At 70.9% G+C, this 56,029-nt stretch carries 52 protein-coding genes and 1 tRNA gene; 18 read left to right on the top strand and 35 right to left on the bottom strand.

Annotated elements, in window-relative coordinates; translation table 11 throughout:
* Positions 1-174: 174 nt before the first annotated feature.
* The 6 genes from HSO01S_RS17055 to HSO01S_RS17030 form a co-directional block, all read right to left on the bottom strand.
* The gene (locus HSO01S_RS17055) at positions 175-1,839 is read right to left on the bottom strand and encodes a ferredoxin--NADP reductase (protein ID WP_066043584.1); all 1,665 of its coding nucleotides are present in this window, start codon (positions 1,837-1,839) and stop codon (positions 175-177) included.
* The gene (locus HSO01S_RS17050; RefSeq protein ID WP_084361794.1) at positions 1,836-2,837 is read right to left on the bottom strand and encodes an FAD:protein FMN transferase; all 1,002 of its coding nucleotides are present in this window, start codon (positions 2,835-2,837) and stop codon (positions 1,836-1,838) included. Before HSO01S_RS17050 ends, HSO01S_RS17055 begins: the two co-directional genes overlap by 4 nt.
* Positions 2,838-2,851: 14 nt before the next feature.
* Complete coding sequence (locus HSO01S_RS17045) at positions 2,852-3,370, bottom strand: lipase chaperone (RefSeq protein WP_066043582.1); 519 nt, start codon at positions 3,368-3,370, stop codon at positions 2,852-2,854.
* Positions 3,371-3,557: 187 nt separating this feature from the next.
* Complete coding sequence (locus tag HSO01S_RS17040; protein ID WP_066043579.1) at positions 3,558-4,247, bottom strand: trimeric intracellular cation channel family protein; 690 nt, start codon at positions 4,245-4,247, stop codon at positions 3,558-3,560.
* A 50-nt stretch (positions 4,248-4,297) separates the two neighbouring features.
* Complete coding sequence (locus HSO01S_RS19155) at positions 4,298-5,968, bottom strand: carboxylesterase/lipase family protein (protein WP_066043577.1); 1,671 nt, start codon at positions 5,966-5,968, stop codon at positions 4,298-4,300.
* Positions 5,969-6,086: 118 nt separating this feature from the next.
* Entirely contained in the window at positions 6,087-7,679 is a 1,593-nt protein-coding gene (locus HSO01S_RS17030) for an FAD-dependent oxidoreductase (protein ID WP_066043575.1), read from the bottom strand.
* Between the two features lie 143 nt (positions 7,680-7,822).
* Between HSO01S_RS17030 and HSO01S_RS17025 the strand changes: the two genes are divergently transcribed.
* Positions 7,823-8,041: a hypothetical protein gene (locus HSO01S_RS17025; protein ID WP_066043572.1), complete on the top strand. Its 219-nt coding sequence runs from the start codon at positions 7,823-7,825 to the stop codon at positions 8,039-8,041.
* 74 nt (positions 8,042-8,115) lie between these two features.
* On the opposite strand, the gene HSO01S_RS17020 is transcribed toward HSO01S_RS17025, so the two are convergent.
* From HSO01S_RS17020 to HSO01S_RS16995, 6 genes are all read right to left on the bottom strand, one after another.
* Complete coding sequence (locus HSO01S_RS17020) at positions 8,116-8,568, bottom strand: hypothetical protein (RefSeq protein ID WP_066043569.1); 453 nt, start codon at positions 8,566-8,568, stop codon at positions 8,116-8,118.
* 32 nt (positions 8,569-8,600) lie between these two features.
* Positions 8,601-8,948, bottom strand: coding sequence for a hypothetical protein (locus HSO01S_RS17015; RefSeq protein ID WP_066043566.1), 348 nt, complete (start codon positions 8,946-8,948; stop codon positions 8,601-8,603).
* A gap of 74 nt (positions 8,949-9,022) precedes the next feature.
* Complete coding sequence (epsC, locus tag HSO01S_RS17010) at positions 9,023-9,619, bottom strand: serine O-acetyltransferase EpsC (RefSeq protein WP_066043563.1); 597 nt, start codon at positions 9,617-9,619, stop codon at positions 9,023-9,025.
* Positions 9,620-9,632: 13 nt separating this feature from the next.
* The gene (cysK, locus tag HSO01S_RS17005; RefSeq protein ID WP_066043560.1) at positions 9,633-10,571 is read right to left on the bottom strand and encodes a cysteine synthase A; all 939 of its coding nucleotides are present in this window, start codon (positions 10,569-10,571) and stop codon (positions 9,633-9,635) included.
* A gap of 173 nt (positions 10,572-10,744) precedes the next feature.
* Positions 10,745-11,140 (bottom strand): DUF4190 domain-containing protein, encoded by a 396-nt coding sequence (locus HSO01S_RS17000; protein WP_066043558.1) that lies wholly within the window; start codon positions 11,138-11,140, stop codon positions 10,745-10,747.
* A 115-nt stretch (positions 11,141-11,255) separates the two neighbouring features.
* A complete protein-coding gene (locus HSO01S_RS16995) occupies positions 11,256-12,704 on the bottom strand; it encodes an MFS transporter (RefSeq protein WP_245636048.1) in 1,449 nt (482 codons plus the stop codon).
* A gap of 152 nt (positions 12,705-12,856) precedes the next feature.
* On the opposite strand from HSO01S_RS16995, the gene HSO01S_RS16990 reads away from it, so the two are divergent.
* The gene (locus HSO01S_RS16990; RefSeq protein ID WP_066043555.1) at positions 12,857-13,480 is read left to right on the top strand and encodes a TMEM175 family protein; all 624 of its coding nucleotides are present in this window, start codon (positions 12,857-12,859) and stop codon (positions 13,478-13,480) included.
* On the opposite strand, the gene HSO01S_RS16985 is transcribed toward HSO01S_RS16990, so the two are convergent.
* A complete protein-coding gene (locus HSO01S_RS16985; protein WP_066043679.1) occupies positions 13,443-14,693 on the bottom strand; it encodes an MFS transporter in 1,251 nt (416 codons plus the stop codon). The two genes, HSO01S_RS16990 and HSO01S_RS16985, sit on opposite strands and share 38 nt — an antisense overlap.
* 134 nt (positions 14,694-14,827) lie before the next feature.
* On the opposite strand from HSO01S_RS16985, the gene HSO01S_RS16980 reads away from it, so the two are divergent.
* Positions 14,828-15,595: a GntR family transcriptional regulator gene (locus HSO01S_RS16980; RefSeq protein WP_066043552.1), complete on the top strand. Its 768-nt coding sequence runs from the start codon at positions 14,828-14,830 to the stop codon at positions 15,593-15,595.
* 144 nt (positions 15,596-15,739) lie between these two features.
* Here HSO01S_RS16980 and HSO01S_RS16975 read toward each other — a convergent pair whose 3' ends face one another.
* Entirely contained in the window at positions 15,740-16,600 is an 861-nt protein-coding gene (locus tag HSO01S_RS16975; protein WP_157079139.1) for an alpha/beta fold hydrolase, read from the bottom strand.
* A gap of 74 nt (positions 16,601-16,674) precedes the next feature.
* Between HSO01S_RS16975 and HSO01S_RS16970 the strand changes: the two genes are divergently transcribed.
* Positions 16,675-17,073 carry a YchJ family protein gene (locus HSO01S_RS16970; protein WP_066043545.1) on the top strand — a complete coding sequence of 133 codons (399 nt, stop codon included), beginning with the start codon at positions 16,675-16,677 and terminating at the stop codon, positions 17,071-17,073.
* A 68-nt stretch (positions 17,074-17,141) separates the two neighbouring features.
* Positions 17,142-17,495 (top strand): hypothetical protein, encoded by a 354-nt coding sequence (locus HSO01S_RS16965; protein WP_066043542.1) that lies wholly within the window; start codon positions 17,142-17,144, stop codon positions 17,493-17,495.
* A 59-nt stretch (positions 17,496-17,554) separates the two neighbouring features.
* Here HSO01S_RS16965 and HSO01S_RS16960 read toward each other — a convergent pair whose 3' ends face one another.
* The 4 genes from HSO01S_RS16960 to HSO01S_RS16945 form a co-directional block, all read right to left on the bottom strand.
* Positions 17,555-18,388, bottom strand: a complete 834-nt coding sequence (locus HSO01S_RS16960) for an anti-sigma factor (protein WP_066043539.1) — start codon at positions 18,386-18,388, stop codon at positions 17,555-17,557.
* On the bottom strand, positions 18,375-18,929 hold the full coding sequence (locus tag HSO01S_RS16955) for an RNA polymerase sigma factor (protein WP_306306987.1): 555 nt from the start codon (positions 18,927-18,929) through the stop codon (positions 18,375-18,377). The genes HSO01S_RS16960 and HSO01S_RS16955 overlap by 14 nt, the downstream gene beginning before the upstream one ends.
* A gap of 105 nt (positions 18,930-19,034) precedes the next feature.
* Positions 19,035-19,712, bottom strand: coding sequence for a class F sortase (locus tag HSO01S_RS16950; RefSeq protein WP_066043532.1), 678 nt, complete (start codon positions 19,710-19,712; stop codon positions 19,035-19,037).
* Between the two features lie 101 nt (positions 19,713-19,813).
* Positions 19,814-20,647 carry a DUF4397 domain-containing protein gene (locus tag HSO01S_RS16945; protein ID WP_066043531.1) on the bottom strand — a complete coding sequence of 278 codons (834 nt, stop codon included), beginning with the start codon at positions 20,645-20,647 and terminating at the stop codon, positions 19,814-19,816.
* Between the two features lie 283 nt (positions 20,648-20,930).
* Between HSO01S_RS16945 and HSO01S_RS18890 the strand changes: the two genes are divergently transcribed.
* Both HSO01S_RS18890 and HSO01S_RS16935 read left to right on the top strand, forming a co-directional pair.
* Positions 20,931-21,257 carry a hypothetical protein gene (locus HSO01S_RS18890; RefSeq protein WP_157079138.1) on the top strand — a complete coding sequence of 109 codons (327 nt, stop codon included), beginning with the start codon at positions 20,931-20,933 and terminating at the stop codon, positions 21,255-21,257.
* 31 nt (positions 21,258-21,288) lie between these two features.
* Positions 21,289-21,669, top strand: coding sequence for a VOC family protein (locus tag HSO01S_RS16935; RefSeq protein ID WP_066043525.1), 381 nt, complete (start codon positions 21,289-21,291; stop codon positions 21,667-21,669).
* A gap of 549 nt (positions 21,670-22,218) precedes the next feature.
* On the opposite strand, the gene HSO01S_RS16930 is transcribed toward HSO01S_RS16935, so the two are convergent.
* Positions 22,219-22,295 (bottom strand) — tRNA-Arg (locus HSO01S_RS16930).
* Positions 22,296-22,393: 98 nt separating this feature from the next.
* Between HSO01S_RS16930 and HSO01S_RS16925 the strand changes: the two genes are divergently transcribed.
* The gene (locus HSO01S_RS16925) at positions 22,394-25,567 is read left to right on the top strand and encodes a DEAD/DEAH box helicase (protein ID WP_066043522.1); all 3,174 of its coding nucleotides are present in this window, start codon (positions 22,394-22,396) and stop codon (positions 25,565-25,567) included.
* 6 nt (positions 25,568-25,573) lie between these two features.
* On the opposite strand, the gene ald is transcribed toward HSO01S_RS16925, so the two are convergent.
* Positions 25,574-26,719, bottom strand: coding sequence for an alanine dehydrogenase (gene ald, locus HSO01S_RS16920; protein WP_066043519.1), 1,146 nt, complete (start codon positions 26,717-26,719; stop codon positions 25,574-25,576).
* A gap of 148 nt (positions 26,720-26,867) precedes the next feature.
* On the opposite strand from ald, the gene HSO01S_RS16915 reads away from it, so the two are divergent.
* A complete protein-coding gene (locus HSO01S_RS16915; protein ID WP_245636047.1) occupies positions 26,868-27,389 on the top strand; it encodes an Lrp/AsnC family transcriptional regulator in 522 nt (173 codons plus the stop codon).
* On the opposite strand, the gene HSO01S_RS16910 is transcribed toward HSO01S_RS16915, so the two are convergent.
* Entirely contained in the window at positions 27,386-27,886 is a 501-nt protein-coding gene (locus HSO01S_RS16910) for a nucleoside deaminase (RefSeq protein ID WP_066043513.1), read from the bottom strand. The genes HSO01S_RS16915 and HSO01S_RS16910 overlap by 4 nt on opposite strands.
* A gap of 143 nt (positions 27,887-28,029) precedes the next feature.
* On the opposite strand from HSO01S_RS16910, the gene HSO01S_RS16905 reads away from it, so the two are divergent.
* Positions 28,030-28,419: a RidA family protein gene (locus HSO01S_RS16905; RefSeq protein ID WP_066043676.1), complete on the top strand. Its 390-nt coding sequence runs from the start codon at positions 28,030-28,032 to the stop codon at positions 28,417-28,419.
* Here HSO01S_RS16905 and HSO01S_RS16900 read toward each other — a convergent pair.
* The 5 genes from HSO01S_RS16900 to HSO01S_RS16880 form a co-directional block, all read right to left on the bottom strand.
* Positions 28,416-29,639, bottom strand: a complete 1,224-nt coding sequence (locus tag HSO01S_RS16900; protein ID WP_066043510.1) for a cation:proton antiporter — start codon at positions 29,637-29,639, stop codon at positions 28,416-28,418. The two genes, HSO01S_RS16905 and HSO01S_RS16900, sit on opposite strands and share 4 nt — an antisense overlap.
* 60 nt (positions 29,640-29,699) lie before the next feature.
* Positions 29,700-30,818 (bottom strand): bifunctional 2-methylcitrate synthase/citrate synthase, encoded by a 1,119-nt coding sequence (locus tag HSO01S_RS16895; protein WP_066043508.1) that lies wholly within the window; start codon positions 30,816-30,818, stop codon positions 29,700-29,702.
* Between the two features lie 12 nt (positions 30,819-30,830).
* The gene (gene prpB / locus HSO01S_RS16890) at positions 30,831-31,736 is read right to left on the bottom strand and encodes a methylisocitrate lyase (RefSeq protein ID WP_066043505.1); all 906 of its coding nucleotides are present in this window, start codon (positions 31,734-31,736) and stop codon (positions 30,831-30,833) included.
* Positions 31,736-33,244, bottom strand: coding sequence for an MmgE/PrpD family protein (locus HSO01S_RS16885; protein ID WP_066043502.1), 1,509 nt, complete (start codon positions 33,242-33,244; stop codon positions 31,736-31,738). Before HSO01S_RS16885 ends, prpB begins: the two co-directional genes overlap by 1 nt.
* A gap of 112 nt (positions 33,245-33,356) precedes the next feature.
* Positions 33,357-34,028: a GntR family transcriptional regulator gene (locus HSO01S_RS16880; protein WP_066043498.1), complete on the bottom strand. Its 672-nt coding sequence runs from the start codon at positions 34,026-34,028 to the stop codon at positions 33,357-33,359.
* Between the two features lie 144 nt (positions 34,029-34,172).
* On the opposite strand from HSO01S_RS16880, the gene HSO01S_RS16875 reads away from it, so the two are divergent.
* The gene (locus HSO01S_RS16875) at positions 34,173-34,508 is read left to right on the top strand and encodes a tryptophan synthase subunit alpha (protein WP_066043497.1); all 336 of its coding nucleotides are present in this window, start codon (positions 34,173-34,175) and stop codon (positions 34,506-34,508) included.
* A gap of 65 nt (positions 34,509-34,573) precedes the next feature.
* Here the strand turns inward: HSO01S_RS16875 and HSO01S_RS16870 are convergent, their stop codons facing one another.
* Positions 34,574-34,864 carry a hypothetical protein gene (locus HSO01S_RS16870; protein WP_066043495.1) on the bottom strand — a complete coding sequence of 97 codons (291 nt, stop codon included), beginning with the start codon at positions 34,862-34,864 and terminating at the stop codon, positions 34,574-34,576.
* 103 nt (positions 34,865-34,967) lie between these two features.
* Positions 34,968-35,168 (bottom strand): hypothetical protein, encoded by a 201-nt coding sequence (locus tag HSO01S_RS18885; protein ID WP_157079136.1) that lies wholly within the window; start codon positions 35,166-35,168, stop codon positions 34,968-34,970.
* A gap of 177 nt (positions 35,169-35,345) precedes the next feature.
* On the opposite strand from HSO01S_RS18885, the gene HSO01S_RS16865 reads away from it, so the two are divergent.
* The 3 genes from HSO01S_RS16865 (at position 35,346) to HSO01S_RS16855 (ending at position 37,225) form a co-directional block, all read left to right on the top strand.
* Positions 35,346-35,648: a hypothetical protein gene (locus tag HSO01S_RS16865; RefSeq protein WP_066043493.1), complete on the top strand. Its 303-nt coding sequence runs from the start codon at positions 35,346-35,348 to the stop codon at positions 35,646-35,648.
* A 65-nt stretch (positions 35,649-35,713) separates the two neighbouring features.
* Positions 35,714-36,754 (top strand): L-glyceraldehyde 3-phosphate reductase, encoded by a 1,041-nt coding sequence (gene mgrA, locus HSO01S_RS16860; protein WP_066043491.1) that lies wholly within the window; start codon positions 35,714-35,716, stop codon positions 36,752-36,754.
* Positions 36,755-36,772: 18 nt separating this feature from the next.
* Complete coding sequence (locus tag HSO01S_RS16855; RefSeq protein ID WP_066043489.1) at positions 36,773-37,225, top strand: hypothetical protein; 453 nt, start codon at positions 36,773-36,775, stop codon at positions 37,223-37,225.
* 57 nt (positions 37,226-37,282) lie between these two features.
* Here the strand turns inward: HSO01S_RS16855 and HSO01S_RS16850 are convergent, their stop codons facing one another.
* From HSO01S_RS16850 to HSO01S_RS16820, 7 genes are all read right to left on the bottom strand, one after another.
* Entirely contained in the window at positions 37,283-38,035 is a 753-nt protein-coding gene (locus tag HSO01S_RS16850) for a hypothetical protein (protein WP_157079135.1), read from the bottom strand.
* The gene (locus tag HSO01S_RS18465) at positions 38,032-44,346 is read right to left on the bottom strand and encodes a ThuA domain-containing protein (protein ID WP_157079134.1); all 6,315 of its coding nucleotides are present in this window, start codon (positions 44,344-44,346) and stop codon (positions 38,032-38,034) included. The genes HSO01S_RS16850 and HSO01S_RS18465 overlap by 4 nt, the downstream gene beginning before the upstream one ends.
* Positions 44,347-44,535: 189 nt before the next feature.
* Positions 44,536-45,771 carry an ROK family transcriptional regulator gene (locus HSO01S_RS16840; RefSeq protein WP_066043485.1) on the bottom strand — a complete coding sequence of 412 codons (1,236 nt, stop codon included), beginning with the start codon at positions 45,769-45,771 and terminating at the stop codon, positions 44,536-44,538.
* 98 nt (positions 45,772-45,869) lie between these two features.
* On the bottom strand, positions 45,870-47,081 hold the full coding sequence (locus tag HSO01S_RS16835) for an ROK family protein (protein WP_066043484.1): 1,212 nt from the start codon (positions 47,079-47,081) through the stop codon (positions 45,870-45,872).
* 7 nt (positions 47,082-47,088) lie between these two features.
* Positions 47,089-48,090, bottom strand: coding sequence for a sugar phosphate isomerase/epimerase family protein (locus HSO01S_RS16830; protein WP_066043482.1), 1,002 nt, complete (start codon positions 48,088-48,090; stop codon positions 47,089-47,091).
* A 41-nt stretch (positions 48,091-48,131) separates the two neighbouring features.
* Positions 48,132-49,271 (bottom strand): Gfo/Idh/MocA family protein, encoded by a 1,140-nt coding sequence (locus HSO01S_RS16825; RefSeq protein ID WP_066043673.1) that lies wholly within the window; start codon positions 49,269-49,271, stop codon positions 48,132-48,134.
* Between the two features lie 135 nt (positions 49,272-49,406).
* Complete coding sequence (locus tag HSO01S_RS16820) at positions 49,407-50,456, bottom strand: substrate-binding domain-containing protein (protein ID WP_066043480.1); 1,050 nt, start codon at positions 50,454-50,456, stop codon at positions 49,407-49,409.
* Positions 50,457-50,721: 265 nt separating this feature from the next.
* On the opposite strand from HSO01S_RS16820, the gene HSO01S_RS16815 reads away from it, so the two are divergent.
* The 4 genes from HSO01S_RS16815 to xylB are packed head-to-tail and all read left to right on the top strand — an operon-like array spanning position 50,722 to position 55,964.
* Positions 50,722-52,242 (top strand): sugar ABC transporter ATP-binding protein, encoded by a 1,521-nt coding sequence (locus HSO01S_RS16815; protein WP_174523003.1) that lies wholly within the window; start codon positions 50,722-50,724, stop codon positions 52,240-52,242.
* Between the two features lie 53 nt (positions 52,243-52,295).
* Positions 52,296-53,294 carry an ABC transporter permease gene (locus tag HSO01S_RS16810; protein WP_245636052.1) on the top strand — a complete coding sequence of 333 codons (999 nt, stop codon included), beginning with the start codon at positions 52,296-52,298 and terminating at the stop codon, positions 53,292-53,294.
* Positions 53,295-53,344: 50 nt separating this feature from the next.
* Positions 53,345-54,535 carry a xylose isomerase gene (gene xylA / locus HSO01S_RS16805; RefSeq protein WP_066043477.1) on the top strand — a complete coding sequence of 397 codons (1,191 nt, stop codon included), beginning with the start codon at positions 53,345-53,347 and terminating at the stop codon, positions 54,533-54,535.
* Positions 54,536-54,551: 16 nt separating this feature from the next.
* Positions 54,552-55,964 carry a xylulokinase gene (gene xylB, locus HSO01S_RS16800; protein WP_066043476.1) on the top strand — a complete coding sequence of 471 codons (1,413 nt, stop codon included), beginning with the start codon at positions 54,552-54,554 and terminating at the stop codon, positions 55,962-55,964.
* Positions 55,965-56,029: the final 65 nt, after the last annotated feature.

Raw genomic sequence — 56,029 nt, 5'->3', positions numbered from 1 at the left:
AGCCGTCACAAACCGCCCTTCCCGCCCACGTTTCGGGCATTTAGTGACGGTTCGCCCCACGGGTGAGGTGGGGTGGCTGGGATGCGAGCCCCTCCCGCGTCCGCGAGCCGTCACAAACCGCCCTTCCCGCCCCTGTTTAGGGCGGTTTGTGACGGTTCGCCTCACGGGGTGGGGCTAGTAGCCCGCGAACTGGTCGGTGCGGATGCTGTGGGCGCCCGCACGACGGAGGACCGTCGAGACGTGGTCGACGTAGCCGGGCGGGCCGGAGACGTAGCCGCGGCGCGAGGAGAGGTCGGGGACGGCCCCCGCGAGCACGTCGGGGCTGAGGCGTCCGGCACCGAGGTAGCGCCAATTCGGCGGCAGGTCGGCGGGCGGCTGCGGGGCGGTCACGAGCACCCGGATGCCCGACGCCACGAGCTCGGGGAGGTACGCGAGCTCGTCGGCCGACGAGACCGAATACACGAGAACCGCATCCCGGATCGCCCCCGAGCCAGCGCTGCCGCCGGTCCCCCCGCTGTCGGCGCTGCCGCCGGTGTCGCGGCTGCCGGCGCTGCCACCGGACCCGCGGCTGCTGGCGCCGCCAACGGGCGCGCGGCCGCCAGCGCTGCCGGCGCCGTGACCACCGCGGGCACCGGCCGCGGCCGGGACGCGGGCCGCGGACTGGAGCTGGCTGATGAAGGGGGTGATGCCGATGCCGCCCGCCGCGAGGATGACGGGGGTGGCCGGATCGGCCGGCAGGAGGAAGTCGCCGCCGACCCAGGTCGCGCGCACGGTCGCGCCCGGCTCGAGCGCCACGAGCGCCCGCTTGAACGAGCTCGAGGGCTGCGAGAGCTTCACCCCGAGGCTCAGGACGTCGGCCCCGGGTGCGGAGGCGATGCTGAAGGCGCGGCGGGAACCCCGCGAGTCGCTCCGGCCGTGCGGCAGCCCGAGCTCGAGGTACTGCCCGGGCCGGAAGCGCACGGGCGAGGCCGGCTCGAAGTCGAAGGCGACGGCCGTCGGCGTGAGGTCGCGGACGCCGAGGTAGCGCATCCGGATGCTGCGGCGCTGCCCGAAGGCGAAGGCCACGATGTTGCCGATGACGAGCGCGATCTCGGGGCTGGAGTAGATCGGCCCGAGCTGGAACGGGATCGCGAACAGCACCGCGACGACCGCCGCGACCAGCAGCTGCTGCAGCCGCCGGGGCGGGAGGGTGAGCGGCTCGCTCAGCATGAAGCCGGCGAGGAAGACGATCGGGAACGAGGCGAACGCCAGCTGCACCGACTCCCCGAGCTCAAGCCCGCCCGCGGTGACGCGCACGATCACGACACCGGCGGCGACCACCACGAAGACCAGGCCCATCGCCAGCTTGCGGGTGCGGTAGAGCACGAGCAGCGCGCCCACGGCGACGAAGGGCAGCAGCACCGGCGTCGCCACCCACCAGCCCGACGGGTAGAGGGCCGTAACCGAGAGCACGACCGCCGCCACGGCGACCGGGTTCAGCACGTGCCGGCCGCGGATCGCGAGCACGTACTTCGACGCCGAGGCGATGACTCCGGCGAGCGCGATGAACCCGAGCCCCGGCAGCGTCGCGCTCGGCAGGAAGACGAAGAAGATCAGCAGCCCCGAGATCACCGCCGACGGCAGGTGCGCCCGGGTGCGGAAGATCCATGCCGCGAGCCAGCTCGACCCCACCGTCGCCAGCACGGCGACGACGAGGCTCAGCGCCAGCGCGGCCGGGGTGTAGAACAGCTGACCGGCGACGCTCGCGATGACCGCGACGACGGCGATCACCGCGAGCACGATGATCAGCAGGTTGTACATCGTGACGCGCCCGATGAGGGTGTCGATGCGTGATCTCATGTGAAGAGCTCTCCTGGGAAGTCGCGCGAGATCTCGGCTCGCCCGTCGGCGTACATGCGGACACAGCTGAAGTGGAAGCTCTTCGCGAGCTCGTGGGCGCTCGTGAAGAACAGGGCGGTCGCGAGGCCGTCGGCGAGTGCCGTGGTCCGGGCGACGACCCAGGTGGCGACGACGCTGCGGGCCGGCTGCCCCGTGCGCGCGTCGAGGACGTGGTGGAGGCCCTCGCCCCAGGCCCGCCGGTTGACGGCCGAGGCGCAGAGCGACGCATCCTGGAGCCGGGCCACGCCGATCGCGGTACCGGGCTGCGACGGATGCTCGAGGCCGATGCGGATCGGCTCGCCTCCCACGGGCCCCGCGTGCACGAGGTCGCCGCTGGCGTCGACCACGAACGAGCTGACCCCGTGCTCGCGCAGCACCGCGGCCACGAGATCGACGAGGTAGCCTTTGCCGGCCGCCCCGACGTCGATCACCAGCGGGCGCCGGGTGGTGATCGCGGGGCCGTCGCGCTCGACGTCGACGGTCCAGGATGCGCGGGGCAGCGCATCCTCACCGGCCCGGTCGGCGGCGGGCACCGGAACCAAGGTGTACTCGCGGTCGTAGCCGAGCAGTTCGAGCTCGCGCCCGACGAGGGGGTCGACCGCACCGCCGGTCGCGGCGAAGAGCCGGTCGTAGAGCTCGAAGAGCGGCACGGCGTCGGGCGGGAACTCGTAGCGCCCCGCGCCGCGGGCGGCCGCTGCCACCACCGAGTCGTCGCGGAAGCGGGAGTAGGCCCGGTCGAAGTCGGCGATGCGGGCCGAGACGGCTCCGCGCACCTCGAGCCCGAGTGGTTCGGGCGTCTCGATCTGCCAGTGGGTGCCGATCGCCTCGAACTCGAGCACCGCCGGCCCGCCCGCGGTCGAACCGGAGGCCACCGACCCGGGCTCCGACGACCCGGGCGCTGACGGCGGGGGCACCGCTGGCCCGGTCCCCGAGCCCGGCCCGCGCTCCTGCACGGTCATGGCGCTACCCGCCGTCACGCGGCGGCGTCGCCCTTGATGGTCTCGACGGCCGCGTTGAAGCCGCCGCTGGTGAGGCTCGAACCGGCGACGCGCGAGACGTCGATCTCGTCGATGTCCTTGCCGACGACGACCGAGGAGATGCCGTCGGCGAACTGGGTCTGGTAGTTGACGGAGTTGGGGTTGGTCGCCTCGGGGGTGACCGTCACGGCCGTGATGACGTCGCCGGCGAGGGTGATCGAGACGTCGATCTCCTCCTTGCCGTTCGGCGAGGTGTAACCGCCGGTGGCCTCGTAGGTGCCGTCGGCGTAGGTGCTCGCGCCCGAGGCGCTTCCGCCGGCCGCCGGCGCAGAACCGGTCGAGCCGCCCGAGCCGGTCGAGCCGCCCGCGGTGGGGGTCGAGGCCGCGGTGCCGGGAGCGGCAGCGCCCGCTCCCGCGTCGGCCGTGGTGGTGCCGGTGGAGCAGCCGGCGAGGGCCACCGAGATCGAGACGCCGGTCATCGTGGCGAGGGCGAACTTCTTCTGACGAGTGTTCATGGGGACTCCCTGTCTGGGGCGGATCTCGAGGGGACGAGACCGTGGAGACGGTCAGCTGATGTCGAACGTATGGATCAGGCCTGGCAGATTCCCCAGAGCCGTCGATGCACCTCGTGTGAGGCGGCCCAGCGGCTCGAGGGCGCCCGTCGGCCTCATCTGGGGTCAACGGAGAGGTGCCGCGAAACGTTCAAAAGCCGTTGTCGCCGGTGCGCGCGGTGCGCTGCCGCCGCAGTCGCCGGAGCGTGCTGATCGTGCGCTGCTCGGGGAGACTCCAGCCGTAGCGTACGGCGAGCAGACGGATCGCAGTGGTCACGATCACGCAGCCGATGCCCGCGATCGTCACGTCGCCGCCGAGCGCGACCATCACCACCAGCACGGTCGACCCGGCGCCCGCGGCGACCGCGTAGAGCGAGCCGACGTGCATGACGCCGATGGGCATCCCGAGCAGGATGTCGCGCAGCATGCCGCCCCCGACCGCGGCGACCAGGCCCACGAAGATCGCCGGCACCACCGGCAGCCCGACCGACAGCGCCTTGCTCGTGCCGATGGCCGCGAAGAGCCCGAGGCTCAGCGCGTCGAGGATCGTGATGACGACGTTGAGCCGGGTGAAGAGCCGCTCGAGCAGCATGCCGAGCAGGGCCGCGACGATGGCGATCGGGATGAACCAGTTCGTCTCGAGCGCGATCGGCACCTGGTTGAGCAGCAGGTCGCGGATCACACCGCCGCCGAAGCCCGCGACGACCCCGATCACGCCGACGCCGAGCAGGTCGAGGCGCTTGTCCTTGAACTGGGCGGCGAACATGGCGCCCTGCACGCTGCCGAGCGCGGTCGCGGCGAGGTCGATCCAGAACGGCGTGACGAACTGCTCGGCGACCATGCTCAATTCCTATCACGCGGACGGGACGTGGTCGGGCCCGGGCGGACAGCTCAGCGGAAGGCGAGCACCTCGGGCCCCCAGGCCTCCCGGATCTCGGCGTCCGGGTCGTCGACGATCGTGTCGTCCCGGTCGATGATGAGGGTGCTGCGGAGCGTCTCGTCGTAGCGTGGCCAGCCCGGCGCATCCTGGACCGTCGTGTCGGGGTCGCCGCCGTGCGCGAACGCCAGCCAGCGCGACTGCAGGCGCTCGGAGACGCGCTGGGCCTCGGCACGGCCGCCGAGCCCGAACACGATGTCCTTGCCGCGCGGCGCGAACGACCCGAAGACGTAGGCCAGCTCGGCGGCGTGCGTGGCTCCGATGCCGGTGACGCGGAGGAGCGGGGTGGCGTGGTCGAAGCGGTACATCCAGGTCGGCGCGAAGCGGCTGTGGGCCTCGGCGAGCCAGATCGACGGCATCCGGAACCCCGCGTCGCGCGAGACCTCGGCGGGAGTCCGACGGCGTGGGTAGGCCGGGTAGGCGCTCGTGATGCGCTGGCCCGCGTCGGCGAACTCGGGGCGGTCGGCGGCGATCTCGGCGAACATCTGCTCGACCGACTCGCCCGTGATGGGCAGCAGCGGCGAGCGCATGAGCTTGAAGAACGACGACTCGTCGCGGTTGGTGCCGATGATCAGCGGGATGCGCGGGGCGCGCCCCTCGCGGATGACCGTGAGCGGGTACTCCGGCAGCACGTCGTCGCCCTGCATCGGCGCCATCGCGAGCGTGCCCGGGGTGCCCGAGGAGACCTCGTGGATGAGCTCGGCCCCCGCGTCGACCAGGTCGAAGGCGTCGAGGTCGCGCAGCCGGTGCGCCTCGCCCGGGTCGATGCCGACGATCTCGAGGAAGCGCCGGGCGACCGCCTTCGCCCGGTGCCGGCCGTAGATGCTGGTCACGGGTGCGCTCTGGGCGATCGCGCGGTGGAACAGTCCCTCGGCGAGCGGGGAGGCCATCAGCGCGATCACGCAGGCGCCGCCCGCGGACTCGCCGAAGAGCGTCACGTCATCGGGGTCGCCGCCGAAGACCGCGATGTTCTCGCGCACCCACTCGAGGGCGGCGATCTGGTCGCGGAGGCCGAGGTTCGAGTCGAAGCCGTGGGAGAAGCTGGCGCCGGCGTTCGCACGCTGCCCGTCCGGTTCGGCATCGTCGAGGCGGTCGGCGTGGTCGAGGTGGGCGGCGTCGAGACGATCGCCGGCGTCAGCATCCTCGTCCGAGTCCGAGTCCGAGTCGTCGAGGCTCGAGAAGTCGACGAACCCCAGCACGCCCAGCCGGTAGTTGACGCTGACCACGATCACGTCGCCGTTCGCGACGAGGGCCCGCCCGTCGTAGTACCGCTGCGCGGTCGATCCCTGGAAGTAGCCGCCGCCGTGGATCCAGACCATCACCGGCTTCGGCTCGTCGCCCGGGGGCGCCCAGATGTTGAGCGTGAGGCAGTCCTCGTCGATGCCGACGCCGGGCACGACCTCCATCGAGCGCAGCACCCGCTGAGGTGCCATCGGGCCGAACCGGGTCGCGTCGCGCAGCTCCGGCCAGGGTTCGGGCGGGGCGGGCCGGCGGAACCGCCGCTCCCCGACGGGCGGCGCGGCGAACGGCACGCCCTTCCAGCTGAGCACGCCGTCCTCACGGGATCCGCGCACCGCGCCCGCGCGCGTCTGACGGATCAGCGACTCCGGCCCCACGAGCGTCATGCCCGAATGCTACCGGCCCCGCCTGGACCGCAGCCCGGACACCGCCGCGACGCCGCGTCGAACGCCCATCCGGGGCACCCTCAGCGCGCTCCGTGCCGCGCACATATCCGGCTCCCCCTCAGCGCGCCCCGTGCCGCGCGCGCACCCGGGGCAGCACCGGAAGGTCCTCGACCGCCGGGCCCTCGAGCCGCGTGCCGTCGGCGGCGAACCGCGAGGAGTGCAGCGGGCAGTCCCAGGAGCGCTCCGCGTCGTTCCACTCCAGCACGCCGCCGAGGTGCGGGCAGACCGCGCTGACCGCACAGGTCACGCCGTCGACCGTCGAGATGCCGACGGGCCGGCCCTTCGTGTTCGCCACCACGCCCTCGCCCTCGGCCGGGCGCGGCACGGGCACCGGGCGGCGCTCGGCTCCCAGCCAGCCCTTGGCGGCCTCGAGGCCCACGGCCGCACCGGCGCTCGCGCCGCGCCCGATGTCGGCCGGCTTGGTGAGCCGGGTGCCGAGCACCTGGTGCCAGCCGGCCCGCTCCGACCGCGGCTCGCCGAGGATCTCGGAGCGCAGGCGGAGCGCCGCCGCGACGCCGTTCGTCAGCCCCCACTTGGCGTAGCCCGTGGCGATGTAGACGCGCCCCCGACCACGGGGCAGAGCGCCGACGAAGGGGATCAGGTTGTGCGACTCGTAGTCCTGGGCCGACCAGGAGTGGGTCAGCCGGGCGCCCGGCCAGAACCGGCCCGTCCACGCGACGAGATCCTCGACCCGCTCCTCCTCGCTCATCGACCCGGGCCGGCCCACCTCGTGGCCGTTGCCGCCGATCACGAGCTGCACCCCGCCCTCCTCGTGCGGTGCCGACCTCACCGACCGCGACGCGGCCGGGCCGCCGGAATCCGGGTCGCCGATCGAGAGGAACATGCCGAGCGGGAGGGAGTCGGCCTCCTCGCCGGGCACGACGAAGGAGGTGGCGTAGCTGCGCATCCCGTGCAGCTTGGCGAAGTAGAGGCCGCGGTCGAGGATCGGCGTCCCGGTGGCGAGCACGACCGACCGGCCGGTGACCGCTCCCCCGACCGAGCCCGTGGCCGCATCGCCCTCGACCCGCACGACGGCCGGGTCGGAGGCCCGCACCCCGACGACCCGGGCGCCGGTGTGGATGACGCCTCCGGCTGCGACGAACGCCCCGGCGAGGGCGTCGAGCACGTCCATCGAGTCGAACTGGGCCTGGTCCGGCAGCGCCACCCCGAACGCGAACGGGAAGGGCAGGTCGAGCGCGTCGCCGTCGACCAGCGACACGGGGAGCCCTGCCTCGCGGGCCGCGTGATACTCGGAGTCGACGGTGTCGGCCGCATCCGGATGCTGGGCGTAGCTGTACGCGGTGCGCCGCTCGACGGGCACGCCGGCGCGCTCGCAGAACTCCAGCAGCCAGTCCTGCCCGTCGCGGTTCATATCGACGTAGGCGCGAAGGATGCGGCGGGAATGGTGCTTCCGGATCGTCGAGAGCCGGCTGCCCTGCAGCAGCGAGAGCTTGCCGGTCGTGTTGCCGGAGGCGAGGGCTCCGATGTCCCTTGCCTCGAGCACCACCACCCGGCGGCCCGCCTCGGCCAGGAGGAGGGCGGTGGTCAGCCCGGTGAGGCCGGCGCCGACGACCACGTCGTCGTAGGCCCGTCCCGGTTCGAAGGGTGTGCCCGGGAACGGCGCCCGGCCTGCTCGCCACAAGGAGGTCATTCTCCAGTTGACCCCCGCACGCGCCGCGCCGGTAGGGGCTTCGACAACGGTCTGTCGACAGCGTGCCCGATTCGTGCCTACGGTTGTCTCACACGACTCGGACGCCGCATGACCGGGCGTCCCCACCACCTCAAGGAGCAGCAATGGCCGACCTGAACGAGCGCATCAACGAGCCCGACGAGACCAAGGAGTTCTCGCTCTCCGACCAGGAGCTGCAGAACGCCGACCTCGACCAGGACGTCGACCTGGACGAGACCTCGGACATCGACGCCGACCCCGAGGTCACCGACGAGATCGCGATCGACCCGGTCTTCGACGACGACGCCGAGGTGCTGCACGACAACTTCGGCTACGAGGAGTAGACCGCTCCGCGGATCGACGGCCGCAGCCGGACCCTGACGGCCGCCGGTCGTTACAGCGTCACGGCGTCACGCCGTTACGGCGCCGGGGGCACCGCTTCGTGGTGCCTCCGGCCCGGCGTCCGCCGATCCTCCTTCATCTCCGCTTCGAAGAGGTGCCGCCTGCCACCGGCGAGCTCGTCCCGAGCCGACTTCTCCGCGGCCTTGAAGGCGTCGTAGTACCCGTCGTCGAACTCCTCGACGAGCTGGAACGTCCAGCGCCCCTCGAGCACGTTCCGCCCGATCAGGTCGCGCTCGATCTCGTCGGCCCGCTCGGTGTGACCGGCTTCCCGCAGCGCATCCACGGCCTCGCCCAGGGCGAGATCGGCCTTCCCCGTCAGACGGTGGAAGCCGTAGAGGAAGCCGCGGGCCTGCTCCACCACCTCGAGCACCTCGGAGAGCTTGCCGAGCGCCGCCACCGTCGCGTCGTCGACGCCCTCGGGGCGGGTGTGCTCCGCATCCGGACCCTGCTGCCGTGCCTCGTGCTCCATCGCGCGAACCCTCCTGCTACTGGACCGGCCCGCTACTGGACCGGGTAGTCCTCGGTGTACAGCTCGCCCGAGTCGTCGTCGGGGATGACGACGGCCCTCGCCACCGGAGTCTGCCGCTGCAGCAGCCGCTCCAGCTCGCCTGCGGCCTCCGAGAAGTCGGGCTCCTCGCCGTCCCAGTCCTCCGGCACCGAGAGCACGTCGTTGCCGACGCCGATCACGAGTTCGGCGGTACTCGGCCCGCCACCCGCCTCGGGCACGATCGGGATCTCGACGGCCTGGGCCTTGCCCCGGTCGGCCAGTGCGGCGGTGAGATCGATGAGCCGCTCGGCGACGTCGTCGGTCGTTATGAGCGTTCCTCCGGCATAGGTGATGCAGCGCATCCGTTCACTGTGCCATGACGCGCCCCCTCCCGCACGGGGGCCGGGGGATCACGTAGGCGCGACGGCGGAACCGCTCAGATGTAGATCGCCGGATCGAGGTAGAAGGCGGGGTCGCTCAGCGATTCGGCGCCCCCGCCCCGGTGCGCGAGGTCGCGGGCTGGGATTCCGACGAGGATCGAGCCGGCCGGCGCATCCCGCACCACCACCGCGCCCGCGCCGACACTGCTGTCCGAGCCCACAGTCACCGGACCGAGGATCGTCGCGTTCGCGCCGACCGTCACCCGGTCGCCGAGCGTCGGATGCCGCTTCTCGCGGCGCACGCTCTTCCCGCCCAGGGTCACGCCGTGGTACAGCATGACGTCGTCGCCGATCACCGCGGTCTCACCGATCACGACGCCCATGCCGTGATCGATGAACAGGCGCCGGCCGATCCGTGCGCCGGGGTGGATCTCGACGCCGGTGAGGAAGCGCGCGTACTGCGACAGCAACCGCGCCGGCAGCTTCAGCCCCGGCGCCCGCCACCAGCGGTGGGCGACCCGGTGGAACCAGACCGCGTGCACGCCGGGGTAGGCGAGCACGATCTCGAGCGAGCTCCGGGCGGCGGGGTCGCGCAATCGCGCGGTGCGCACGTCTTCGCGCAGCCGCGACAGCAGGCCGCCGGCCGATGCCACTCCGGATGCCCGGTCAGTCGCCGTAGCCGGCCCAGAGCGGGGTCGAGATGTAGCGCTCACCCAGGTCGCACACCACGGCCACGACCGTCTTGCCCGCGTTCTCGGGGCGCTTCGCGACCTCGAGGGCGGCGTACATGATCGCACCGGAGGAGATGCCCGCCATGATGCCCTCCTCGCTCGCCAGCTCGCGGCCGACCCGGATCGCGTCGTCCAGGCTCACGTCGACGATCTCGTCGTAGACCGTGCGGTCGAGGATCGGGGGCACGATGTTCGCGCCGATGCCCTGGATCTTGTGCGGCCCGGCGGTGCCCTGGGTCAGCAGCGGCGAGTCCAGCGGCTCGACGCCGACGATCTGCACGCCGGGCTTGCGCTCCTTCAGCACCTGGCCGACGCCGGTGATGGTGCCTCCGGTGCCGATGCCGGCGACGAAGATGTCGACGGCGCCGTCCGTGTCGTCCCAGATCTCCTCGGCCGTGGTCGCACGGTGCACCGCGGGGTTCGCCTCGTTCTCGAACTGGCGGGCCAGGATCGAGTTCGGGGTCGAGTCGACGATCTCGGTCGCCTTCGCGAGCGCCCCGCGGATGCCCTCGGCACCCGGGGTGAGCACGATCTCGGCGCCGTACGCGCGCATCACGACGCGGCGCTCGGTCGAAGCGGTCTCCGGCATCGTGATCACCACGCGGTAGCCGCGGGCGGCGCCGACCATGGCGAGCGCGATGCCCGTGTTGCCGCTCGTGCCCTCGACGATCGTGCCGCCGGGCTGCAGGGCGCCGGACTTCTCGGCAGCGTCGACGATGGCGACGCCGATCCGGTCTTTCACGCTGTTCGCGGGGTTGTAGAACTCGAGCTTGCCGAGCACGGTGGCGTCGATGCCCTCGGCGAGCTTGTTGATTCGCACGAGCGGGGTGCGCCCGACGAGTTCGGTGACGTCGTTGTAGATGCGAGCTGACATGCGATGGCGGCTTTCTGCGAGCGGGCGGTTCGGGTGGAGCGTCTCTCCAACTCTAGTTCGGCCCCGCCGTTCCGCGTCCAGGGATGACGAGAGCCCCGCCTGCCCTCGAGGGGCGGACGGGGCTCTCGATCGCCGGGTCGTCGCGTGGTGTCACGCGACGGACGGGCGACGGATCAGTAGCCGCAGGTGTAGCGGACGCCGTCGATGATGTGCTCACCGGGGCCGAGGTCGGCGCACTGGCTGACGAGCGCGGATGCGGCGACGATCGAGATGATCACGATGATGATCCCGATCACGGTCAGGATCGCGCCGACGATGATGCCGGCGGTGGCGATGCCGTTCGGGACACCCGCCTTCCGCGACTGCACCTTCGCGACGATGCTCAGGATGAGGCCGATCACCGGCGCGAGGAACGCCAGGATGAGGCCCACGATGCCGAGCGTCTTGCCGGGCACGGGCCCGGGTGCGGCGTAGCCCTGGGCGGGCGGTGCCGCCTGGTACTGCGGTGCGGCGGGCGCAGGCGGCGGTGTCGGCTGGCCGTTCACGGGCGGCTGGTTCTGGTCTGTCATCGGACGTCCCCTCTCGTTGGATGCTCCAAGGTGCTTCGAAGGCTACCGTGAAGCAGCCGCGTCGGCAGGACAATTCGACGGAGGGCCGGAGTATTACTCGGAAGTCGACCGCCGGCTACACAGCGGGTTTGACCGTCTCGGAGGCCGGGACCGCGACGACATCGTCGGCATCCGGGATGCTCGCGCGGTCGTACCGGGTGTGGTGCTTGGGCAGGAACACGGCGCAGAGCACGCCGACCACCGCGGCGACGGCCGAGATGACGAAAGCGGTCTGGAATCCCGAGGCGCTCGGCGTGGTGACACCGTTCGCCGTGACCAGGTTGGCCGAGAGGACGACGCCCAGCACCGCACTCGCGACGGTCGACCCGAGGGTGCGCATGACGGAGTTGAGACCGTTCGAGGCGGCCGTCTCGGACGCCGGTACGGCGGCCATGATCAGCGTCGGCATGGCCGCGTACGCGAAGCCCACGCCGAAGCCGATCGCCGTGGCGATCACCACCGTGTGCCAGACCTCGCTCATCAGGAACAGGGCGAGCACGTAGCCCACGGCGATGATCGCGATGCCGAGGAGCAGGCTCGTCCGGGCACCGCGAGCGCGGGTCAGGCGCGAGGCGACGGGGGACATCGCCCACATCACCAGGCCGCTGGGCACGAGACACAGGCTCGCGACGAGCATCGGCTGCCCGAGCCCGACCCCGGTCCCGGTCGGGGCCTCGAGCAGCTGCGGCAGCACGACGGTGCTGGCGAAGAAGGCGAAGCCGACCGTCACCGAGGCGAGGTTCGTCAGCAGCACCGTGCGGCGCGCCGCGACCCGCAGGTCGATCAGCGGGCTCGGGATGCGCAGCTCGAACACGCCCCAGAGCACGAGCACGACCACGCCGGCCGCGAGCGACCCGAGGGTGACGGGGCTGCCCCAGCCCCAGCTGTTGCCCTTCGAGACGGCGAGCAGGATGGCCGTGAGCCCGATGCCGAGCCCGATCGCGCCGAGGAAGTCGAAGCGGCCCTCGCTCCGGAGGGTGCTGACCGGGATCAGGCGCCAGACGAGGACGAGGCCGATCAGCGCGAGCGCGCCGGAGAGCACGAACAGGAAGTGCCAGTCGAGGTACTGCGAGATCAGGGCGGCGACCGGAAGACCGACAGCGCCGCCGACGCCGAGCGTGGCGCTGACCAGGGCCACACCGCCGCCGAGCTTGTCGCGGTGCAGCACGTCGCGCAGGATGCTGATACCGAGCGGGATCACGCCGATGCCGGCACCCTGCAGCCCGCGCCCGATGATCAGGGGGATGAGCGAGGTCGCGAAGAACGCGACGACCGAGCCGACGACGACCAGGGCGAGCACGACCAGCACCATCCGGCGCTTGCCATAGAGGTCGCCGAGGCGGCCGGTGATGGGCGTGGCGACCGCTGCGGCGAGCAGCGTCACGGTCACGGCCCACTGCGAGTCCTCGGCCGAGACGCCCAGGATCTGGGGCAGTTCGGGCACGAGCGGGGTCAGCAGCGTCATCATGAACGCGGCCACCAGACCGGTGAAGGCCAGGGCGAACACGACGGCCCGCTGGTTCACGGGCTTCCGCAGGCGCTCGCGTTCGGCTTCGCTCAGCCAGGTGTCGTTGGCGCTGATGATAGTTACCCCCTGTGAAATAAGTTTACGCTTCTCCAACCCGCCGGACCGGGCGGGTATTCCCGGGCCCGGCGCATCCATCGGGATAATGGACCATGCACACCGAGCGGGGCTTCGATCGGCTCGTCAATTTCAGCGACGCGGTGGTGGCGATCGCGATCACTCTGCTGATCCTGCCGCTGGTCGAGACGGCCACCGAGCTCAGCGAGATCTCGGTCGTCCAGCTGCTCGAGCAGGACAGCTCGAAGCTGCTCGTCTTCGTCATCAGCTTCGCGGTGATCGGACGGTTCTGGCTGGCCCATCACCGCATCTTCGAGAACATCCAGGACTACACGCCGGGCCTGATGTGGGTGAACCTCGCGTGGCTGCTGACGATCGTGTTCCTCCCCTTCCCGACCGAGCTGATCGCGACCGACGGCGGTTCGTCGGCGACGACCTCGCTGCTCTACATCGGCACGATGGTGCTGACCAGTTTCACCAGCGCCTGGCTGCAATGGATCATCGTGCGACACCCGCAGCTTCAGCGGGAGGAGATCCGGGGGACGGTGCGGATGCGGCCGGCGCTCATCGCGCTCGCCCTGATGGCGCTGGCCCTGCTGATCGCACTGATCTTCCCCGCCGTCGGGCTGTTCGCGCTGTTCGCGGTGGCCCTCACCGGGCCGATCCAGCACCTGCTGCGGGTCAGAGACGATCGAGCTCGGCCGACGGCCGCGGGATGAGCGGGGTCGCAGCGACCGGGAACAGTGCGACCACGGCGAAGGCGGCCGGGTAGCCGATCAGTCCGATCAGGGCGCCGACCCCGGGGCCCACGATCGCTGCGGCGAGGAACTGCGCCGTGTTCTGCGCACCGAGCGCCCGGCCCGCCCAGGCGGATCCGGCGACCTCGGCCACGGAGGTGAAGGCGAGCCCGTTGTCGGCGACCGAGACGGTGGTCGCGACGACGAACACGATCGCGGCGGCGATCGCGAACCCCGGCTCGGGCAGCGCCCCCGTTCCGGCCAGCAGGAGCATGACGGCCGCCGCGAGCACGGCCACGATGGCGAGGGGGCGCACGCGGCTGCCCATCCGGTCGCTCCAGACGCCCACCGCGATACGGCCGAGAGCGCCCACGAACTGCGCGACCCCGACGATCACGCCGGCGAGCAGCGGGTCGAGGCCGACCTGGGTGATCAGCCAGACCAGGCCGAAGGTCGAGAGGGTGAACTGGGGCACGACGAGCAGCACCGAGACGGCGTGGATGCGCCAGAGGAAGCTGCTGGAGCGGTAGGGGTTGGCGGAGACGGGCTTCAGCACCGGTGCGCCGGGGGTCTGGGCCTGGTGTGCTTGTGCTTGTGCTTGTCGTTGGGCCTGGGCAGCGGGCGTCGCCCGCGGCGGGTTCACGATGCCGATCGCGCAGGCCACCGCGAACACGGCGGTGAGCACGAACGGCACGAGCAGGGCGGCGGCGATCCCGGCCGTCGCGGCGACCCCGGGCACGACGAGGGCCGCGATCGTGACGCCGAGCGGCTGGGCCATCTGACGGATGCCCATCGCGAGTCCGCGGCGATCCTTCGGGAACCAGCCCACGACGACCCGCCCGCTCGCGGCGTTCGTGCTGGCGGATGCGGCGCCGCCGAGCAGCAGGAAGAACCCCAGCGCGACGTACCCGCCCGCGAGCATCGCCCCGGCCGCGGCGAGCGCGGTCAGCGCCATCCCGCCCGCGATCACCCAGCGTTCGCCGATGCGGTCGGCGAGCGCACCCCAGGCGATCAGGGTCAGGACCAGGCCGACCGAGGGAGCGGCCGAGAGCAGCCCGGCCTCGGCGAGGCTGAGGCCGCGTTCGGCGTGCAGGAGCGGGATGAGGAAGGCGGGGGTGCTCACGAAGACCGTGCCGGAGATCTGCGCGCCGAGGCCGAGGGCGAGCACGCGCCAGGCCCGGGCGGCGTGGGGCATGGGCGCGCGGTCGGGACGGCGGGGGCCGGACACGGTGTCTCCTTCGTGGGTCGGTGCGCGCGGCGGAGCCTCTGCGGGATGCCAGCACGTTAGAGTGACGGTACACCACTTTGGGATACCAAGAACGGACGGCGATGACCGAGCTCTCCTCCCCCTCCGGGGCCGCGCAGGTGTTCGAGCGGCTCCGAACCGCTGTGCTCACGCTGGAACTCCTGCCGGGCGAACGGCTGACCGAGCGCGGGATCGAGGCCGCTTTCGGTGCGTCACGCACTCCGGTCAGGGCGGCGCTGGCCCGGCTCGAGGGTGAAGGGCTGGTGCGGCGCGAGGGTCGCGGCTGGCGGGTCTCGCCGATCGACATCGCCGAGGTCCACGCGCTCGCCGAGCTTCGGGCCGCCCTCGAGCCGGCGGCCGTCCGCCTGGCCGCTGCGCGGCTGAGTGCGGAGGCCGAGTCGGCAGGTTCGGTCGTGCAGGCGGAGGCGGAGCTCGTAGGCTCGGCAGCGATCGCGCTGACCGGTCTCTCGCAGCAGCTTGACCGGATGCGGCCATCCACTGCCCCGCGAGAGGAGTCGTCGGCCCCGGCCGCGCTCGAGGCGGGCAGCCGGTTCCACGTCGAGCTGGCGGCGCTCTCGGGAAACGCCCCGATGACCGAGGCGATCCAGGGCGCGATGACCCGGCTCGCCCGCACGCGCTACCTCGAGGTGCGCACGCCGGAGTCGAGCGAGCGCGCCTGGGTCGAGCACCGGGCCGTGCTCGACGCGCTCCTGGCAGGGGATGCGGAGGGTGCGGCCGCGCTGATCGAGCGTCACATCCGCGAGACCGACGAGCGCCTGGTCGCCTTCCTCACCGCCGAGCGCACGCGCTTCCGGGCGAGCGGCCTGGCGGTCGAGGCCACCCCGGCCTGACCCGCCACCGGCCCGGCGCCCGCCGATGTGACCGGCCTGAGGCGCGACCGTCCGACGGCGTGACCGTCGGACCGCGCGACCGGTGGACGGCGTGAGCGGCCGACGGCGCGGGGACTTGGCGGCCAGGGCGCCCGGCGGCGGGGCTCAGTCGAGCGCCGTCAGGAACTCCACGACCGCCGCCTTGAACTCGCGCGAGGTCACCGCGGTCACGTGGTTGCGGCCCGGCAGGGCGACGAAGGACGCGTGCGGCAGCTCGGCGGCGAGCTCCTCCACGGCCGGCGCCAGCGGATCCTCCGTCCCCGCCGCGAACAGCATCGGCTGCCGCGGGATCGCCGCCCGCGGCCGGAACCCCGCCCGCCGCTGCGCCTCCGCGAGCCGCGCCAGCGCATGCGGATCGTTCCCGGCCACCCCGCGCATCATGGCGACGTACCGAGCCGTCACAGCATCCGCCTCGCCGCCCCGGCCCACGCCGGGCGCCTCGACCGCTAGGGCCGCCCGGGCCGCGGCGAGGTCGAAGCCCGCGAAGGACCCGGTGACCGCGGGGGCGCCCAGCACCAGCGAGCGCACGCGGTCGGGATGCCGCACCGCGAGATCCCAGACCAGTCGCGCGCCGAGCGAGTAGCCGATCAGGTGCGCCGCCCCCACGCCCTGGTCGTCGAGCACCGCGAGCAGGTCGTCGCGGAACCGCGCGAGCGCGTACTCGCTCAGCCGGCGCGGCCGGTCGCTCTCGCCGTGGCCGCGCAGATCGGGCGCGATCACGAAGAAGCCGGCGTCGGTGAGCGGCCCGGTCCACCGCGCGCGCACCCAGTTGGCCGAGCGGTTCGACGCGAACCCGTGCACGAGCATCACGGCCGGGTTCCGCGGATCCCCCGCGGTCTCGTAGGCGATCCGCACCCCGCGGACCGTCACGGCTTCCGCCGTCACCGCGTCCGCCGTCGCCGCTTTCCCCGCCGTCATCGCCGTCCCCGCTGCAGTCGAGCCATCCGTCACTGTCGATCCGTCCACCCCAGAACCCTACGTCCGGCTCGGGCTGTGCCGGACGACGGGCATCCCGATCGAGGCCCACCGATAATTGGAGGATGACCACGGCTCCCCTGGACGACGGCGCCCGCTGCCCCTGCCTGAGCGGCGAGACCTACGGCGCGTGCTGCGGCCCGTTGCACCGCGGAATCGCTGAGGCCCCCACCGCCGAACGCCTGATGCGGTCGCGCTACTCGGCGTTCGCGATCGGCGACGCCGACTACCTGCTGCGCACCTGGCATCCGTCGACCCGGCCGGCCGCGCTCGAGCTCGACGACGGCATGCGCTGGTACCGACTCGACATCCTCTCCCGCACCGGCGGCGGCCTCGGCGAGCGCGAGGGCACCGTCGAGTTCACCGCGCGCTACAAGACGCCCGGTGGCCCGGCCGGCGAGCAGCACGAACTCAGCCGCTTTCTCCGCACCGACGGCCGCTGGTTCTACGTCGACGCCGTCTGACGCGACGACCGATCGACCCACCCCGCCCCGCCCGGCCCGTGACGCACGGCCCCCGGTACCCTTGGCGCATGCGAGCGGACTGGATCGAGCACCGGCGCGCCGACGACGGCGAACGGGTGGGATGGATGGAACCCGACGGCGACGGGTTCGTCGCGATCGATCTCCTCGGACGGCCGCGCACCGATCCGGTCGACTGGCTGACCGCCGAGGAGACGCTCGACGCGCTCGGCCTGGGCTACCTCGCCGACCCCTACGAGCTGCGGCTCGACGACGGGTCGTGGCTTCGGGTGCGGATCGCCGAGGCGACGCCCAGCACGATCCGGGTCAAGAAGGACGACTGGGGCGACATGACGGCCACGCAGATCTACTACTCGGTGCCCTTCCCGGTCACCGCGGAGGTGCTGCGGCCCCTCGAGCGCTGACCGGCCGCAGCCCAGTCCAGCCGCAGCCCAGACCAGCTGCAGCCCCGTTCATCCGCAACTCAGATCGGGTGCAGCTCGCCGCGGATGATCGAGTTGCCCGAGTGCCCCGGGTCGCCGTCGTCGGTCTCGGCAGAGATGTCGACGAGCGAGTACTGGGTCAGGTCGATCCCCTCCGGCACGTCGAAGCGCCCCTCCGAGCCCTCGAGGTAGCCGACGCTCACGAGCGCGGTCCCGTCGCTCCGGATCAGCCACACCTCGCGCAGACCGTCCACCGAGGGGCCGGCGCTCGTCGCCGCATCCACGTCGACCACCAGTTGGCGGACGCCCTCGGAGTTCTCCTCGATCACCGCGCTGCCCCGGGCATCCGGCCAGTCCGGGAACGGCGAGAGGTCCGCGCCCGCGAGCACGACCCCCGCATCCGCCTGCCGGCTCGTCTGCACCCAGACGCCGATGCCCGCACCGGCGACCAGACCGAACAGCAGAGCGGATGCGGCGACCAGGATCACGAAGCGGGGCCGCGGGCGTCGTCGGCGCGGCCGCTCGGCATCGAGGTCGATGACGGGGGCGGGGCCGGCGACAGGAGCGGCACCAGGCGAGTCATCGACGGGAACAGCGGGCGCGACGGGCTCAGCGGGCACAGCGGGCGCAGCCGGCTCACCCGCAGCATCCTCGTCCCCCAGCCGCAGCTCCGAGCGGATACGCGACCACACCTCGGCCGGCGGGGCCACGAATTCGATCCCCTCGGCCGCGCGGCCGACCCCGACCGTGCGGGTCAGGGCCGCCAGCTCCTCGGTGCAGAGCGCGCACGCGGCCAGATGGGCGCGCTCGCCGTCATCCGGTGTCAGGTCGCCGAGCGCGATCAGCGCCAGGGCCTCGTCGTCAATATGCGTCATCGTTCACCTCCAAACGTGTTCGTAGCCGGACCAGACTTCGGCGGATATGACTTTTCACCGTACCGAGCGGCAACCCCAGATCATCGGCGATCTCGGTGTGCGTCAGGTCGGAGTAGAACGCGAGTCTCATGACATCGCGGGGCACGGGTTCGAGGCGATCGAGCTCCTCTGCCATGGTGAGCCGCTCGACGAGCTCGTCGGAGTGGTCCATCACGGCCACCGGCCGATCGGCGGCGTGCGCCTCCTCGGCCCGCCGCACCCGGCTGCGCGCCTCGTGCGCGTCGGCGATGCAGTGCCGCGTTATGCCGACCAGCCACGCGCCGAGCCGTGACTTCGAGGAGTCGTAGCGGTGCCGACTGCGCCAGGCCGCCACGAACACCTTCTGCGTCACGTCCTCGGCCTCGCCGTGGTCGCCGAGCGACCGCAGGGCGAGTGTGTGCACGAGCGCCGACCAGCGCGTGTAGGCCGCGGCCAGCCCGGCCTCGTCGCCGGCCGCGAAGGCGTCGGCGATCGCGGTCTCGTCCATCGGATCGTCGTTCACGTCAGCGTGCCGCCTCCTGCTCGGCCCACCGCCGCGGCGCACCGGTTCGGGTGTGCGTCTCGTACGGGGGTCGACCGCTGGGTCGAGCATAGCGGCGGGCTCCTCTCACGCGTCCGGGACAGCGGTCACGATGACGTTGCTGAGGTAGTGACCAGTCGAGTAGTCGAACTCGCCGCCGCAGGTGATCAGGGAGAGCCGGGGCGGCCCGGTGCGGTCGAAGACGGTGGCCCAGTCGATGCCGTTCTTGGCCTCGACGTCGACGGTCTGCACGACGAAGCGCTCGACCCGTCCGTCCTCGGCCGTGACGAGCACGACGGTGCCCGGTGCGGCATCCGTGAGCCGGGCGAACTGGCCGATGCCGTACTCGAGCGAGTCGACGTGTGAGGCGATCACGGTGCTGCCCGCGGCGCTCCACGGCGACGGCCCGAACCGGTACCAGGATGCGATCCCCGGGTCCGAGGGCAGGGCCAGGGCCCCGTCCGCATCCGTGCCCTCGGGGGCGACCGAGACGTCGACGCCGAGGTCGGGCACCTCCACCCGCACCGGCACGACCGTGGGGGCGGCCGCGGCGGCGCCGATCGAAGCGTCGGTGCGCGGCACGTCGGGAATGACCGGGGCTGCTGCGGCCCCGGTTCCGGATGCGGGGGTCGGCGTGGGAGTGGGGGTCTCGGTCGCGGTGACGGTCGGCGTGCTGTTCGAACCGGCCGCCTGCCCCGCATCCGCCCCTCCCGCGCAGCCGGCGAGGAGCAGGAGGGTCGCTGCGGCGAGCGCGATGCCGGACACGGCCGGGGCTGCAGGGGCCCCGGCCGTGCGCTCGGGAGCCCCCGGCCGGGATCCTCGGGTGAGGGATCCCGGCCGGGGACGGATGGGGCGGGGTGACCGGATCAGCGGTCCGCCTTGGCCGAGGCGAGGCGGCGGAGGCGAAGGCCACCGAACGCGGCGCCGATCAGCAGGATGATCGCGGCTCCGGCCCACAGGGGTGCGGCGTCGGCGGGGCGGTTGGTGGCGACCAGGCCCGCTTCACCGGCCGGGACTCCGCCCGGGTTCGAGTGCAGGCCGTCGATGGTCTGCGTGGCGAGCGCGAGGTTGCCCGCCTCGAGGCTGCCCCAGGCGTAGACGATCGTGTTGGTGCCCTCGGCGACCGTGACATCGGCCGGGCCGATGACGGGCGCCGTGGTGCCGGTGGCCGCGACCGAGGCCGAGACGGTGCCGGCCGGGAGGGTCAGCGACTGCTCGCCCGGGTTGGACAGGTTCGAGATCACGGCGGCTCCGCCGGCGAGCACGTCGACCGCGGGGGCCGCGGCGTCATGGCGCACCGTGAGGCGCCCCTGGCCGGCGGCCAACGTCGAGGTGTCGTTGGTGTAGAGCGTCGCGGTGGGCTTGCCAGCCGGGTCGAGGTGGGCCACGGCGGTGTAGTTGCCTCCGGCTGCCAGCGTCAGGTCGATGGGCCCGATGGCCGGGGCGCTCGCGTCGGCGGCGTCGGCCGCGGTGATGGCGACCGTGTAGGTGCCCGCCGGGAGCTCCAGTGGGCCGGCGAGGGTGCCGGGGGTGAAGTCGTCGAGGGTGAGGGCGTTGTTGACGTAGACGTCGACGGTGAGGCCCGGGACGGCGTGGAGCACCGAGAGCTTGGCGTCGCCGTCGGCGGCCGACGCGGGGATGGCGGTGGCGACCGCGATGAGGGCGCCGGCGGCGATGCCGGCGATGAGGGTCTTGCGCATGAGTACCTCCTGATCAGCTCCGAAGAGCAGCGGGAAAACGTCTTACACCCCCACTTCCGGCGGAACGGGCCATCCGGATGCACCCTGTCGGATTTTTTTCGAACTTCTTTCCCGAGTCGGCTCAGCGCGCGCCTCGTCCGGCCGATTTCGGCCGAGAGGCTGTGCGGATGGGCGCCGGGAGCGCACCATGGAGTCAGGCACCGGAGCCGCGCCGCCGGCGAGGCCGGTCGGAGTGGAGCAGATCGGAGCCGAGATGTCCGGCGAACGCGAAATGGATCCCAACATGGACGAATACGACTACTCCTTCCCCGAGACCGACTCGGCCTCCGGCGCCGACGGCCGAGCGCGCGGAGACGCCGGTACTCCGGCCACGGAAGGCGCGGGCGGCGATTCCGGTTCCAGCGCCGATTCCGGTTCCGGCCGCTCGGTCAGTGACCCCGATGCGAACCTCGCTCCCGACGACCCCGACGTCCCCGCGGCCGACCAGTCCACGGAGTCCGCGGCGGTCGACCCCGACCCCGCCGAGACCGGCTACCAGAACGGCCCCGACCCCGCGCCCGGCGCCGACGAGCACCCCGACAACCCCGACCCCGACATCGACGACCTCTGATCGAACCAGAGGCCGAAGCAGGCGAGGGGAGATGAGCGAGGGGTTGGACGTGCGCCGGGCGATCCCGGTGGTGCACGGCGACGACCCGGCCGCGGCGCGGTCGTTCTACGAGGGCCTGCTCGGGATGCGGGTGTCGATGGAGCAGGACGGCATGCTCCTGTTCGTCTCCCGCAGCACCCCCACGACCCAGGTGATCGTGATCTGGCCGAGTCCCACGGCGCTCGATCCCGAGCTGCTCGAGGTCGACATCTCGATCGAGGTCGACGACGCCGACCGCGCGTTCGCCCGCGCTGAAGAGGAGGGATGGCCGATCGTGCGCGGCCTCCGCGACGAGGTCTGGGGCATCCGCCGCTTCTTTGTCCGCGACCTCGCCGGCCACGTCGTCAACGTGGCGGCCCACCTCCGCCCATGAATTGCTTTCGGATCACTCTCCCAAGTTGTTCGCGACTGCATCGGAGCTACTCAGACCGGCGAGCGACTCGTACGCTCACCACGCCGTCAATCCGGAAAATTCCTGTGCGCACTCCTGACTGCAGAAGCGCCATGAAGGATCGACTGACCTTCCGCAACCGTTTTCGCAAGGATGACACCTACCGGCGAGGCTGTCTCGGAGTCGCCCCCGGAGAGCCGCGAAAAGGACACCGAGATACGGCAACCCCGGCAGAGCGACAGTGTTGTCCCATTCTCCGCGCCTCGTGCATCGGGGATTCCGCCGTTTGGATAGGGTCACAGATTGAGGATATATCAGTAATTATCAATAGCCCTCATTCGCGCATGCTCGCCCGCCGTGGGATGCGCCCGTGCTTGAGCAGGGAGCAGAGGGGTTGGTAATACCCCAGACCGATACTGAACTGGTCGGCAGCACCTCAAAGCTAAGGAGTCCTGGTCCAGCTCGTCACGTCGAGAAGAAGTCGGGGAGAAAAAGAACTCCCCCGGCATCCGGAGATGTCGGGGGAGTTATTGGTGCGCCCTAAGGGATTCGAACCCCTGGCCTTCTGATCCGTAGTCAGACGCTCTATCCAGCTGAGCTAAGGGCGCAAGTGCAGTGCAACACCGCACGAACAACAGAGCCTAGCATGCGGTTCGGGGCTGTCAAAACCAGGCTCGGTGTCCGGGGTCGATGAGACGATGGAGGCATGTCGTCCACCCCGCCCGCCCCGCCCCCGCGGAGCTGGCAGTCGGTGCTGGGTGGGCTCTCCGCGCCCTCGGCGGCGGAGTCCGAGCCGACCACCGCCATGGGCCTTCAGTTCGAGGTGCGCGAGCTCACTCCGCGCACCCACGACCGGTGGCGCGGCCCCACGTCGGCCACCGCGCGGCCCGACGCCCCAGAGGCAGACGCAGAAGCAGAAGCAGACGCACACGCCGACGCAGAGGCCCCGACACCCCCGCGCGGCCCGCGGCGCCTCGCGGTGCGCCCCGTGATCCGCAGCGCATCCGGAGCCTTCGTCAAGGCCGACGTCACCTGGGGCTCCTTCACCCACCAGCTCAACCGCCTCAACCTCGACCCCGCCCACCACCGCTGGTTCGCCCAGTTCGCCGCCCTGCACCGCGCCGGCCGGCCCGGCCTCACGGCACCCGAGACCGACTGGATCTCGCTCGACGACTTCACCAGCCCCCTGCTCTGGCAGCTGCTGGCCGAGGCGCAGCGGCTCGGCATCGAGCTCGTGCCCTCGGGTCGCAGCGGCTCCGTGACCCTCGCCCGGTCCGCGGTCGTCGCACTGCAGGCGACCCGGCGAGACGCCGGCGTCCTCCTCGCCCCGATGGTCGAGTTCACTCAGGATGCGGACGACCCCCCGCGCCCCGCTCGCGACGCCGGCGCGGTCGGCGACCACGGCATCTACGCCTACACGCTCTCCGCCCGCGGCGCTGGCACAAGCAAAGGCACAGGCACAGGCACAGGCACAGGCACAGGCACGATCACCCCCAAGTCCCCGCCCCCGCACGCCGACATCGTCCTCGCACCCACCGCCGCCGCACCCCTCACCACCGAGCAGCAGAACCTCCTCGGCACCGACCCGGTGCTCGTCCCCGCGGCCGAGACCGCGCAGTTCTTCGACGAGTACTTCCCCACGCTCCGCCAGGGCGTCGAGCTGACGAGTCCGGATGCGTCGGTCACCTTCCCCGAGGTCCCCCCGCCCGTACTCGCCCTCACCGCGCGCTTCCGCGCCGACGACGTGCTGCAGCTCGACTGGGACTGGGTGGGCCATCGCGACCCCGACGCCGAGTGCCGCATCCTGGCCGAGGTCGCCATCGAGCTCGACGCGGTGCTGACCCGCTTCCCCCCGGGCATCGACCTGCTCGCCCCCACGCTCGTCCTCCGTGGCATCGCGACCGCCGCGTTCGCCGAGAAGGCCCTCCCGATGCTCGGCGCCCGGCCCGACGTGCGCGTCGAGGTGATCGGCCCGCGACCGGCCTACCGCGAGCTCACCGGGCATCCGGACATCACGATCACACCCGTCGAGACCCTCAAGCGCGACTGGTTCGACCTCGGCATCGTGGTGAACATGAACGGGTACCGCATCCCGTTCGGCCCCCTGTTCAAGGCGCTCGCGAAGGGCGAGAGCCGCCTACTCATGGTCGACAAGACCTACCTGTCGCTCGCGCATCCCGCGTTCGACCGGCTGCGCGACCTGCTCGAAGAGGCCGGGACCCTCGACGAGTGGGAGACCGGCCTCCGCCTCAGCCGCCACCAGGTGAGCTTCTTCGCCGACCTCGACGATCTGGCGGCCGAGGGCGCCGAGGGGGCAGAAGGCGCTGAGAGTCCGGCCGTCGCCGCCTGGCGTGCCGCGGCCGAGGCCCTGAAGGGCGTCGACACCGTCCCCTCGACCGAGCTCCCCACCGGTCTGGATGCGGTGCTCCGCCCCTACCAGAAGGCCGGCTTCGACTGGCTCGCCTTCCTCTGGCGCCATCGCCTGGGCGGCGTACTCGCCGACGACATGGGGCTCGGCAAGACCCTTCAGACCCTCGCCCTCCTCGCCCACGCCCGCGCGCATCCGGATGCCCGCCCCGGCCCGCCCACATCAGCCGCAGCCACGCAGCCCGGCAGCCCCACCTCGACGCCCGCGGTCTCCGGCGAGCGTTCCGCGCCCCCGTTCCTGGTCGTCGCCCCCACCTCCGTCGTCGGCACCTGGGCGACCGAGGCCGCCCGCTTCACCCCGGGGCTCGTGGTGAAGACGGTCGGCAGCACCGCCACCGACCTCGCCGGCCTCGCCGCGGGTGCCGACGTGATCGTGACGAGCTACGCCCTCTTCCGCCTCGACAACGAGGCCTACCGCGCCCTCGCCTGGTCGGGCCTCATCCTCGACGAGGCGCAGTTCGTCAAGAACCACACCTCGAAGCTCCACCGGGCGGCCCGCGACCTCGACGTCGACTTCACCCTGGCGATCACCGGCACCCCGCTCGAGAACAACCTGATGGAACTGTGGTCGCTCTTCGACCTCGCCGCACCGGGCCTCTTCCCCTCGGCCACGCGCTTCGCCGAGAAGTACCAGCGGCCGATCGAGCGGGGCATCGACCCGCGTCTGCTCCCCCGGTTGCGCCGCCGCATCCGCCCGTTCCTCCTCCGCCGCACCAAGGAGTCGGTCGCACCCGAGCTGCCCGAGAAGCAGGAGCAGGTGCTGCCGGTCGCGCTCGCCCCGGCCCACCGACGCCTCTACGACACCGTGCTGCAGCGTGAGCGGCAGAAGCTGTTCGGCCTGATCGACGACCTCGACCGCAATCGCTTCATCGTGTTCCGCTCGCTGACCCTGCTCAGGATGCTGAGTCTGGATGCGTCGCTGATCGACGACGCGCACGCCGGTATCCCCTCATCGAAGCTCGACGCCCTCGTCGAGCAGTTGACCGAGGTGATCGCCGAGGGCCACCGCTGCCTGGTCTTCAGCCAGTTCACGAGCTACCTGAAGAAGGTCGCCGACCGCCTCGAGACCGAGGGCATCGCGTTCGAGTACCTCGACGGCTCGACGCGCGACCGGCCGGCCGTGATCGACCGGTTCCGCGGCGGCGAGGCCCCGGTGTTCCTGATCAGCCTGAAGGCCGGCGGCTTCGGGCTCACGCTCACCGAGGCCGACTACGTCTACCTGCTCGACCCGTGGTGGAACCCGGCGAGCGAGGCCCAGGCCATCGACCGCACGCACCGCATCGGCCAGGTGCGGCCCGTCACGGTCTACCGCCTGGTCGCGTCCGAGACCATCGAGGAGAAGGTGATGGCGCTCAAGGAGCAGAAGGCCAAGCTCTTCGACGCCGTGTTCGACGACGACGAGCTGTTCTCGCAGCAGCTCACGGCCGACGACCTGCGCGGCCTGCTGAGCTGAGCCGGATCAGCCGCGCGCCACCCCGACCGCCTCGGCCCCGGCTCCCACGACCTCCTCCAGCGGCGTGTACCCGAAGTGCGGGAAGGCATCCGCCGTCGCCCGGTGCGTCAGCCGCCCGTCGACCGTCGAGACCCCCAGCGCCAGCGCCTCGTCCCGCGCGGTCGCGGCTCGCCAGCCCAGGTCGGCGAGCTTCACGACATACGGCAGCGTCGCGTTCGTCAGCGCCGCGGTCGAGGTCGACGAGACCGCGCCCGGCATGTTCGCGACACAGTAGAAGATGGCGTCGCCCACCCGGTAGGTGGGGTCGTCGTGCGTGGTCGGCCGCGAGTCCTCGAAGCAGCCGCCCTGGTCGATCGCGATGTCCACGAGCACCGAACCGGGCTTCATCCGCAGCACGAGGTCGTGCGTCACGAGCTTCGGCGCGGCGGCACCGGGCACGAGCACGGCGCCGATCACGAGGTCGGCCTCGAGCACCGACCGCTCGACCTCGAAGGCGTTCGAGACGACGGTCTTCACCCGGCCTGCGAAGACCTCGTCGATGTGCCGCAGGCGCGGGATGCTGAGGTCGAGCACCGTGACGTCGGCCCCGGCGGCGACCGCCTGCTGCACCGCGTTCTCGCCCGCCATCCCGCCGCCGATCACGGTCACCTTGGCGGGCCTGACCCCGGGCACCCCGCCGAGCAGCACCCCGCGGCCGCCCTGCGAACCCATCAGGTGGTAGCTGCCGACCATCACCGAGAGGCGGCCGGCCACCTCGGACATCGGAGCGAGCAGCGGCAGCGTGCGATCCGGCAGCTGCACGGTCTCGTAGGCGATCGCGGTGGCGCGCGAGTCGAGCAGCGCCTGCACGAGCGGCTCGGCCGCGGCGAGGTGGAGGTAGGTGAAGATCAGCTGGCCCTCGCGCATCCGCCCGTACTCCGGCGCGATCGGCTCCTTGACCTTGACGATCATCTCCGCGGCCCAGACCGCGTCGACATCGGTGACGGATGCGCCGGCCGCCGCATACTCCGCGTCGGTGATGGCGGCTCCCGCCCCCGCGCCAGCCTCGACCAGCACGGTGTGCCCGTGCTTCACCAGTTCGAACACTCCGGACGGCGTCATCGCCACCCGGAACTCGTTGTTCTTGATCTCCTTGGGAACACCGATGATCACGCGACCGTCTCCTTTGCCGATGAGGCCTGTGCGCCGCCTCGACAACGATTATCGAGGCGATTCGTCATCCTGTCATCAGTACCGAATATGATTCGGTCGCATGCCACTATTGAGCGGATGCGTTCGGCAGAGGAGAGGGAAGGTCCCCGTGGAGGGAATCGACGAGATCGACGAACGGATCGTCTGGGAGCTCTGCCGCGAGGCGCGACTGCCGAACAAGGAGCTGGCCGAGCGCGTGGGCATCGCCGCGTCGACCTGCCTGGTGCGGGTGCGCGCCCTGCTCGAGAAGGGCGTGCTCCGCTCGTTCCACGCGCAGCCCGACTGGGCCTCCCTCGGCCTGCCGATCGAGGCGATCGTCGCGGTGCGGCTGAAGGCGCAGGCCCGGGCCGAGATCAAGACCTACGCGCAGCGCGTGATCACCCTGCCGAATGTGCTGAACGTCTTCTTCCTCGGCGGCGCGGACGACTTCCTCATCCACGTCGCCTGCACCTCGACCGGGCAGCTGCGCGACTTCGTGGCGAGCGAGCTCAGCATGGACAACTCGGTCGCCTCGACCCAGACGAACATCGTCTTCGACCACCTGATCGGCGTGGAGCACATGGCCGAGGGCGGGTCGTGGACCCAGGTGCGCGACGGCGTCGCCGACCCGCGCGCCCTGCGGACGCCCTAGTCCCAGAACTCCAGGTGCACCTCGGTCGCCGCCGGCAGCGCGACCGGCCCCACGACCTCGACGACCCGGCCGCCGTGCGCCAGCACCTCGCGGCTCGGCAGCGCCAGCGTCGGCACCCCCGACTGCTCGGTGACCATGGCTCCGAGGTCGGCCTCGGAGAGCGCGAACACCACCCGCGGGATCCCGGCCCAGTAGATCGCCCCGGTGCACATCGCGCACGGCTCGGTGCTCGTGAACAGCGTGCTGCCGGCCAGCTGTGCGACCTCGAGCTGCTGCCCGGAGTCGTAGACGAGGTTCGTCTCGGCGTGCCCGATCGGGTTGTGCCCGGTGTTCACGGTGTTCATGGCCTCGACCACCACACCCTCCGCGGTCACCAGCACGGCGCCGAACGGGTGGTCGCCGCGGTCGCGGGCCGCCTGGGCGAGCGCGATCGCCCGCTCGAGGTGGGCGAGGTCGGCGGGCTCGATATCCTGAGGGGCGAGGGCGGCGTTCTCCATGCCCCCACCCTGGCACACCCGGGCCCTTCCCCTCCGGCACCCCCGGCGCGACACTGGACGCACCCCCGGATGCACGACACCGGACTGCACGAGACCACGACAACCGGATGCACGACACCGGCGACGACGGAAGGATCGCGACCATGCCCATCACCCACATCAACCCGCCCGGCATCCCGGGCCACCCGGCCTACTCGCAGGGCACGATCGCCGAGGCCGGCCGCACGCTCTACATCGGCGGCCAGAACGGCGTCGGCCCGGACGGCGCGATCACCGGCGACATCGCCGAGCAGACCCGCACCGCGCTGCGCAACCTGATCGCCGTGCTCGAGGCGGCGGGCGGCGAGAAGACGGACGTGGCGAAGATGACGATCATGATCGTCGAGTCGGCCGACCTGATGGCCGCGTTCGGCGCGTCCCGCGAGGTCTGGGGCGACGTCCCGACGGCGGTGTCGATGCTCCGGGTCGTCGGCCTCGGCCGCCCCGAGGCGCTGATCGAGATCGAGGCGATCGCCGCCCTCCCGCCGGCCTAACCCTCCTCGGGAACCAGCACACCCTCATCCGGCGGCCGCAGCTGCCCGCCGAGACTCGCCTTCCGCCGCCAGAGCGCGATCAGCGGGAACAGCAGCACCGACAGCATCCCCGCCCCGACCAGCGCCGCGGCCGTCCCCGGCTCGAGGATGTGCTCGTCCAGCCCGATCGCGGTGACCGCGACGATGATCGGCAGCCCGGTGGCACTGAACAGCCCGATCGCCACCCGGTCGTTCCCGCTCGATCCCGGCGGGGCCGCGAGCAGCCCGGGCAGCCCCCGCACGATCAGCAGCAGCACCAGGAACACCGGGAGCAGCAGCATCGCGTTCGGCGCCGTGAGCAGGGAGTGCAGATCGAAGGTCACGCCTGTGTAGAGGAAGAAGATCGGCACGAGGAACCCGAAGGCGACCGCCTCGAGCTTGGCCTCGATCACCTCGTGGCCCCGTGCATCCGCGCCCGACAGCAGCACCCGGAACAGGATGCCGGCGGCGAACGCCCCGAGCAGCATGTCGAGCCCGAGCGCGATGCTGAGGCAGACGAGCGCGGCCACGATCAGCAGCACCAGCCGCACCGCGAACTGCCCGCTGGTGTGCAGGGTCGCCGTGACGAGCGCGTGCAGCCGTCGGTGCGGCCCGCGCGAGGCCAGCAGGATGCCGAGCCCCGCGATCACCGCGAAGCCGATCAGCACGACCGTGGCGGCTCCCGGGTCGCGGCCGCTCAGGAAGATCGAGATCGCCAGCAGCGGCCCGAACTCCCCCGCGGCGCCGACCGCGGTGACGGCCCGGCCGAACGGGGTCGTCAGCTCGCCCGCATCCCGCAGCATCGGCATGATCGTGCCGAGCGCGGTCGAGGTCAGCGCGATGCCGATGAAGACCCCGGCCTCGATGGTGGGCGCCAGGAGGATGCCGATGACGACCCCGCCGACGAGCGAGATCAGCCAGCCGAGCGCGGCTCGCCGCAACGGCCGCCCCTTGATGGCCGCGAAGTCGATCTCGTTGCCGGCCATGAAGAAGAGCATCGCGAGCCCGAAGTTGGCGAGCGCGTCGGTGAACGGGCTCACCGGCACCCAGCCGAGGATGCTCGGGCCGACGAGCACGCCGAGCAGGATCTCGAAGACCACCAACGGCACCTTGGCCACCCGGCCGATGACACCGGCGAGGATCGGCGCGACCACCGCGAGACCGGCGATCACGACGATCCCGATCGGATCCGACGCGTTCATGAGACCCCCGCTCCGCGGCCTCGCCCCCGGGCCTGCCGCTCAGAGGCAGACTACCGGCGACTAGCCCTCCAGGTGCCGCTCATCGGGGCCGTTGTACTCGGACAGGGGCCGGATGAGCGCGTTCGAGGCGAGCTGCTCCATGATGTGCGCCGTCCAGCCGGTCACCCGCGAGGCGACGAACAGCGGCGTGAACATCTCGGTGTCGTAGCCGATCAGGTGGTACGCCGGGCCGGAGGGGTAGTCGAGGTTCGGCTTGATCGACTTGCGCGACTGCATCGCCTCGTCGAGCGCGACGTAGAGCTCGAGCAGATCCGGGCGGTCGTACTCCTCGACGAGCGTGTCGAGCGAGGCCTTCATGGTCGGCACCCGCGAGTCGCCGTTCTTGTAGACCCGGTGACCGAAGCCCATGATCTTCTTCTTCGACGCCAGCGCGTCCTCGAGCCAGCCCTCGGCCGCATCCGCCGTGCCGATCTCGTCGAAGACGTGCATCACGGCCTCGTTCGCGCCACCGTGCAGCGGGCCCTTGAGCGCGCCGATGCCGGCGACGACGGCCGAGTAGAGGTCGGACAGGGTCGAGGTGACGACCCGGGCGGTGAAGGTCGAGGCGTTGAAGGAGTGCTCGGCGTAGAGGATCATCGACACGTCGAAGGCCTTGACCACGACGTCCGACGGCACCTCGCCGAAGGTCATCTTGAGAAAGTTGGCCGAGTAGCCGAGCGACTCGTCCGGCTCCACCAGCTCCTGGCCGCGGCGGCGGCGCTGGTCGTAGGCGACGATCGCGGGGATCTTCGCGAGCAGGGCGACCGACTTCCGGAGGTTGCCGGCGGGCGTCGCGTCCTCCCACTCGGGGTCGAGTGCACCGATCACCGAGACGGCGGTGCGCACGACGTCCATCGGATGCGCGGTGAGCGGCAGCTCGTCGATCACGCGCTTGACGGCCGGGTCGAGCGCCCGCTGCGAGCGCTCGCTCTGCTCGAACGCGGCGAGCTCGGCGTCGCTCGGCAGCTCGCCGTTCCAGAGCAGGTACGCGACCTGCTCGAAGCTGCAGGATGCGGCCAGCTCCTGCACGGGGTAGCCGCGGTAGAGCAGCGAGTTGGTCTCGGGGTTGACCTTCGAGATCGCGGTGTAGTCGACGACGACCCCCGCGAGCCCTTTCTTGATCTCCTGCGTATCGGTCATGGTGGTCACTCCTCAGCGAGCGGTCGGGACGTCGAAATTGAAGACGGAGGTGTCGAAGGCGTTGTACGACTCGTAGTCGAGCAGCTCGTACAGCCTGGCACGCGTCTGCATGCCGGGCACCTCGCTCGCGAGTGAACCTTCGGCGACGAGTGCGTCGAGCCCGCGCTCGGCGGCGCCCATCGCGATGCGCAGCAGCGAGACGGGGTAGATCACGAGATTGACGCCGACGCTCTCCAGCTGCTGCACCGAGAAGAGCTCGCTCTTGCCGAACTCGGTCATGTTCGCCAGGATCGGCACGTCCACGGCCGAGCGGATGGCCTCGAACTCGGAGAGGTCGGCCATCGCCTCGGGGAAGATCGCATCCGCCCCCGCGTCGACGAGCTGCTTCGCCCGATCGATCGCGGCACCCAGGCCGTCCACCCCGCGGATATCGGTGCGCGCCATGATCAGCAGGTTCGGGTCGCGGCGCGCGTCGGCCGCCGCCCGGATCCGCTTGACCGCCGTGTCCGAGTCGACCACGGCCTTGCCGTCGAGGTGGCCGCACCGCTTGGGGTTCACCTGGTCCTCGATGTGGAGGCCGGCGAGCCCGGCGTCCTCGAGCGTCTGCACCGTGCGGGCGACGTTCATCGGCTCGCCGAACCCGGTGTCGGCGTCGATCAGGGCCGGGAGGTCGGTCATCCGTGCGATCTGGGCGCCGCGGCCGGCGACCTCGGTGAGCGTGGTGAGGCCGATGTCGGGCAGGCCCAGGTCGGCCGCGATCACGGCGCCCGAGATGTAGACCCCCTCGAAGCCCTTCTCCTGGATCAGGCGGGCCGACAGCGGGTTGAAGGCCCCGGGCATCCGGAGCAGGCGGCCGGAGGCGAGCGCGGCGCGGAACGCCGCCCGCTTCTCGGAGGCGGGAACGGTGGAGTACAGCATCAGAAGAGGCCCTTCGGGGTCGGGTACTGCTCGAGGAGGCCCGGGCGGGCGGTGACCGTGAGCCCGGCGACCTCGTCGGGCGCGAGCTCGGGCAGCCGCTGCACCAGGTCGAGGAACCGGCTGATCTCGGCCTCCTCGACCACGCCCTCGGCGAGGGTCTGGAACTTCCGCACGTAGTCGGCGCGGGCGAAGGGCCGGGCGCCGAGCGGATGCGCGTCGGCGACCGCGATCTCGTCGGTGATCGTGCGGCCGTCGTGCAGGATGATCTCCACGCGACCGCCGAAGGCCTTCTCGGCCGGGTCGATCGAGTGGTACCGCCGGGTCCACTCCGGATCCTCGAGCGTGCGCACCTTGTTCCACAGCTCGACCGTGTCCGGCCGTCCCGCACGCTCGGGGGCGTAGGAGTCGACGTGGTGCCAGGTGCCGTCCTGCAGCGCGACCGTGAAGATGTACGGGATCGAGTGGTCCAGCGTCTCGCGCGAGGCGGTCGGGTCGTACTTCTGCGGGTCGTTCGCGCCCGAGCCGATCACGTTGTGCGTGTGGTGGCTGGTGTGGATGGTGACGCTCCCGATGTTCGCCGGGTCGGTGAGCTCGGGATGCGCGTAGTGCAGCTTGCGGGCCAGGTCGATCCAGGCCTGGGCCTGGTACTCGGCCGAGTGCTCCTTCGTGTAGGTGTCGAGGATGCCGCGCTTGGCCTCGCCGCGCCCCGGCAGCGGAACCGTGTAGAGCGCGCCCGGGCCGTCGAGCAGCCAGGCGATCACGCCGTCCTCGCCCTCGTAGATCGGGGTGGGGCTGGTCTGGCCGCGCATCGCACGGTCGACCGCCTCGACCGCCATCTTGCCGGCGAACGCGGGGGCGTGCGCCTTCCAGGTCGAGATCTCGCCCTTCCGCGACTGGCGGGTGGCAGTGGTGGTGTGCAGCGCCTGGCCGATGGCCTGGAAGATCGTGGTCGTGTCGAGCCCGAGCAGCGTGCCGATTCCGGCGGCGGCCGAGGGGCCGAGGTGGGCGACGTGGTCGATCTTGTGCTTGTGCAGGCTGATCGCTCGTACGAGGTCGACCTGGATCTCGTACCCGGTCGCGATGCCCCGGACGAGGTCGGCGCCGGTGGAACCCCGGTGCTGGGCGACGGCCAGGATCGGCGGGATGTTGTCGCCCGGGTGCGAGTACTCGGCAGCGAGGAAGGTGTCGTGGTAGTCGAGCTCGCGCACGGCGACCCCGTTCGCCCAGGCCGCCCACTCGGGGCTGTACCGGCCGGCGACGCCGAACACCGTCGAGCCCGGGCTGTACGGGTGGTCGAGGGCCTGGGCCCGTGCCGCGATGCCGGGACCGCGCGTGATCGAGGCGGTCGCGACGGCGGCGTTGTCGATCATCCGGTTGATCACCATCTCGACGACCTCGTCGGGGACGGTCACGGGATCGGTGGCGACCTCCGCGATCTTCCAGGCCAGCTGGTCTTCGCGGGGCAGGTTCTCGTCGCTGCGGTGGACCCGCACCTCGTGCTGTTCCATCAGGGGGTGGTCTCCTTCATCGGGCGGGGCCGGTCATCGGGTAGGGCAAGTTGTTCGGGCACGGCTCATCGACCGGGACGCCCGGCCGGGCGGGAGGGTCAGCGCACCGTGGTCATCGGGTGGGGCTCATCGGCGTGGCCGGCAGCTGCACGAGCGAGCCGAGGGTCGACCGCAGGCTGCGGTGCAGGTGCACCCGCGTCGCGTCGACCGCGAGCGCCGCGTCGCCGTCGACGATCGCGTCGACGATCAGCAGATGCTCGCGGGCTGCCTCAAGCAGCCGTGCCGGGTTGTCGCGGGAGAGCCGGCGGATGCGCACGAGGTGCGTCCGCACGCCGGCGAGCGCCTGCACCAGGAACGGGTTCTGCACAGCGACGTCGACCGCGCCGTCGAAGCGCGCGACGAGGTCGTAGTACGCGTGCCGACCGGGGTCGGGGTCGGCCAGGAGCGCCGGAACCTCGCGAAGCTGATCCTGCAGCTCGAGGAAGGGGGCGAGTTCGCGTCGGCGGGCGGCGAGCGCCGCGGCCTGCGCCTCGAGCGCCTGGCGGAGCTCGAACAGCTCGGTGACGTTCTCGGCCGAGACCGGCGAGACGATCAGACCGCGGCCGCCCTGGGGCTCCGCGAGGCCGTCGGCGACGAGCCGGGCGAGCGCTTCACGGACGGGAGTGCGGGAGATGCCGAGGCGGCTGGAGAGCTCGACCTCGGCGAGCATGGTGCCCGGCGCCAGATCCCACGCGAGGATCTCGGATCGCAGGACCGAGTAGGCCGTCTCGCTTGCGCGTGCCATCACGCTCCGATCCTCGTGTATACAGTGCGGCCAGACTACTCCCGCTCGAGGCGCGATTCAAGGCTTCCCGCTGCGCGCTGTATACAAAGAGCCTGAGTGTTCCTCCGGTTCGAGCTTCGCGATCGAGACGCTTAGGCTCGACGCGTGAACGAGTTCGAGCATCCTCCGCGCGGGCGGGCGAGCCTCGAGGTGCTGCGCGCCGAGGCGGCCGACGAGCTCGAGACCATCGTGCACGAGCGGCTGCTCGCGGGCGAGGATCCGTGGGAGTTCATGGAGGAGCTGCCGACCGTCGACGAGCTCGTGGTCTACCTGCTCCGCGCCGACTCGATCACCGAGAACGGCGGCGCCCGGCCCACCTCAGCGCGCGACTACCGGGTACTCCGTCAGATCGCGCTCGACCACCCCGGGCTGACCCGCTCGGTCTGGCGTCTGATCGGCGAGCTCGACGCGCACTCGTCCGACTCCCGCCGCACGGCCTGACGGCCCGGGCGGCTGACAGCCCGGCTACGTGAAGGCCTTAGGCCTTTACGGCGGCTCGGCGCGGCCTAGCCCCGCCGGAAGACGTCGGTGATGCGCCGCCAGGCCGACGGCCGCGACGCCGGGTCGGCCTCACCGCCGAGCTCCTGCACCTGGACGTGCTGCTCCACCCGGAGGGCATCCACCAGCACGGGCTCGACGATCAACGCGCCCGACTCGCTCCGGAAGGGGGCGTCGGATGCCAGTGACGGCCGCCCGCTCGCGATCCAGCTCAGATACGCGGTGTACGGGTCGGAGGGATCGGCGGTCTGCACCGAGGCGCTCTGAGGAGACGATCGACGGTACTGTCTGAACGCCATCGCTTCCTCCCTGCGAAAATGGTCCCGCGAACGCGCCCGAAACGCATCGCCCAGGGCGTTTCGTTACCTGTTCGTTTCTTTTCAGCCCGTCACCGGGCCGGGATCACGCCGTGAGTCGAAGCTCGTCGCGACGGATGTCGAAAGAGACCACGATCCCGTCGCCCCGGCACTCGACGCACAGAGCGATCTCATCGATCTCGAAGGACTGGACGGGGTCGGCGCCGGACCCTTCGCAGCGGTCGCACGTGTCGTATTCGTTCATGCGGCCATTGTCCGCCGCACCACCGACATTGGAAGCGGCCACGCCGGGATCCCGGCGTTCATCCGGGAACGACCCCGCGAGACCCGCACCCGTGTCCACCGGAATGGGGACTTCTCCCCATCGCCCGGCCCCGCGCATCCGCCTAGCCTCGGATGATCCCCCGGGTTCGCGGCCACCACGACGCGCTCCCCCGACCGGACGCCGGAAGGACGCGCACCGATGACACGATCCGGCACCACCGGCCCCGCCGACGACGAGACCTTCGAGGACTTCCTCTGGGAGCTCGACGTGACGCGCGCCAACCCGGATCGCCCCGACCCGCGACTGCGCACCGCCGCCCCCTCCACCCGGCCGTGGACAGTGGATGCGGTGCCGCCGCCCCCGACCACCCCGACGGCCCCCGCCCGCCCCCGCCGCGCACGCCGGCCGGGCGTCGCCGCCCTCGTCGTCCTCCGCATCCTCGCCGCTGTCTGCCTGCTCTCGGGCACGGCGCTCCTCGTCACCATCGCCCTCACGCGCTGACAGCCCCCGTCGACCGGGCCCGCCGCCCCGGTGCGGACCGGTCGCGGATGCGGAAGACTCGTCCCATGACGTATCTCGCCGACGACTCCCGCTACGAATCCCTCCCCTACCGTCGCACCGGCCGCAGCGGTCTCCTCCTGCCCGCCGTCTCGCTCGGCCTCTGGCAGAACTTCGGCGACGTCACGCCGCTCGACACGCAGCGCGGGATCCTCCGCCGTGCCTTCGACCGCGGGGTGACCCACTTCGACCTGGCCAACAACTACGGCCCGCCCTACGGCAGTGCGGAGATCAACTTCGGTCGGCTGTTCAAGGAGGACTTCCGCCCGTACCGCGACGAGCTCGTCATCTCGACCAAGGCGGGGTACGACATGTGGCCGGGCCCGTACGGCAACTTCGGCTCGCGCAAGTACCTGCTCTCCTCGCTCGACCAGTCGCTCGAGCGGATGGGGCTGGACTACGTCGACATCTTCTACTCCCACCGCGCCGACCCCGACACCCCGCTCGAGGAGACCATGGGGGCCCTGCACACCGCGGTGCAGTCCGGCCGCGCCCTGTACGCCGGCATCTCGAGCTACTCCCCCGAGCGCACCCGCCGGGCGGCCGAGATCCTGGCCGACCTCGGGACGCCGCTCCTCATCCACCAGCCCTCGTACTCGATGTTCAACCGCTGGATCGAGGACGGCCTGCTCGACACCCTGGGCGAGCTCGGCGTCGGCTGCATCGCCTTCTCCCCGCTCGCGCAGGGCCTCCTGACCAGCCGCTACCTCGACGGGGTCCCGGAGGACTCGCGCGCGGCCAAGGGCGGCTCGATGTCGACCTCGATGATCACCGACGAGACCCTCCACCGCGTGCGGAGTCTCAACGAGATCGCAGAGGCCCGCGGCCAGACCCTCGCCCAGCTCGCCCTGTCCTGGGCGCTCCGCGACGACCGGGTGACCTCGGTGCTGATCGGGGCCTCCTCGATCTCGCAGCTCGACGACAACCTCGCCGCGGTCGAGCACCTCGACTTCACCGAGGACGAGCTCGGGCGCATCGACGAGTTCGCGGGCGACCGCGACCTCAACCTCTGGGCGCCCTCGAGCGCCGTTCCGGCGGAGACCGCCTGACCCGGGCATGATGGAAGGGTGAACAGGCCAGGCGCAGGCGCCCTCCTCGGCGCGATCGCGCTCGGGTCGGTCCTGGTGCTGTCCGGATGCATGACCTCGGCCGACTGCCCGGCCACCACCTGGACGAACGCGGCATCCGTCACCCTCAACGGCGACGTCACCTCGGTCGACCACGTCGAGCTGTGCGCCGGCGACTCCTGCTCGGCCTACGGCGACGGCACCGGGACCCCGACGCCGTCACCCGGGGCCGACCCCTCGAAGACGCCCTACACCGCCACCCGGGTCGACGACCACGACTGGCGCATCACCACCAAGACCGACACCCCCGACACGGTGACCGTGCGGGCGTACGACGCCGTCGGGCACGTGCTGATGGAGAAGACCGTGTCCCTCACCTGGAAGCAGGTGGGCGGCACGCCGGAGTGCGGCGGCCAGCACACGGCTCCCCCGGTGCGCTTCGACATCGGCTGACGCACCGCAGCCGGCCGGGACGACCACCCGAAGGCACCCCGACCGGCTGCGGTCGTCTCAGCGGCCCGTGGCCGCCCTTCTCCGCCAGACGAGCGCGCCGACGACCAGGGCGGCGATCACCACGACGCCCACCCCGATCCACAGCGCGACCGCCACTCCGGAGACTTCTCCGGAGGCCGAAGCACCCTCGGCGGCCTGCTCAGAGCCGGCCTGCTCAGAGCCGGCCTGCTCAGCGGTGGCCGAGCCCGACCCGGAGGCCGGGTCCGACGACCCGGAGGCCCCGCCCGAGGCACCCGCCTCCCCCGCAGCAGCCCCGTCCTCCGCGACGATCGACTCACCGGGCTGCACCGGCGGCGCGATCGGCGCGACCGTGACGTCGAGCGTCGAGGTCACCGATTCGGGCGTCGTCGTGGTCACCGTGACCGCCCACTGCCCCTCACCGAGGAACGGCTCGGGCGTCACCCAGACACCCTCGCCCTCGGCCGAGGAGATGAGCGCGACAGGGCCGGCGGTCGTGCCGTCGGGCGAGACCGCGGTCGCCACGGGATCGATGATCCCCGTGACCGCGTGCCCGTCCTCCACGTAGCTGGCCGAGACGCTCAGCCCGCCCGCGCCGTCCGGCGCGATCGAGAGCTGGAACGGGCCGCCGTGCGCCGAGGCCGGGGCCGCGGAGAACAGCGACAGGGCCAGGAGCACCAGTGCGGCGAGGAATCCCGCCACGGCGCCCCCGGCGGCACGCACACCCTTCCGGGCGCCGGCAGGCGCCGGGACCGAAGTCCCGGCGCCGCCGTGCCCCTGACGGGTGGTCACTCGCTCAGCCGCTTCCGGCGGATGTCGACGAGCAGGAGCCCGCCGAGTCCACCGATGAGCAGGATGAGCGACAGCGGCAGCAGCGTGAGCCAGCCGTCCGCACCGGTGTTGGCGAGGCCGCCGCCGACCGAGGATCCGGGCTGACCCGCGACCCCGGGCTTCGCCGGCGTCACCGGGTTGCCGGGCGTTCCCGGGTTCTGCCCGTTGCCCTGACCCGGATCGATCGCCGCGGCCGAGACGGTGAGCGCCTGGCTGGTGGCCAGGATCGTCTCGCCGCTGCGGATCACCACGTGGTGCTCGCCGACCTCGAACCCTGCGGGGATGGCGAAGGTGAAGGTGAACCCACCCTGGGCGCTCGCGGTGACGGTGCCGACCTGGAGGGGCTCCGAGTAGAGCCAGACCTGGAGCGACGCACCGGGCGTGAAGCCCGTGCCGGTGGCGGTCACGAGACCGCCCTGGGTCACCGTGGTGTCGTCCACGACCACCGTCGGCACCGGCTGGGGCTGTTCGCCCGCCGCCACCTGCACGGTCCCGGTCGTCCCGGCGTTGCCCGCCACGTCGACCGCCCGGTAGGACACCGTCTCGGCCGCCGTGCCGGAGACCGTGACGGCCCCGGTGTAGGTGCGCCAGGCGCCCTCGGCGTCTCCGCTCAGCCGGTACTCGATCCGGTCGACGCCACTGGTGGCGTCCTCGGCCGAGAGGGTGACGACCCGTCCGGCGGCCGAGGCCGTCGCGGTCGGGACCTGCGTGTCGATCCGCAGCACCCGGGTGACGATGGCCGAGTAGTGGCTGTCGCCGTCCGTGGCGCGGATCCGCAGGGTGGTCTCACCCTGGGCGTCGAGCACGAGCGGGCCGGCGAAGGCCGTCCAGGCCGTGCCGTCCGTGGAGTACTCGGCCGAGACCTCGGCCGCCTCGTCCGTGCTGGTGCCGGTGGCCGTGACGGTCACGGCTCCGGTGTACCAGCCGGCCAGGCCGCCGGGCGTCTCGGGGGAGACGACCGCGCTGACCGAGATGACCGGCTCCTCGGGGTCGACCGGGACGGCCGGGACCGCGAGGGCCCCTTCCGCTCCGGCGTTGCCCGCCTTGTCCGTCGCACGGTAGGTCACCGTCTGGGCGGTGCCGTCGACCGCGACCGGCGCGGAGTAGGTGAGCCAAGCACCCTCCCCGATCCGGTACTGGATGCTGTCGACCCCGCTGGTGGCGTCCGTGGCGGAGATCGCCACGGTCCGGGCGGTGCCGTTCACGACGAGCTGAGCCGTCGCATCCGGAGCCGTCTTGTCGACCTTGAAGCCGACGGAACCGGTCACCGTGGTGTGGCCGGGGGCCGAGGCGCGGTACTCCACCGTGTGAGTCCCGTCGGTGGTGACGATGGCGGGAGTGGTGTACTCCAGCCAGCCGGCTCCGTCGACGTTGTACTCACGGTAGACCGTGCTCGTCCCGCCGCCCTCGGTCTGCACCGAGACGGTGACCGCCTGGGTGTACCAGTCGTTCAGGCCGTTCGGCGCCGTCGGCGTCACCGTGGCGGAGACCGTCACCGGCTCCTCCGGCACGTCCGCTCCGACCACGTGGAAGTAGTCGAAGGCGGCCGTGTTCGAGACCTGGCCCTGGGCGGAGTTGCCGAGTGCGAAGAGTCCGACCCGGGCCCCTCCCAGTCCGGCGTTGGTGAAGGTGTCCGCGATCTGCGTCCAGGTGGTGCCGTCCGAGCTGTACCAGCCGGTGTAGACGTCAGCCGCCTTCGACAGCCGCAGCCACACGGTCCCGTTCGCCGGCGCCGGAGCGTTCGGCTGCGGGTTCTGCACGACTCCGCCGATCTCGCTGCGCATCTCGAGGTTCCGGGTGATCGCCGATCCCCCCTCGTTCGTCGCGACGATGTCGATCTTGACGTAGTTGTCGTCGTCACCGTGGAGGATCAGACCACCCTGCTGGTAGCGGCGGTCGAGGTCGGAGGCGTCGACCTTGGTCTCCACCGTCCACTCGTCGCCCTCGGGCTGAGCCTGCAGCACGAAGTTCGGCACTCCGACGTCGCCGCCGTAGATGTCGTTCGGCGTGGTGTCGATCCGCAGCGCTCCGTCGGAGACGCGGTAGCCGGCCGGCTGCTCGTTCACCACGGTCCAGCGGCACGTGCTGAGCGTCGAGCCGGTGAACTCGTCATCCGGGGTCTCGGCCACAGCGGTGTCGTCGGGCGTGATGTTGAACCAGTCGAACTTGGCATCGATGACCGCGGGGGTCGATCCCGAGTTGGCGAACGACGCGAGGCCGATCTTCGGGTTGACGATGCCCGCGAGGGACTTCGTCTCCGCCATGGCGACCCAGGTGGTCCCGTCAGCCGAGTACGAGGCGTTCAGGTTGGTGCCGTCGCTGGTCATCCGCACGAAGAAGGTGTCAGGGAACGCCGCTCCGAGGTTGGCCGAGTTGGATGCAGCCACCTCGTTCGGTGTCCCGTTCTCCTCCCTGATGTACTGGAAGACCCGCTGAGCGGCATCACCGGTGGTGCTGCGGCTCTGCATCACGAACTTCGCGTAGTTGTCGTCATCGCCGTAGACGATGAGACCGGCCTGCTGGTACTGCGAACGGGCCTCGAAGGTCACCTTGGTGGTGGCCTGCCAGGCGCCCGAGGGCAGATCCTGCAGCGTGATGTTCGGCACGGTTCCGGCACCGGCACCGTAGATGTCGGTCTTCGACGCCGGGATCACCAGCGCACCGTTCTCCACCCGCATGTCCTGCGAAGGACGGATGATGCTGGTCCAGCGCGAGGTGTCGAGCGTCGTGCCGTCGAAGCCGTCGGAGCGACCGGTCAGGCACAGGGTCTCACCCGGCACCGAGACGGTGATCGTCTGGCTCTTCTCGGTGTAGCCGTTCTGCTCGTCGTAGACGCGCACCCGCAGCTCGTAGGTTCCGGGCTCGGTGTACGTCACCTGCCGGGTGGCTTCGCCGTCGACCCAGCCGTCGGTGAGACCGTCGTTCCAGCGGTAGCTGAGCGCGGTGCCCTCCGGGTCGGTCGCCGAGGCGTCCGCGTCGACCACCAGCGGGGCGGACCCGCTCTTCGGCGTCGCCGCGAAGGTCACGACCGGCGGGGAGTTGGAGTCGACGCCGTCACCGCCCCAGTTGAGGTAGTTGACGTTGACACCACCCTGGGTGAGCACGAAGTACACCGTCCCGGTCTCCGCCGGCAGTCCGCCGTCGAAGTTCGCCGTGAAGTCGGAGTACGTCTGCCAGTCGGCCACACCGCCCTTGAGGGTCGGGGTGAACGGGATGGTGGCGAGCAGCTGCCCGTTCGCCGGGTCGTTCCAGCGCACCTGGATCGTGCCGGGGCCGTCGAAGCCTTTGGCCAGACGCAGCGAGACGCTGTCCATGCCCTTCAGGTTGATGGGCGAGTACGACCACCAGTCACCCTCCTCGACGAAGCCGAGGCTCTTGCCGCCGCCGGCGCTGTCGCCGGTGGTCTCGACCTTCACTCCGTCGTCGGGGCCGCCGATTCCGTTCACCCGTCCGGTCTGGTCGAAGTACTCGGCCTCCATGTGGGTGGAGTTGAGCACGTGCGTGGCGTAGCCCGTCTGGGGCACGCCCACGGCGCCGCCGTCGTCGGTGTAGTTGACGTTGACGACCCAGAACAGGTTCGCCTCCAGGCCGTGTCCCGCGTCGCGGGCGGTCGGGAAGCTGCCCTCGCAGCCGTGGATCTCACCGAAGTCGTGGTTGTGCGAATCGTGGCCCAGGGCCGGGATCAGCGTCACCTTCTCGCAGTCGATGGGAGCACTCGCGTCGGGGTCGGTCACCGTCACCTTGTAGGCGATGTCGTCGCCCCAGGTGAAGAAGCCGCCGTTCTCCGGGAACTCGATCGAGACCTGGGGGGTGGCGTTGCCGACCACGACGCGCACGTTGGCGATCGCGGTCTTGCCGTCCTCATCCGTCACCGTGAGGCGGGCGGTGTAGTCGCCGTTCTCCGTGTAGGTGTGGGCGGGGTCGGCCTCGGTCGTGGTCGGGGATCCGTCGCCGAAGTCCCACTCGAGCGTGAACGGCTTAGAGATCGGGTGCCGGGTGCCCTCCGAGGAGAACTGCACGGCGAGCGACGGGCCGGGTCCGTTCGTCACGTCCGCGGAGGCGCGGGCGATCGGCGACGGGTTGGCCTGCACGTAGTCGACCCGGTAGACGCCGGAGTTGGCGTTGTTGCCGCCGAACTCCGAGCCCCAGTCGATCACGTAGAGTGCACCGTCGGGTCCGAACTCGAAGTCCATCGGCTTGTTGAAGCCCTTCGACGGGTCGAAGATCCCCGGCAGCATCCGGTTGATGTCCTGGATCTCGGTGTGACGCGGTGCGGAGTCGGTGTCCTCGTTGAGCTGGAAGGAGTACATCTTGCCCTGGTTCCACTCGGCGAACATCGCCTTGCCGTCCCAGTACTCCGGCCACTTGGTCTCGGAGGGGTTGTCCGCGTCGTACCGGTACACCGGGCCGCCCATGGGCGCTCCGCTGTTGCCGATCTCCTGGTAGATCGCCGTCTGGCCGTTCTCGGTCCACCACTCCGGCACGATGACCGGGGGCAGGTTCGTCAGGCCGGTGTTGTTCGGGCTGTTGTTGACGATGGCCGCGGGGTTGAACTCCGCGCCGGAGGTCGCGGTGCTGAAGTTGTAGTCCTTGTAGCACTTCACGCCGACGCAGAAGGGCCAGCCGTAGTTGCCGGGCTGCTTGACGATGTTCCACTCGACGGTTCCGCCGGGCCCGCGGGTCGTGCTGGCGGAGCCGGCGTCGGGGCCGTAGTCCGCGACCATGAGGTTGTTGGTGAACGGGTCGAGGCCGATCCGGAACGGGTTCCGGAAGCCCATGGCGTAGATCTCGGGGCGGGTCTTGCCGGTCGAGTCGCTCGCCTCGGCGAAGAGGTTGCCTTCGGGGACGGTGTAGCCGCCGGCGTCCGTGGGCGTGATCCGGAGGATCTTGCCGCGGAGGTCGTTGGTGTTGCCGGCGCTGCGCTGGGCGTCGTAGTCCTGACGTCCGCCGCGCTCGTCGATGGGAGCGTAGCCGTCGGACTCGAACGGGTTGGTGTTGTCACCGACCGCGAGCACCAGGTTGCCGTCGTTGTCGAACAGCATGTCGCCGCCGGCGTGGCAGCAGGTGTTCCGCTGGGTGGTGACCTTGAGCAGGACCTTCTCGGACGCCGGGTCGAAGGTCTTCGCCGCCGGGTTGTAGGTGTAGCGCGAGATCCGGTTGTGCGGCCCGTCGCTTCCGACATCGGCCGGCGCCCAGTAGACGTAGACCCAGTTGTTGGTCGCGAAGTCGGGGTCGAGCACGATGCCGAGCAGGCCGTCCTCGTTCGCCTGGGTCACCGGGAGGGCCAGCGCCGTGCTCGTCTCGCGCGAGGCGGCATCGATCCGCTGCACGCGGCCGTTGCGCTCGGCGTAGAAGACGGTGGAGTCCGAGGCCACGTCGAGGGCCATCGGGTTGCCGGTCTCGGTGTCCAGCGGGACCAGCTCGTAGCTGCCCGTCTGGCTCGCACTGCAGTCGGCCGACTGGACGCCGGCGGCGGTCTTGATGCCGCCGAGCAGGTGACCGAGGAAGGCCGGGTCGCTGTACGAGGCGTCGGTGTGGCCGCCACCGGTGTACCAGCTGCGACCGCCGTCGTAGTTCTGGCACCAGGTGGTCGGGTGGTCGATGCCCATCGTGCCGCCGGTGTACGAGCTCTCGTCGAGCGAGGCCAGCACGTGCACCGTGTCACGCGGGTTCGAGCGGAAGTTGTACCACTCGTCGAAGCGGTCCCAGGTGTCGCCGAGGCCGGCGGTCGAGGGGTGCGCGTGGTCCTCGATCTCGACCGTGGCGTTCTGTTCGGCGGGGTGGCCCGCGAAGTAGGCGCCGACGAGCTTCCCGTACCAGGGCCAGTCGTATTCGGTGTCGGATGCAGCGTGCACGCCCGCGTAGCCGCCGCCGGCCTCGATGTACTCCTCGAACGCCGTCTGCTGCGTCGCGTCCAGCACGTCACCGGTCGTCGACATCCAGACCACCGCGTCGTATTGCGCGAGGTTCGCCTCGTTGAACGAAGCGCCGTCCTCGGTCGTGTCGACCTGGAAGTCGTTCTCCGCACCCAGTTTCTGGATCGCGGCGATTCCGGCCGGGATGGAGCCGTGGCGGAATCCGGCGGTCTTGGAGAAGACCAGCACCTTGAAGCCCGGTTCGGCTGCGAGCACGGGATCGCCGGGAGCGGCGACCGTGTTCGCGTTCGCGGCCCCTCCGGCGGCCAGGGCGCCACCGGCGACCATGGCGAAGGCGGCGAGCGAGGCGACCAGCCTCGATCGCCACGACGGCTTGTGTTGGACGACTCTGTTCAACGTGGATCCACCCCTCGGTTCACGTGCGCGCTGCGATGCGCGCTGGACACTGCTGCCGATCGTACGGAGGGTTTTGTTGCGCGTCAAGCCAAATTGGCGGAATGCGCGAATGGCGGGCAGAACGAGGTCAAGACCCCCGCAGAAGCGCGCGGCGAAGCGGTTTGTTGATAGGCCAGATTAACTGGTTTGTCAAGCACCGATCGAGAGCGTGGCCCCAGCGGGGTCCGCCAGAACCGGCGCGAAGGCCAGCTGAGCGGCTCCGATCGCCAGGAGGTCCGGCCCGAGCGACGAACGGGTGATCCGCACCGATTCGCGCGAACCCATCATCGCCGAGCGCTGCACGGCCTCGGTGATCCGGTCGGGGGCGACCTCGAACAGCGACCCGAGGAATCCGCCCAGCACGATCAGCTCGGGGTTGAAGAGGTTCACGATGTTGCGCACGGTGACCGAGAGGTAGTCGGCCTGGCGGTCGACCAGTTCGGCGAGCGCGGGGTCCACGCCCTCCGGGTCGGCGAAGCGCTCCCGCAGCACCCGGTCGAGCTCGTCGGCCTGACTGCCGACGAGGCCCACCGCGTCGAGCAGGGCCGCGCGGGTCACCTCGGTCTCGAGGCATCCGCGCGCACCGCAGTGGCAGAGGATGCCGTTGCTGTTCACGAGGGTGTGCCCGAGCTCGCCGGCGTAGCCGTTCTGCCCGGTGAGCAGGGCGCCGTTGCTCACGACACCGCCGCCGATGCCGCTCGCCCCGCCGTTGAGATAGACCAGGTTGCGCACGCCACGGCCCGCGCCGAACATGCTCTCGCCGAGCGCGCCGACGGCGGCGTCATTGGCCGCGTACACCGGCAGCCCCAGGGCGGCCGAGAGCTTCTCCGACAGCGGCTCGTCGTGCCAGCCCAGGTGGGGAGCGAGGTTCACCATCCCGTCGCCGGCCCGCACGAGACCGGGCACGGCCAGCCCCACGCCCACGGTGGAGTACGCCGAGTCGAGCTCGCCGCGCATCCCGGCCACGACGGCCGAGACGATGTTGACGACCTCGTCGACCTCGGGGATGCGCACGGTCGAATAGCGGATGCGCTTGACCACCTGGCCGCCGAGCGCCACCAGGGCGATCGAGACCGCGTCGAGCTCGGGGTTCACCGCGAGGGCCACCGTGTGGCGGCCGGGCGCGATCACGAGGCTGGGGCGGCCGACCTGCCGCTTGGTGTCGGGATCGGATTCGGTCACGAGCCCGAGGCTCACGAGCTCGGCCACGAGCGCGCCGATGGTGCTGCGGTTCAGGCCAGTGGCCCGGGTGAGCTCGGCACGCGTGAGCGATCCCGCGGCGTTCACGAGCTTCAGCACCGTGGAGAGGTTGTTGCGACGGACGTCGTCGAGGTTGTTGCCCCGGGATCCGGTCTTGGCGGAGATCGCCGTCGTGTCGTGCGCCATCTGACCCGCCATCCTCTCCGCCGGGGGGCGGCGAAGATCGAGGTCCCTCGTCGCCTCATTGAACAAGGACTCGATATTAGCAGGGTCCGTGCAACAAATTATGCACGGCTCAGGATGACCCCGGCCGGGTCCGAGAGCACACCCGAGAATGCGAGTTCCGCGGCCCCGATCAGCAGCAGATCCGCACCCAGACGGGCCGGGATGATCTGCGCCACCTGCGCCGATCCGTCGAGCGATTCGCCGCTCACCCGGTCGTTCAGTCGCGCAGGGTCGAGCGAGTAGACCGTGGCGAGGAATCCGCCGAGCACGATCCGCTCGGGGTTCAGCACGTTGACCGCGTTCCGGAGCGCCACGGCCAGGTAGTCGAGCTGCCGCCGCACCTCCTGCATCGCCGCCGGGTCGTCCGAGGCGGCGAGCGCCGCACCGAGCTCGTCGTTGTCGGCGCTCTCGAGGCCGACCGCCGCGAGCAGGCGCTTCTTCGAGACCTCCACCTCGAGGCAGCCGAGCGCGCCGCAGTGGCAGCGCTGACCGTCCGAGTTCACGAGGGTGTGACCGAGCTCCCCGGCGTAGCCGTCCGTCCCAGTGAGCAGCGACCCGCCCGCGACCACTCCCCCGCCGATGCCGCTCGATCCGCCGTTGAGGTACAGCAGGTCGAGCGAGCCCTGCCCGGCGCCGAAGATGATCTCCGAGCCGGCGCCGAGCGAGGCGTCGTTGGCCGCCCAGGTCGGGTAGCCGGTGGCCATCGCCACCATCTGGGCGATCGGTTCGTCGATCCAGCCCAGGTGGGGGGCGTACTTCACCTCGCCGTCCTCCGCCCGCACGAGTCCGGGCACCGCCATCCCGATGCCGACGATCCGGTACGAGTTGTCGAGCTCGGCGCGCATCCCGTCGATGACGGCCGCCGAGACCCGGGCGACCTCCCCGGCCGAAGGCACCCGGTCGGTCTCGTAGCGGATGCGGCGGATCACCCGCCCGCCGAGCCCCACCAGACCGATCGTGATCGCGTCGATCTCGGGATTGATGGCGAGCGCGGCGGTCGACGCGTTCGCGTGCACCTCGGGACTCGGCCGTCCCACGTTCGTGCTGGCCGCCGGCGAGGTCTCGTAGAGCAGGGCCAGGTCACTGAGCTGGCTCGTCAGGTTCGCCACGGTCGACCGGTTGAGGCCGGTGACCCGGGCGAGCTCCGCGCGCGTGAGGCTTCCGCGGTGATGCACGAGCGAGAGCACCAGCGACAGGTTCGTCCGCCGGGTCTGATCGTTGCTCGTCGCGGAGCTCGCCGCCCCGAAGACCGGCGGTTCGGTCAGTGACATGGGCGGATCAGCGAGCGCTGAAGGCCGCGTCGAACGCCGCGTCGGGTGCGTCGAAAGCGAGCTTCTGCACGAGCTCGAGCGCCTCGGGGGCGCCGACGAGCCGGTCCATCCCGGCGTCCTCCCACTCGACCGAGATCGGGCCGTCGTAGCCGATCGCGTTCAGGGCACGGAAGCTCTTCTCCCACGGCACGTCCCCGTGGCCGGTCGAGACGAAGTCCCAGCCGCGTCGCAGGTCGGCCCAGGCCAGGTGCGAGCCGAGCCGGCCGTTGCGGCCGTTGCCGGTGTTCATCTTCACGTCCTTGCAGTCCACGTGGTAGATCAGGTCGGCGAACTCGAGGATGAAGTCCACCGGGTCCAGCTCCTGCCAGACGAAGTGGCTCGGGTCCCAGTTCAGCCCGAAGGCCTTCCGGTGGCCGATGGCCTCGAGCGTCCGCACCGTCGTCCAGTAGTCGTAGGCGATCTCGCTCGGGTGCACCTCGTGCGCGAACCGCACGCCCACCTCGTCGAAGACGTCGAGGATCGGGTTCCAGCGGTCGGCGAAGTCCTGGTAGCCGGCGTCGACCAGCTCCTGCGAGACCGGCGGGAACATGGCCACGTACTTCCAGATGCTCGATCCGGTGAATCCCACCACGGTCTTGACGCCGAGCTTGGCGGCGAGCCGCGCGGTGTTCTTCATCTCCTCGGCCGCCCGCTGGCGCACGCCCTCGGGGTCGCCGTCGCCCCAGACCACGTCGGGCAGGATGTCGCGGTGCCGCTGGTCGATCGGGTCGTCGCAGACGGCCTGGCCCTTGAGGTGGTTCGAGATCGCCCAGACCTTCAGCCCGTGCCGCTCGAGCAGATCGAGCTTGCCCTGCACGTACTCCTCGTCGTCCCAGCGCCAGGGATCCAGATGATCGCCCCAGCAGGCGATCTCCAGGCCGTCGTAGCCCCAGCCCGCGGCGAGCCGTGCGACCTCCTCGAGCGGCAGGTCGGCCCACTGGCCGGTGAAGAGAGTGATCGGTCGTGACATCGTCGTACTCCTTATATATAGGGATGCCGGTGGGGCGGGGGTCAGACCGTCGTCCAGGCGCTGCCGGCGCCGGAGCTCGCCTCGACCGCTGCGAGCACCCGCTGCACGGCGAGGCCGTCGGTGAACGAGGGGGTCGGCTGCACTCCGGAGGCGATCGCCTCGACGAAGTCCTTGGTCTGGTGCGAGAAGCCGTGCTCGTAGCCGAGCATGTGGCCCGCGGGCCACCAGGCGCCGACATACGGATGCTCGGGCTCGGTCACGAGGATCTTCGTGAAGCCGCGGGTGGCCGGCTCGGCCGTCGCGTCGTAGAACTCCAGGGAGTTGAGGTCTTCGAGGTCGAAGGCGATCGCTCCGGCGGATCCCGAGACCTCGATCCGGAGCGCGTTCTTCCGGCCGGTGCTGAACCGGCTGGCCTCGAAGGAGCCGAGCACGCCGTCGTCGAAGCGAGCGGTGAACAGCGCCAGGTCGTCCACCGTCACGGTGCCGCGCTCCTCCGAGGCGGTGCCGGAGAGGCCGCGGGAGTCGGCCAGCAGCGGCCGTTCGGCGACGAGGGTCTCGAGGATGCCGGAGACCGTGGCGATCGGGTGCCCGGTGATGAACTGGGCGAGGTCGATGGCGTGGGCTCCGATGTCGCCGAGCGCACCGGATCCCGCCTTCTCCTTGTCGAGGCGCCAGGTCATCGGCGCCTCCTCGTCGGCCAGCCAGTCCTGCAGGTAGGCGGCGCGCACCTGGCGCACGGTGCCGATCCTGCCCGCGGCGACGAGGTCGCGGGCGAAGGTGACGGCGGGCACGCGGCGGTAGGTGAAGCCGACCATGGCGAACACGCCGCGCTCGGCGGCGGCCTCGGCCACAGCCGCCATCTCCTCCGCCTCCTCGACGGTGTTCGCGAGGGGCTTCTCGCAGAGCACGTGCTTGCCGGCGGCGAGCGCCGCGATCGCGATCTCCGCGTGGCTGTCGCCCGGGGTCACGATGTCGATCACGTCGATGTCGGGCCGCGCGACGACCTCGCGCCAGTCGGCGGAGGCCTCGGCCCACCCCCACCGGGTCGCCGCCTCCTCCGTCCGGGCGAGGTCGCGCCCCACCACGACGGCCATCTCGGGCCGGCGGGGGAGGTCGAAGAAGCGCGGGGCGGTCCGCCAGCCCTGCGAATGGGCGGCCCCCATGAAGCCGATGCCGATCATCGCCACCCGGAGCGGTCTGTTCTCTGTCACTGTCTGAAGGTCCTTCCGGAGGGATGCGGTGTGCTGCGATGGGGGCGGGGGGGACGGAGCCGGGCCCGTGAGCGGGTGCGCCCACGGGCCCGGCGGGAGCGGTTCCTACGACTCGAACGCGCTCGGCAGGTACAGGTCGACGTTCTCCTTCGTCACGACGGGAGCGTAGAGCTGGATCTTGCGCGGCACAGCGCCCTCGACGAGGTCGCTCATGCCCTTGTTCTGCACGATCAGGCGCGCGGCGCTGATGCCGTCCGCGGCCTGCGTCGACGGGTAGATGACCGTCGCCTTCAGCACGGTGTTGTCGGCCTGGATGTCGCGCATCACGTTCGCCGAGCCGGCGCCGCCGACCATGAAGAACTCGTCGCGGCCTGCGGCGCCGATGGCGGCGAGGACGCCGACGCCCTGGTCGTCGTCATGGTTCCAGATCGCGTCGATCTTCGGAGCGGAGGCCAGCAGCTGCGACGCGGCCGCCTCACCACCCTGCACGGTGAAGTCCGCGGCGACGCGGTTGTTCACCTTGAGACCGCAGTCGTCCAGAGCGTCGGCGAAGCCCTTGCTGCGCTCCTGGGTCAGCGGCAGGCTGTCGATGCCGGCGATCTCGGCCACGATCGGGTTCGACTTGCCCTCGAGCTGCTCGCAGATGTAGGTACCGGCGCTCACGCCCATGCCGTAGTTGTCACCGAGGATCGTGGTGCGGGCGGCGAAGGTGCTGGAGAACTCGCGGTCGACGTTGATCACGGGGATTCCGGCGTTCATCGCCTTGATGGCGACGTCGGTCAGTGCGGCGCCGTCGGTCGGCAGCAGCACGATCGCGTCGACCTTGTCGTTGATGAAGGTCTCGACCTGGCTGATCTGCAGGTTGGCGTCGTTCGTGCCCTCGGCGACGACCAGGTTGACGTCGGGGTACTTGCCGGCCTCGGCGATGGCGGCGGAGTTGATGGCGCCGAGCCAGCCGTGGTCGGCGGCGGGGCCGGAGAAGCCGATCGTCATGGTCTCGCCGGTGGCGGCGTTGTCCTCGACGGTGTTCTCCTGGACAGCGGCGCCGGTCGAACCCGCGCCTCCCGAGGTACAGCCGGTCATGAGCGCGATCGCTGTGATCGAGACGCCTGACGCGAGCAGCAACCGGCTGCGCAGCGTGCGTGGTGCAAGCATTGTTCCTCCTTGGTTGTGAATGCAGATGTCTGCACGACAACGTGGAGGTGCCCGTCCACATTGACGTTTCATGCAACATAACAGAGTCATCATCATTTGTCGCCGGTGTTTTCGAGGCGGAACTATCCCGTTCATCTCGTAGCGGGATGGCAGCAACAAACCTTTACGCACTGCAACTATGCGGAAGTCGAGGGCATGGACCGGAGCGGAAAACGGCTTTCGCGATTTTGATGCATGCCCGCAACAATTCTGCTACTTTGCCACCATGATCAATGACGACCAGGTGGTGCCGCTGCTCACGGTGCGTGGGCTGACGAAGTCCTTCGCCGGAGTGCAGGCGCTGAAAGGGGTGGATCTCGAGATCCTCCCGGGTGAGGTCCACTGCGTGCTCGGCCAGAACGGTGCCGGCAAGTCGACGCTCATCAAGACGCTCTCCGGGGTCAACCAGCCCGATGCCGGCGAGATCATCTGGCGCGGTGAGCCGATCTCGATCAGCGACCCGGTCGCCGCCCTCGAGCTCGGCATCGCGACGATGTACCAGGAGCTCGACGTCGTCGATGGCCTGAGCATCGCCGAGAACATCTTCCTCGGCCACGAGCACGCTCGCGGCGGCATCACCCAGCGGCGCAAGACCGCGCGCCAGGCGCAGCAGATCATGGCCCGCCTGGGCCACGGTTCGCTCTCGGTCAACCGCGAGGTCTCCTCGCTCTCGGCGGCGAACAAGCAGATCGTGAGCATGGCGCGAGCCCTCAGCCACGACACCCGCCTGATCGTGATGGACGAGCCCTCCGCGGTGCTCGACTCCGAAGAGGTCAAGAACCTGTTCCGCGTGGTCCGCGAGCTCACGGCCGCCGGCATCGCGGTCATCTACATCTCGCACCGTCTCGAGGAGATCCGCCAGATCGGCGATCGCATCACCGTCATCAAGGACGGCCGCACCATGGCGACCAACCTCTCGGTGGCCGAGACCCCCACGCAGGACCTGATCCGGCTGATGACCGGTCGCACGGTGGAGAACGTCTTCCCGGCCGCGCAGCCCCTCGCTCCGGATGCGCCCGTCGTGCTCTCCGTGAAGGAACTGGGTCTCCGCGGTGTCTTCGAAGACGTCAGCTTCGACGTCCGTGCCGGCGAGATCGTGGGCCTCGCCGGGCTCGTCGGTTCCGGCCGCTCCGAGATCATCGAGACGGTCTACGGAGCCCGCAAGGCGACGAGCGGCTCCGTCAGCATCGGCGGCCGCGCGATCACGACCGGCTCCGTCCGGGCGGGCGTCCATGCCGGCATGGGCCTCTCGCCGGAGGAGCGGAAGAGCCAGGGCCTCATCCTCGACGAGCCGGTCTACCGCAACGTCACGCTCGCGACCTTCACGCGCTGGGCGCGCGGCGGGTTCCTCAACGAGCGCGCCGAGCGCTCCGCGGCCCGCACCCAGCTCGAGGCGCTCGAACTGCGCCCGGCCGATCCCGACCGACCGGCCCGCACCCTCTCGGGCGGCAACCAGCAGAAGATCCTCCTGGCCAGGTGGCTGGTGCACGGCACCCGCGTCCTGCTCCTGGATGAACCGACCCGCGGCGTCGACGTCGGCGCCCGTGCCGAGATCTACAGCCTCATCCGCGACCTGGCCGCCCAGGGCGCGGCGATCGTCGTGATCTCCAGCGAGATCGAAGAAGTCCTCGGCCTCTCGGACCGCGTCCTCGTGGTCGCCGAGGGCCGCGTCATCCACACCACCGATGCCAGTGAGATCGACGAGCACGGCGTGCTCGATCTGGTCATGAAAGGAAGTGCCGCGTGAGCGAGCAGAACCCGGCCGCGGTCGCGACCGACGAGTACCACATCTCCGGCGGCCTGCCGCCGGAGGAGCACAGGCAGAATCCGCTCAGCCGCATCCTCGGAGGTTCCGCGGGGCGCAGCATCGGCCTCATCATCGCCCTCGTCGCGCTCTTCCTGGTCGGCACGATCACGGCGGGCGATCGCTTCGCGAACGTCGAGAACGTGCTCACGATCGTGCGGTTCGCCTCGATCACGGGTGTGATCAGCATCGGCATGACCTTCGTCATCACCGCGGGCGGCATCGACCTCTCCGTCGGTTCGGTGATGGGGCTCGCGACCGTCGTGGCCACACTGTCGTGGATCCAGGACTTCGCCAGCGACACCAACTGGATCGTGATGGTCGTCATCGCCCTCGCGGTCGGCGCCGGTGCGGGTCTGATCAACGGGATCGTGATCGCCTACGGCAACGTGGTGGCGTTCATAGCGACCCTCGCCATGCTGGTCGCGGCGCGCGGTCTCGCCGAGGTGCTGGCCAACCGCACGACGCAGATCGTCAAGGTGCAGGGCTTCCTCGACTTCTTCCGCTCCGACATCCTGGGCATCCCGATCCTGATCTGGATCTTCGTGCTGGTGGTGGTCGCGGGCTGGTTCCTGCTCAACCGCACCACCTTCGGCCGCCGCACCGTCGCGATCGGCGGAAACCTCGAGGCCGCGCGTCTGGCCGGCATCAAGGTGAAGCGCCACATCATGTACCTGTACGTGCTCGCGGGCCTGACCGCCGGCATCGCCGGCGTCATGATGCTCGGCCGCACCACGGCGGGCACCTCGACGCACGGCACGCTCTACGAGCTCGACGCCATCGCGGCGGTCGTGGTCGGTGGCACCCTGCTCGTCGGTGGCCGCGGAACCATCATGGGCACCGTGCTCGGCGTGCTGATCTTCTCGACGCTGACCAACGTGTTCACCCAGAACAACCTCTCCACCTCCGTGCAGGCCATCGCGAAGGGCGCGATCATCGTGGTCGCCGTGCTGCTGCAGCAGCGCTTCGCCGCTCGTGCCGCACGAAAGAAATAGCCCGAACACCGTCCGAACAACCAGCTCCACCTTCTGAGAGAAAGCCCATCATGACACTCACGCCCACTCGCGACGACAAGTTCTCCTTCGGTCTCTGGACCTTGGGCTGGGCCGCGCAAGACCAGTTCGGCGGCGCGACCCGCCCGCCCCTCGACACCGTCGAGGCCGTCGAAGGGCTCGCCGAGCGCGGCGTCTGGGGAATCACCTTCCACGACGACGACCTCTTCCCCTTCGAGTCGACGGATGCGGAGCGCCAGCACGAGATCGACCGCCTGAAGAAGGTGACCGCCGACACCGGCGTCGTCGTCGAGATGGTCACCACCAACCTCTTCTCGCACCCCGTCTTCAAAGACGGCGGCTTCACCTCGAACGACCGCGGCGTCCGCCGCTTCGCGCTCCGCAAGGTCATCCGCAACATCGACCTCGCCGCCGAGCTCGGCGCGACCACGTTCGTCATGTGGGGTGGCCGCGAGGGCAGCGAGTACGACGCGGCCAAGGACATCCAGGGCGCGCTCGCCCGCTACCGCGAGGCCGTCAACCTCCTCGGCGACTACGTGGTCGAGAAGGGCTACGACCTGCGTTTCGCGATCGAGCCCAAGCCCAACGAGCCCCGCGGCGACATCCTGCTGCCGACGGTGGGCCACGCCCTCGCGTTCATCAACACGCTCGAGCGCCCCGAGCTCGTGGGCCTCAACCCCGAGACCGGGCACGAGCAGATGGCCGGCCTCAACTTCACCCACGGCATCGCGCAGGCGCTGGATGCGGGCAAGCTCTTCCACATCGACCTCAACGGCCAGCGCGGCGTGAAGTTCGATCAGGACCTGGTGTTCGGCCACGGCGACGTGCAGAACGCCTTCTCGCTCGTCGACCTCCTGGAGAACGGCGGCCCCGACGGCACGCCCTCCTACGACGGCCCCCGTCACTTCGACTACAAGCCGTCCCGCACCGAGGACGCCGAGGGCGTCTGGGCATCGGTCGACGCCAACATGCGGATGTACCTGCTCCTCAAGGAGCGCGCCGCCGCCTTCCGCGCCGACCCCGCCGTGCAGGAGGCTCTCGCCGCGTCGAAGGTCGCCGAGATCGCCGTGCCCACGCTCAACGAGGGCGAGACCTACGACGCCCTGATCGCCGACCGCTCGGCCTACGAGGACTTCGACGCCGCCGCCTACTTCGGCGGCAAGGGCTTCGGCTTCGTGCAGCTGCAGCAGCTCGCGATCGAGCACCTGCTCGGCGCCCGCTGATCGCGTCGACGACCCGATGAGCCTGGTCGCCGGCGTCGACTCCTCGACGCAGAGCTGCAAGATCGTCATCCGCGATGCGGCGACCGGGCGGATCATCCGTTCCGGTCGCGCGCCCCACCCGCCGGGCACCGAGGTCGATCCCGGTGCCTGGTGGGAGGCGCTGCTCGCCGCGGCCGCCGACGCGGGAGGACTCGACGACGTCGACGCCCTCGCGGTCGGCGGTCAGCAGCACGGCATGGTGGTGCTGGATGACGCGGGTCGCGTCATCCGCCCCGCCCTGCTCTGGAACGACACGCGTTCGGCGGCGGCCGCAGCCGCGCTGATCGAGGAGTTCGGCGCCGGCCCGCTGGCCGAGCGCACCGGCTCCGTGCCGGTCGCCTCCTTCACCGCGACGAAGCTCCGCTGGCTCCGGGATGCGGAGCCCGAGTCGGCCGCGAAGGTGGCGGCCGTCGCACTCCCCCACGACTGGCTCACCTGGCGGCTGCGCGGCTTCGGCCCGGCCGGCGGGAGCCCGCTGGGCCCCGTGCTCGAGGAGCTCGTGACCGATCGATCGGATGCGAGCGGCACCTCCTACTGGAACCCCGGCACCGGCGAGTACGACCTCGAGATCATCGAGGCCTCCCTCGGCCATGCCCCGGTCCTCCCCCGCGTGCTCGGCCCGCTCGAGCGTGCCGGCGTCACCGCCGACGGCCTCCCCGGCATCCCCTCAGGGATCGTCGTGGGAGCCGGAGCGGGCGACAACGCCGGCGCCGCCCTCGGGCTGGGCGCCGGCATCGGCGACGTCATCGTCTCGATCGGCACGAGCGGAACGGTGTTCGCCGTTACCGATCGGCCGGCCCAGGACACCACGGGAACGGTCGCCGGCTTCGCCGACGCCTCCGGCGCCTATCTCCCCCTGGTGGCCACGCTCAACGCGGCCCGCGTGCTCGACTCGATGGCCCAGCTGCTGGGGGTCGACCACGACGAGCTCGGGCGCCTGGCGCTCGAGGCCCCCGCCGGATCCGACGGACTCATGCTGCACCCGTACTTCGAGGGTGAGCGCACCCCCAACCTGCCGGACGCCACGGCCACCCTCTCGGGGATGACCCTCCGCTCCACGACCCGGAGGCACGTCGCACGGGCCGCGATCGAGGGCCTCCTCTGCGGTCTCGCCGACGGCCTGGATGCGCTGCGTCGCGTCGGCGTCGAACCGCGCCGCACCCTGCTGATCGGTGGAGCCGCGCTGAACCCCGCCGTGCAGGCGATCGCCGCGCAAGTCTTCGACGTCCCCGTCTCGATCCCAGCGCCGGGAGAGTACGTGGCGGCCGGAGCCGCGCGTCAAGCCGCTGCGGCGCTGACCGGAGCCTGGCCCGAGTGGTCGACGAGCATCGACGTCGAGCTGCCGGCCGATACCCGCCCGATCATCCGCACCCAGTACGCGGGGGTCTGATCGGGTCTCGTCGAACTACGGGTTAAAAGCGAAAGGGCCGCCCAATGGGCGGCCCTTTCTAAGTT

The sequence above is a fragment of the Herbiconiux solani NBRC 106740 genome (genome assembly GCF_001571005.1).
GTDB lineage: Bacteria > Actinomycetota > Actinomycetes > Actinomycetales > Microbacteriaceae > Herbiconiux > Herbiconiux solani.
The sequence above is the reverse complement of the archived record's forward strand: the minus strand, read 5'-3'. Positions and strand labels throughout refer to the sequence as shown.

Bases quoted from the DNA above. Each gene is read 5' to 3' on its own strand.
- HSO01S_RS16910 (WP_066043513.1), bottom strand. From the start codon at position 27,886: ATGGAGAACGCCGCCCTCGCCCCTCAGGATATCGAGCCCGCCGACCTC.
- HSO01S_RS16880 (WP_066043498.1), bottom strand. From the start codon at position 34,028: ATGGCACGCGCAAGCGAGACGGCCTACTCGGTCCTGCGATCCGAGATC.
- HSO01S_RS17000 (WP_066043558.1), bottom strand. From the start codon at position 11,140: ATGACAGACCAGAACCAGCCGCCCGTGAACGGCCAGCCGACACCGCCG.
- xylA (WP_066043477.1), top strand. From the start codon at position 53,345: ATGACACTCACGCCCACTCGCGACGACAAGTTCTCCTTCGGTCTCTGG.
- HSO01S_RS17025 (WP_066043572.1), top strand. From the start codon at position 7,823: ATGGCCGACCTGAACGAGCGCATCAACGAGCCCGACGAGACCAAGGAG.
- HSO01S_RS17015 (WP_066043566.1), bottom strand. From the start codon at position 8,948: ATGCGCTGCATCACCTATGCCGGAGGAACGCTCATAACGACCGACGAC.
- HSO01S_RS16825 (WP_066043673.1), bottom strand. From the start codon at position 49,271: ATGATCGGCATCGGCTTCATGGGGGCCGCCCATTCGCAGGGCTGGCGG.
- HSO01S_RS17040 (WP_066043579.1), bottom strand. From the start codon at position 4,247: ATGGTCGCCGAGCAGTTCGTCACGCCGTTCTGGATCGACCTCGCCGCG.
- HSO01S_RS17020 (WP_066043569.1), bottom strand. From the start codon at position 8,568: ATGGAGCACGAGGCACGGCAGCAGGGTCCGGATGCGGAGCACACCCGC.
- mgrA (WP_066043491.1), top strand. From the start codon at position 35,714: ATGACGTATCTCGCCGACGACTCCCGCTACGAATCCCTCCCCTACCGT.
- HSO01S_RS16830 (WP_066043482.1), bottom strand. From the start codon at position 48,090: ATGTCACGACCGATCACTCTCTTCACCGGCCAGTGGGCCGACCTGCCG.
- HSO01S_RS16840 (WP_066043485.1), bottom strand. From the start codon at position 45,771: ATGGCGCACGACACGACGGCGATCTCCGCCAAGACCGGATCCCGGGGC.
- HSO01S_RS16815 (WP_174523003.1), top strand. From the start codon at position 50,722: ATGATCAATGACGACCAGGTGGTGCCGCTGCTCACGGTGCGTGGGCTG.
- HSO01S_RS18890 (WP_157079138.1), top strand. From the start codon at position 20,931: ATGGACGAATACGACTACTCCTTCCCCGAGACCGACTCGGCCTCCGGC.
- HSO01S_RS16895 (WP_066043508.1), bottom strand. From the start codon at position 30,818: ATGACCGATACGCAGGAGATCAAGAAAGGGCTCGCGGGGGTCGTCGTC.
- HSO01S_RS17050 (WP_084361794.1), bottom strand. From the start codon at position 2,837: ATGACCGTGCAGGAGCGCGGGCCGGGCTCGGGGACCGGGCCAGCGGTG.
- HSO01S_RS16885 (WP_066043502.1), bottom strand. From the start codon at position 33,244: ATGGAACAGCACGAGGTGCGGGTCCACCGCAGCGACGAGAACCTGCCC.
- HSO01S_RS16970 (WP_066043545.1), top strand. From the start codon at position 16,675: ATGACCACGGCTCCCCTGGACGACGGCGCCCGCTGCCCCTGCCTGAGC.
- HSO01S_RS19155 (WP_066043577.1), bottom strand. From the start codon at position 5,968: ATGACGCTCGTGGGGCCGGAGTCGCTGATCCGTCAGACGCGCGCGGGC.
- HSO01S_RS16965 (WP_066043542.1), top strand. From the start codon at position 17,142: ATGCGAGCGGACTGGATCGAGCACCGGCGCGCCGACGACGGCGAACGG.
- HSO01S_RS16945 (WP_066043531.1), bottom strand. From the start codon at position 20,647: ATGCGCAAGACCCTCATCGCCGGCATCGCCGCCGGCGCCCTCATCGCG.
- cysK (WP_066043560.1), bottom strand. From the start codon at position 10,571: ATGTCAGCTCGCATCTACAACGACGTCACCGAACTCGTCGGGCGCACC.
- HSO01S_RS16985 (WP_066043679.1), bottom strand. From the start codon at position 14,693: ATGCCCCACGCCGCCCGGGCCTGGCGCGTGCTCGCCCTCGGCCTCGGC.
- HSO01S_RS17045 (WP_066043582.1), bottom strand. From the start codon at position 3,370: ATGAACACTCGTCAGAAGAAGTTCGCCCTCGCCACGATGACCGGCGTC.
- xylB (WP_066043476.1), top strand. From the start codon at position 54,552: ATGAGCCTGGTCGCCGGCGTCGACTCCTCGACGCAGAGCTGCAAGATC.
- HSO01S_RS16935 (WP_066043525.1), top strand. From the start codon at position 21,289: ATGAGCGAGGGGTTGGACGTGCGCCGGGCGATCCCGGTGGTGCACGGC.
- HSO01S_RS16870 (WP_066043495.1), bottom strand. From the start codon at position 34,864: ATGGCGTTCAGACAGTACCGTCGATCGTCTCCTCAGAGCGCCTCGGTG.
- HSO01S_RS17030 (WP_066043575.1), bottom strand. From the start codon at position 7,679: ATGACCTCCTTGTGGCGAGCAGGCCGGGCGCCGTTCCCGGGCACACCC.
- HSO01S_RS16905 (WP_066043676.1), top strand. From the start codon at position 28,030: ATGCCCATCACCCACATCAACCCGCCCGGCATCCCGGGCCACCCGGCC.
- prpB (WP_066043505.1), bottom strand. From the start codon at position 31,736: ATGCTGTACTCCACCGTTCCCGCCTCCGAGAAGCGGGCGGCGTTCCGC.
- HSO01S_RS16820 (WP_066043480.1), bottom strand. From the start codon at position 50,456: ATGCTTGCACCACGCACGCTGCGCAGCCGGTTGCTGCTCGCGTCAGGC.
- HSO01S_RS16960 (WP_066043539.1), bottom strand. From the start codon at position 18,388: ATGACGCATATTGACGACGAGGCCCTGGCGCTGATCGCGCTCGGCGAC.
- HSO01S_RS16980 (WP_066043552.1), top strand. From the start codon at position 14,828: ATGACCGAGCTCTCCTCCCCCTCCGGGGCCGCGCAGGTGTTCGAGCGG.
- HSO01S_RS16865 (WP_066043493.1), top strand. From the start codon at position 35,346: ATGACACGATCCGGCACCACCGGCCCCGCCGACGACGAGACCTTCGAG.
- HSO01S_RS16835 (WP_066043484.1), bottom strand. From the start codon at position 47,081: ATGTCACTGACCGAACCGCCGGTCTTCGGGGCGGCGAGCTCCGCGACG.
- HSO01S_RS16900 (WP_066043510.1), bottom strand. From the start codon at position 29,639: ATGAACGCGTCGGATCCGATCGGGATCGTCGTGATCGCCGGTCTCGCG.
- HSO01S_RS16925 (WP_066043522.1), top strand. From the start codon at position 22,394: ATGTCGTCCACCCCGCCCGCCCCGCCCCCGCGGAGCTGGCAGTCGGTG.
- HSO01S_RS17055 (WP_066043584.1), bottom strand. From the start codon at position 1,839: ATGAGATCACGCATCGACACCCTCATCGGGCGCGTCACGATGTACAAC.
- HSO01S_RS16990 (WP_066043555.1), top strand. From the start codon at position 12,857: ATGCACACCGAGCGGGGCTTCGATCGGCTCGTCAATTTCAGCGACGCG.